Source organism: Micromonospora chokoriensis (assembly GCF_000718555.1).
Taxonomy (GTDB): Bacteria; Actinomycetota; Actinomycetes; order Mycobacteriales; family Micromonosporaceae; genus Micromonospora; species Micromonospora chokoriensis_B.
In genome coordinates, this window is sequence record NZ_JOAN01000033.1 from 1 (window position 1) to 56,071 (window position 56,071).

Genomic DNA, 56,071 nt, shown 5'->3' on the forward strand with positions numbered 1-56,071 from the left:
CGGCGAAGACGCCACCGGCGAACGCGAGACCAGCAACGGACAGAACGCTCTTACGAATGATCGTGTTCATGGGGTAGCTCCTTCGGGGGTAGAACACCCGACCGCGAAGAGGGGGACAGCGGCAGGGTGTCGAGCACCTCGTCGGGCGCTGCAACAACACAAGAAAAAGTCTTAGGGGTGGCGGCCTGCGAGCGGGGGGCTCGTGGCGCCAGGGTCGGCGACCGCCAAGCGGAGGGCTCGTGGCACCGGGTCCAGATGTAACGACCGGGCCGCGGTCGGCATTCCAACCCGCGGGGCCCGCATCCCCACCCCCGATGAGGGGCGGGTGGTCGGGCGGTGGTGCTGCGATCGTCAGGATGTGTAACGACCCCGCCCCAGCCACGATTCCGCCCCACGGGTGCGACCGGTCACAGCCCACAAACCCCACCACCGGACAAAACTCCCCACGCCGCCCACACGCGCGACCCCGGACCGCCCCCACCCCGACACGAACCACTCAGGTTCACGCAAACCGCGGCATCCCAGACTCCCGGACACCGCAACTCCCACAAACCCGGGTTGGCCACAATGGCCGGACCACAGGAGCGGGCGCAATCCGGACAAATGTTGCGCCCGGGATGAAGGGCGTAGCGGGTCGAGGCGTACTGCGGGTCGGGTTGCTGCGCGACGGCAGCCTGGTCGGCGTGGAGGCTCTGGTCCGCGAGTGTGCGCAGGTCCGGCAACCGGGCGAAGGGCGCTGGGGTCATCCTCAGCGACACCGGCTCCGGTGGGAGTTACCCTGACACCATGCAGGCCGTCTCCCCCACCGCGACCGGCGTGGCTTTCCTGGCCCGTCCGGGTCGCCCTGCTGTGGTGGCGCGGACGCTCGCCGAGCTGGCCGGCCCCACCCGAGGTGTGGTGGAGCTGCCGGTACGACTGATGTGGAACGCCGAGCGCACGTTCGACCTCGGCGACCCCGACCAGTTGCTTTGGATGTACGAGAACGTGCTGCGCGAGACCACCCGCTCTGAGGATCTGCGCGCTCTGATCAACGGGCGGACACTGCGTCGGGTGTGGCGACTGCTCAACCTGCCTCGGGGCGTACGCCAGGCGTGGGAGAGCCGGCACCGCGGCCTGCGCGCCGCGTGATCAAGCCGCATCTGCACGAGTTCTACCGGGAGGTGGCCCGGGTAGCGCTGGCCGCCGCCGGGCCGTACCGATTCGTTCTGGGTGGCGGGGTCGCATGGGCGGCGCACGGGCTGGTCGCCCGACCGACGGAGGACGTCGACCTCTTCGCGGACGTGGAGGGCGCCGCGGCGGCGGCGTCCGCCGGGGTGCGGGTGGCCCTGGAGCGGGCCGGATTCGTCGTCAGCGACGCCGACCCGGACAGTGAGCTGGCCGAGCTGTTCGACGGGTACGAGCAGGACATGAAGGACTTCGTGGTGAGCCGCGACGGGCGGCAGATCCGGCTCAGCCTGGCCCGGTTGGACCGCCAGCAGAGCCCGGTGGTGATGGACCTCGGCCCGGTGATGGACGTCCGCGACCTGGTGGCCAACAAGATCGCGGCATTGGTCAACCGGCGGGAGGTTCGCGACTTCATCGACGTGGCGGCGGCCCTCGACCACTACGACGTGACCGAGCTGTTGGTGCTGGCACGGCAGGTCGACCCCGCGCTGGATCCGGACGACGTGCGCGCTGCCGGCCGTTACCTGGACCGGCTCTCCGACCAGCGCTTCGGCCGTTACGGCCTGGGCGCCGCCGACGTCGCCGAGGTCCGGCGCCGCTTCGCCGCCTGGCCGCGCTGACCGGAAAGCCCGCACGACCCGGCCGCACGCACAAACCGCACGACCAGGCCGCACGATCCGGCCGCCCGGACGAACAGGCGGATCACTTGGTCGGTCGACCGCCCGTGACCCCCAGGATCTCGCCCGTGACGTAGCTGGACTCCTGCGAGGCGAAGAAGACGTACGCGGGAGCCAACTCCGCGGGCTGACCCGGGCGCCCCTGCGGGGTGTCGGTGCCGAACTGCTTCACCTTCTCCGCCGGCATGGTGGCCGGGATCAGCGGCGTCCACACCGGGCCCGGCGCGACGGCGTTGACCCGGATGCCCTGCTCGGCCAGGTCGGCGGCGAGGGCCTTGGTGAAGTTGGCGATCCCCGCCTTGGTGGTGGCGTAATCCAACAGCTGCGGCGACGGGTCGAACGCCTGGATCGACGACGTGTTGATGATCGTCGAGCCCTCTGCCAGATGGGGTACGGCAGCCTTGCAGAGCCAGAACATCGCGTACACGTTGGTCTTGAACACCCGGTCGAGCTGCTCGGTGCTGATCCCGAGGATGCCCTTGTCCTGCGACATCTGGTACGCCGCGTTGTTGACCAGGATGTCGATGCCGCCCAGGTCCCGTACGGTCCGATCGACAAGCTCCTGGCAGTGCGCCTCGTCGGTGATGTCGCCGCGCACCGCGACGCCCCGCCGTCCGGCGGCCTCGATGAGCTGGATGGTCTCCCGGGCGTCGGCGTCCTCCTCCTCGCTGAGGTACGAGATGACGACGTCCGCGCCCTCCCGGGCGAAGGCGATCGCGACCGCCCGGCCGATCCCCGAGTCGCCGCCGGTGATCAGCGCCCGCTTGCCGTCGAGCTTGCCGCTGCCCCGGTACGACTCCTCCCCGTGGTCCGGCCTCGGGCTCATCTCCCCGGTCGAGCCGGGCGCTGACTGCTGCTGTGCGGGCTGACCGGACTGCTGGCCGTACTGGCTGGTGGGGTCCTGCTGGGTGTGCTGGTCCTCGCTCACCGATCTCTCCTCGCGCCGCGCGGGAAGCGGGGGCTGTCCCGCGACAAATCGTCCCTGACCGCCCTACCCCGCGCCGGCCAGCGGAAACCGCTGCAACGATCGGGGCTGGCGTGGCGGCGGCGTCGATCGGTGGTTATGGTGCGCAAGGCGCTCACGAGGCGCGTCCACCCCCATGGAAAGGCACGTCATGACCTCTCCCTCCGGCCCGTCGCGCCGTCAGGTGCTCGCCGCCGCAGCGGCTGCGGCGACCGCCCCGCTGGTCGCCGCCGCGCCCGCGCAGGCGGCCGGCGCGGCCCCGCCGCGCACCTGGGACCTCACCCTCCTGGGCACGTCGGACACGCACGGCAACGTCTACAACTGGGATTACTACCGCGACGCCGAGTACGACGACAGCAAGCAGAACGACATCGGCGTCGCGAAGCTGGCGACCCTGATCAACCAGATCCGTCGGGAGCGGCGCGGCAAGGCCACGCTGGTGCTCGACGCCGGCGACACGATCCAGGGCACGCCGCTGGCCACGTACTACGCCAAGCAGGAGCCGATCACCGCCACCGGGGCGAAGCACCCGATGGCACGGGCGATGAACGTCATCGACTACGACGCCGTGACGCTGGGCAACCACGAGTTCAACTACGGTCTGCCGTTGCTGGACCTGTGGATCCGGCAGCTCGGGTTCCCGGCGCTCGCCGCGAACGCCGTCAACGCCAAGACCGGCAAGCCGGCCTTCCTGCCGTACGTCATCAAGAAGGTCTCCCTCGGTTTCGCCGCGCCGACCCTGCGGGTCGGCATCCTGGGCCTGACCAACCCCGGGGTGGCCATCTGGGACAAGGGCAACGTCGAGGGCAAGCTGCGCTTCGACGACATGATCGCGACGGCGGCGAAGTGGGTGCCGATCATGCGAGCCCGCGGCGCGGACCTCGTGTTGATCTCCGCGCACGGCGGTGACAGCGGCACCTCCAGCTACGGCCCGGAGCTGCCGAACGAGAATCCGGTGGCGCTGATCGCCCAGCAGGTGCCGGGGATCGACGCGATCCTCTTCGGGCACGCGCACAACGAGGTGGTCGAGCGGTTCGTCACCAACGAGCGCACCGGCGCGCAGGTGCTGCTCTCCGAGCCGTCGAAGTGGGGCCAGCGGCTCACCCGGATGGACTTCACCCTGACCCGTGAGCGTGGCCGGTGGACGATCACCAAGAAGGCCGCCACCATGCTGAACACCAACACGGTGGTCGAGGACCCGAAGGTGCTCGCCGCGGTACGGACCCAACACCAGAAGACCGTGGCGTACGTCAACCAGGTCGTCGCGAAGTCCACGGTGGAGTTGTCTGCGGCCCAGTCGCGGTACCGGGACACGCCGATCCTGGACTTCATCAACCACGTGCAGACCGAGGTCGTCGGCGCGGCCCTGGCCGGCGGCGCGTACGCGGACCTGCCGGTGCTGTCGATCGCGGCGCCGTTCAGCCGCACCGCCGTCTTCCCCGCCGGTGACGTGAAGATCCGCGATGTGGCCGGCCTGTACGTATACGACAACACCCTTGAGGCGGTCGTGCTCAGTGGCGCCGAGGTGCGCGCGTACCTGGAGTACTCGGCGAAGTACTTCCGGACCCTGGCGCCGGGGGCACCGGTCGACCCGGAGCAGATCAGTGACCCGGCCGTGCCGGACTACAACTACGACGTCTTCTCCGGCCTGGACTACGACATCGACATCTCCAAGCCGGTCGGGCAGCGGATCACCCGCCTGGTGCTGGCCGGCACCGACACCCCGGTGGCCGACAACGCCCAGTTCGTGGTGGCGGTGAACAACTACCGGCGCAGCGGCGGCGGCAACTTCCCCGGCATCGTGAAGACCCAGGTCTACAACGCGCAGCAGGAGATCCGTCAGCTGCTCATCGACTGGGCGCAGGCCCGGGGCACGATCGACCCGGCCGACTTCTTCCAGCCCAACTGGCGTCTCGTACGCGAGGGCGTGCCGGTCTTCTGATCGCACATCGCCGACGGGCCGTGGGTGGCGACACCTGCGGCCCGTCGTGCGTACTCAGCCCTGCACGTTCCAGCGAATCGGGTCCTCGGACTCTTCCGGCCGGTCGCGTCCGGGATCGGTCTCGGTCAGGGCCACCCGCTCGTCGGGGCGGACGGCGGGCGGCAACTCCCCGAACCGCGCGTGGCGCAGAAACGCGTACTCGTCGTCGGTGAACGGCTGCTCAGTCATCAGCGCCTCCTCCTGCTCCGCTGCGATTGTCCGGCGACTGGGCCTCTCGGCACCAGTAGCCGCGCGCACACCCTGTAAGGCGTCCTAGGATCCTGGGTGAGCGGCGTTGGGCTGGCGCGACCGATGCGGCAACCAGTCGAGCACCGCGAGGGCGGCTCGGATGGGGCGGCGGCGCAGCATCTCGTCGAAGCTCGACCGCCCCTGGCAGAACCGCACGAACATCCGCCAGCCGGGCCGGGTCGCCAACAGGGCGTGGAACACGTCCGGGCGCCGGGTGAACACATCGAGCAGCCGGAACCCCGCCCGCATCTCCGGCAGCAGCCGCTCGGCGACCGCCCGCTCGTACCCGGCCAGATCACCGCCCGCGACCGCCGCGCCGGCCAACTCGCCGGAGCGTAACGCGAAGCTGATGCCCTCCCGGCTCCACGGCTCCAGCAGCCCTGCCGCATCCCCCACGACCAGCACCCGGCCGTTGCGCAACGGCGAATCCTCCGCGCGGCAACGGGTCAGGTGACCGGAGTCGTGCTCCGCCGGCAACCCGGTCAGCCCCAACCGGTCGACGAACCGCCGCAGGTAGTCGCGGGTCCCCTCCCCCGCGCCCCGACCAGCGATCACGCCGACCGTCAGCCGGTCACCCTTCGGAAAGACCCAGGCGTACGACCCCGGCATGTCGCCCCAGTCCAGCAGCAGCCGACCCCGCCACCGCTCCTGCTCGGCGGGCGGCACCGCGATCTCCAGCTCCAGACCCAGATCCACCTGCCGGTACCGGACCCCGACGTGCCGGGCGGTCACCCCGGACGAGCCGTCCGCCCCGATCACGGCACGAGCCGCGATCGTCGTACCGTCGGCCAGCCGCAGGCGTACCCCCTCGGGGTCCTGCTCGATCGCGCGGACCGCGACCCGCTCCCGCATCTGCGCCCCGGCGGCGACCGCCGCCGCGCGCAGCCGGTCGTCGAACTCCTCGCGGCGCACCATCGTCACCACCGGGCTGTCGTTGCGGCGGGTGAACTCCCGGCGGCCGTCGCGGGTGAACGTCACGCGGTCCACCCGGTCGTGTGCGGGCACCTCGATCCGACCCTGAACGGCAGCCAGGGAGGTGCCGATCAGGCCACCGCCGCAGGTCTTGTACCGCGGATGCACGGCTCGTTCGACAACAAGGGTGGAGACGCCCGCACGGGCAGCGGCATGTGCCGCGGAGAGCCCGGCGGGGCCAGCGCCGACAACGACGAGATCCCAAATGATCACGGAAGCAGCCTAGGGCACGGCCCCGGCGCGACCACCGGACCCGCCGGCCGCCGCGACCGCCCGATCGGGTGTGCATCTTCGGTCAGCAAGGGGGTAACCAGCGCACGGCAACCGCCACCGCGATGGCGGACGAGCGAAGGAGGAACCATGCAGCAGGTGCAACTGTCGGAGGCCGAGCAACGGGTGTACCAGGCGGTCACCACCCTTGAGGCACGCGGGCAGGTGCCCTACCCGGACCTGATCGCCGAAGAGTCCGGCCTGACCGAGGAGCAGGTGGGCAGCCCCTTGCACCTGCTCACCGAGAAGGGCCTGCTGCACCGCGAGGACTCGCCGATGGCCGGCCTCGACTTCGGTCCCCGGTTCTGCGCCCGCCAGATGGCGTGACCCGCGGAACCACCCGGCACGGTTCGCCCCCCGGAGACTTGGGTAGCGGTCAGCGATGCGCGACCGACAGTCGACGGGGGGCACGATGAGCGCGGCGCAGACGCCGCAGCCGGTGAGCGCGGCCGAGAACCGACGACGCTGGCAGGCCGTCGGCGTGGGACTCGTCGCCGCCTTCATGACGCTGCTCGACGTGAGCATCGTCAACGTCGCGGTGCCGTCCATCGACCGGGCGTTGCACGCGTCGTCGAGCGACCTGCAGTGGATCCTCTCGGGGTACGCCCTCACCTTCGGCCTGGCACTGGTGCCCGCCGGCCGTTTCGGCGACGCCCGGGGTCGGCGCAACGCGTTCGTCTTCGGCATCGCGCTGTTCACCATCACCAGCGCGCTCGCCGGCCTGGCCACCTCCCCGACCTGGCTGGTCATCACCCGACTGCTGCAGGGCGCTGCCGCCGGCATCGTCAACCCGCAGGTCATCGGGCTGATCCAACAACTCTTCCGCGGGCCCGAACGGGCCCGCCCGTTCGGGCTGCTCGGTGCCACCATCGGAATCTCCACCGCCGTCGGACCGCTGCTCGGCGGGCTACTCATCGCCATCGGCGGCGAGGAACACGGCTGGCGGTGGGTCTTCTTCGTCAACGTGCCGGTCGGCATCCTCGCGGTGATTCTCGGCTGGCGGCTGCTGCCCGGCCGCCCCGCCGGCCAGCGCGGCTGGCATCGCCTCGACCCCGTCGGCGTCCTGCTGCTCGGTATCGGGGTGGTCCTAATCCTGCTGCCACTGGTGCAGGAGCAGCAGTGGCGAACCCCCTGGAAGTGGGCGCTCATCCCGGTCGGCCTGGCGGTGCTGGTCGTCTTCGGGCTCTGGGAGCGGCGGTACGCACGCCACCACCAACCCCTGTTCGACCTTCGACTGTTCAGCCGCCAGTCGTACACCCTGGGCTCGATCCTGGCGCTTGTCTACTTCGGCGGCTTCACCGCGATCTTCTTCATCTTCACCCTGTTTCTCCAGATGGGCCTCGGCTACAGCGCGCTCGTCGCCGGCCTGGCCATCACCCCCTTCGCCCTGGGCTCGGCCGCCGCCGCCGTGCTCGGTGGCCGCATCGTCAACCGCTTCGGCCGACCACTTGTCGCCATCGGTCTGCTCACCGTGGTCGTCGGGCTGGCCGCGACGGTCGTCGCGCTGCACCTCGCACCGGACGCCCCAGCGCCCTGGGTCACCGCCGGGCCCCTCCTCGTAGCCGGCATCGGCAGCGGGCTGGTGATCGCCCCCAACCAGACGATCACCCTCTCCCAGGTGCCGGTAGAGCAGGCTGGCAGCGGCGCGGGCATGCTCCAGACCGGTCAGCGCATCGGCGCCGCCGCCGGCATCGCCGCCGTCGGCTCGATGTTCTTCTCCACGCTGGCCGACAGCCGCGGTAACTGGACCTCCGCCTTCGAACGGTCCCTCATGCTGGCCACCAGCATCATCGTGCTCGCGCTTGTCGCCGCGCTGATCGACATCCGCCGCACCCACAACCACAACCACTGACCGGGGTACGCCGCTGGCCGGCACCCCGTGTTGCGGGTGCCGGCCAGCGGTTGGTGTCCTGCGGTGGTGCGGTGGTGCTGTGTGGTGATGCTGTCGTGGGGGTCAGCTGTTCCAGTACTGGCCGACGAGGTCGGCGGCCTGCTGCTCCCACTGGGCGTAGGCGTCCGGGTAGGCCGACACCTGGACGGTCTGGGCGGCCTGGGTCAGCGGCATGTCCTGCCAGCCGTCGACCTGCTTGAGGCCCTTGAGGAACGCGGTGGTGGAGTACTCGGGGTTGTCGCGTCGTTGATCTGCTCGTCGTTGAGGGTGATCCGCGACAACGCTCTTACGGATGATCGTGTTCATGGGGTAGCTCCTTCGGGGGTAGAACACCCGACCGCATCAAGGGGGGAACAGCGGCAGGGTGTCGAGCACCTCGTCGGGCGCTGCAACAACACAAGGAAAAAGTCTTAGGGGTGGTGGCGGCCTGCGAGCGGAGGGCTCGTGGCGCCAGGGTCGGCGACCGCCAAGCGGGGGGCTCGTGGCGCCGGGTCCAGATGTAACGACCGGGGGGCCGGGGTCATTCCGGGGATCGGCCCGATCCGTCGGCACCCACATCATGGCGGTGCCCGGCGGTCGTTCGTGGGGACTGTAACGACCGGCGGTGGGCTGGCATTCCAACCCGCGGGGCCCGCACCCCAACCCCAGCTCGGGCGGTGGTGCTGCGATCGTCAGGATGTGTAACGACCCCGCCCCAGCAACGATTCCAGCCCACGGGTGCAGCCCGTCACACCCCACAAACCCCCACCACCGGACACAACCCCCACACCACCCATGCATACCGCCCCGAACCGCGCCCAGCCCGACACGATCCACTCGGCTTCACGGAAACCGCGGCATCCCCGACTCCCGGACACCCCGGTATCAAGGAAACCGAGTCGACCAAGGATCCACCGACCGGAACGGCATAGCCGAATACCGGCATAGCTCATATACCGCCAACTCACCCGGCTGACTGGCGACCGAATCGGCTGGGCGGCCGGTGCCGCCGCGAGCGCGATTCAGGCTGATAGGCGGGAGCGCACCTTCGCGGCGCACGCGTCCAGGGTCGTTTGCGCGTCCAACCCGAGGCTTTCGATAGCCACCAACGCGGTGAAGGCAACGTCGGCCAACTCCGCCGCCACGTCTTCGCGGGTGTGGGTGACACCCTTGCGCGGATTCTGCCCGAGCAGACCGATCCAGGCGGCTGACGCCTCCCCCGCTTCCTCGGTCAGCTTGAGGATGCGGCAGGTCAGCTCGGTCTGCCCAGTGCCGTTCGCCGCGTCCAGCCAGCTACGCGACGCCCGGGCCGCCTTCCAGATCGACTCGTCCACGGCGACCAGTCAACCCGATCGACCCACCGGCTCACTCGACCGGGTACTACATACGGCCGGACCTGATCGGCTGGACAGTCTCACCTGACCGGCCGATCAGCGCGGCCATTGACAGTGGTCGAAGGCGGTTCTAGGTTCAGGGCGCTACCGGCCGGTAGGCAACCGTCCCGCTGGTCGCCCCCGGGCGACATCCGTCCGATGGGGAGCATCGATGCTGTCCACACCCGTTCGTGCCGCCCGCCGGTTGCTCGCCGCCACTGTCACACTGACCCTGGCGCTCGGGCTGGCTGGTGCCCCACCGGCCAGCGCCACCGGTCGCGACGCGAGGGGCGGCGAGCCGCTGCCCGGCTACACAATCGAAAATCCGCCATTGGCCCCGCTGGTCGTGGGCGGCAGACCGACGACGGTGCGCCAGGGCGTGCACCGCCACGCCGCGTACATCATCGAGGTCCCCGCCCGGTGGAACGGCGACCTCGTGTTGTGGGCGCACGGCTACCGCGGCCAGGGCACGGTGCTCTCGCCGGAACCGCCGGGTTTCGGGCTGCGCCAGCGTCTCCTGGAGCAGGGGTACGCCTGGGCGTCCTCGTCGTACGACCGCAACGGCTTCGACATCCGCTCCGGGGTGCTCGGTACGAAGGATCTCGCCGACCACTTCGGGCGGACGGTTCGTCGGCCGCACCACACCTACGTCGCCGGGGTGTCGATGGGCGGGTACGTCATCGGGCGCTCGTTGGAGCAGTTCCCTGGCTACTACGACGGGGCGCTGCCGATGTGCGGGGTGCTCGGTGATCAGGCGCTGCTCGACTTCTACCTGGACTACAACCTGGTCGCGCAGACGCTCGCCGGGGTGCCGGCCTATCCCACACCGGCTGACTACCTGACCAACGCGGTGCCTCGAATCCAGGTGGCGCTCGGCCTGGCCGGGCTGACCCCCACCGGGCCGGACACCACCACCGACCGGGGCAAGCAGTTGCGGGCGATCACGGTGAACCGATCCGGCGGGCCACGCCCGGGGGCGGACGCGGCGTTCGCGAGCTGGAAGGACTTCCTCTTCTCCATCACGGTGACCAGTGGTGGGGACTCTCCCGCGCAGCGGCCCGGCCAGCTCTCCACCAACCTGCTCACCCGCTACACCCCGAACAGCCCGGTCAACGTCAACGCCACCGTGCAGCGGGTCGCCCCGGAGAACGTCGTGCAGCGGCTCTTGCCGACGCTGACCGAGGTGCCGCGAATCGCCGGCCGTCCGAGCGCTCCGGTGCTCAGCCTGCACGGCCTCGGTGACCTGTTCGTGCCGTTCAGCATGGAGCAGGCGTACGCCACCGACGTGGCTCGGCACGGTCGCGGCAGGATGGTGGTCCAGCGGGCGATCCGGAGCACGCAGCACTGCGAGTTCACCCCGGTGGAGGCCGGCGCCGCGTGGGACGACCTGGTGTCCTGGGTACGCACCGGCAAGCGCCCGGCCGGCGACACCGTGACCGACCCGGCGGTGGTGGCCCAACCCGACTACGGCTGCCGGTTCAGCGACCGGGACGCGTACGCCGTCGGGGTCGGCACCCGCCGCCTCTACCCGGCCTGCTGAGCCGGCCGGCTCCCGTCGAGGGGAGCCGGCCGGCTTCGTGTGCGGGTGTCACCAGAGCTGCTGGACGATGTCCGCCGCCTGCTCCTCCCACTGTGCGTACGCGTACGGGTAGGCGGAGACCTGCACGGTCTGCGCGGCGGTGGTTAGCGGCAGGTCCTGCCAGCCGCCAATGTTCTTGAGTGCGGTGAAGAACGCCGTGGCGGCGTACTCCGGGTCGGTGACCTGGTCGGGTGTACCCCAACCAGACGACGGACGCTGCTGGAACAGGCCCTGCGAGTCGTGGTCGTTGTACGCGCCGAGGTGGCCGAGGTTGTACAGCTTCGACTCCTGCAGCGAGGTGGCCACGCCGATCACCGCGCCCCGGTCACCGACGCCGCTCTTCTTGGCGGCGTGGACGATGGCCCGGGCGTTGGCCAGTTGGGCGTCGTCGAGCGGAATGCGCGACTGCGCGCCCTCGATGCCGTGCGGGATCAGCTGGTCGCGGCTCGGCTTGCCCGCCGGCGGCTTGCCGGTGGCGGAGCCGGTGGTCAGACCCGACTCGACGGGTTGCTCATCCTGGTGTGCCGAGGTGGCGGCCTTGCCGGTGGCGAGGTCGATGGCGGCGACGGCGCCCTGGTGGGGTCCGGAGGTGACCGGGGCGGCGGCTGCGGTCGGCGCGAGCGCCAGACCACCGAGGGCTGCCACACCCGCCACGCTCAGCGCGGTCTTGCGGTACGAGTCCTTAGCGATGGCGGGGAGCCATCGAGTGAAGTCGGCCTTCACGATGGTTGCCCTTTCGATCGTGCGGAGCGCTCCGGAGTGAACACTCCTCGGGAGATGACCGCGGAAAGGGGTTTGGGCTCCGGCGGTACGGGGGACACAACCGGGTTCAGCTGTCGGGCATTCCGGAAATGCCCGAAGGTCGGCCCGTTGCGGCCCCGCTCACGGCACAGAATCGGACATGGCGCCTCTGCCCACCTCAAGCCGGACACCCGTGCCGGAGGGTGTCTTCGGACCCCGAGGCCAATGCCCGAACGCCAGCCTTTGCTCTGCTTACCTATATGCACCGGCCACGTTCCGTGACCATGGTGAGGGACCTCCGTGGCTGACGGAAAGTGCCCATTCGCAGCTCACGGGACGTGGTGCACATAGGTAAGCAGAGCAAAGGGCCCAGGCAAGGTGATGGGAGGCAGGCAGCTAGCGGTTTGTCGCTACCCTGCGTAGGCGTCCAGGCCAGCACGGTGGGTGAGTTCGCCGTGCGGCTCGCCGTACCGGACGAGAACGTGCCAGAGCTGTTTGAGGTGTTGAAGGGTCTCGCCGACCGGGCCCCGGTCCGCCCACCGCTCCGGCTCGGTCACCACCGACACCGCGCCCCGGCCGATCAGCGCCGCATCCACCGGTGCGCCCGGTCGGGCGAACTCCCGGTGCAGTCGTGCCGCCAGCACCGGGATCGCCGGCCCCGAAACTCGGCGTCGACCCGGTCAACGGCCAGTGCGAAGCCTGGGTGCCACTCCAGCGGGAAACCGTGCCGCTGGGCAATCGATTCCAACGTCGCCCCGGTCGGGGTGCCGGCGAACCCCGTCCTCGGACAGGGCGGCAGCCACAGCCAGTGACCGCACGTGGGCCAGAGCCGCCGTTTGCGCCGGGGTGAGAGTGGCGGCCCGAAAGCTGCCCGACTCAGTTGTCGCCGACACGTCCGAACTCCGCATCCCGCGTCTCGACAGCCTTGTCCGGCGTGCGGAGTTCCTGGAAGACGGTGATGTGCAGGTCGGCGGGGGCGTCGAGGCGGGAGTTGAGCGACTGCCACGGCGTACGCGTCGGCGGCGCGACCTCGCTCGCTCCGGCAGCCACCAGTCGGGCGGTCGTCGCCACCGTGTCGTCCACCTCGAAGGCCACCCGGATGCGCGGCGCGACCTGCCGACCCACCTCGACCTCGTCGATCAGGCGTTTCTGCGCGGGGTTGGCGATCTCCAGGGTGGCGCGGCCGGCGTCCAGGATCACCACCTGTGCGTCCCCCTCGCCACTGAACGCCTCCTGCTCCGGCAGGCCCAGCGCGTCGCGGAAGAACGCGACAGCGGCCTCGTAGTCGGCGGCCTCCACCACGAGGCGCAGCTGGCGGACGACGGGGGCGGGCGAGTCGGCGGCCATGCGCGGATCATAGCGTCGCGGCGGGGCGACGAAGGCGCGCCGACGGCGTGGCTTGGACGTCAAGCCGGTGCTGGGCGCGGCCGACGAACGCTGAGCTCGTCGACCGCGCACCGACACGTCAGCAGGCCGACGCGCCAGCCCGACCAAGACGCGGGGGTCAGTGGCCGCGCGCTAGCCACTCCTGCAGGTGCGGGGCCTCCGCGCCGATCGTCGTGTCGTCGCCGTGGCCGGTGTGCACGACCGTCTCCGCCGGAAGGGTGAGCAGGCGGGTGCGGATCGACCGGACGATGGTCTCGAAGTCGCTGTACGAGCGGCCCGTTGCGCCCGGACCGCCGGCGAAGAGCGTGTCGCCGGTGAACACCACGCCCAGCTCCGGGGCGTGCAGGCTGCACGCCCCGGGGCTGTGCCCGGGGGTGTGCAGCACCTGCAGCGTGGTGCCGCCCACCTCGATGCTCTGCCCGTCGTACAGCTCGCCGTGCGGCGGCAGGTGCGGATGGACCATGTCCCACAGGACCCGGTCGGCGGTGTGCAGCAGCACCGGAGCGCCGGTGGCCTCGGCCAGCTCGGGTGCCACCCGGATGTGATCGTCGTGGGCGTGGGTGGCCAGGATCGCCCGGACCTGCCGATCGCCCACCAGCGCGAGGATCGCGGCCACGTCGTGCGGCGCGTCCAGGATGACGCACTCGCGGTCGTCACCGACCACCCAGACGTTGTTGTCCACGTCGAACGTCTGCCCGTCCAGGGAGAACGTGCCCGAGGTGACCGCCCGGTCGATGCGGGCGGTCATCAGAACACCACCACCGAGCGGAGCACGTCGCCGTGGTGCATCCGGTCGAAGGCGTTCTCGACCTGGTCGAGCGCGATCTCCTCGGTGACGAAGGCGTCCAGGTCGAGCCGGCCCTGCAGGTACAGCTCGGTGAGCATCGGGAAGTCCCGGCTGGGCAGACAGTCGCCGTACCAACTGGACTTGAGGGCGCCACCGCGCCCGAAGACGTCCAGCAGCGGCAGCTCGACCTGCATCTGCGGGGTCGGTACGCCCACCAGAACCACAGTGCCGGCCAGGTCCCGGGCGTAGAACGCCTGCTTCCACGTCTCCGGTCGGCCCACCGCGTCGATCACCACGTCGGCGCCGAAGCCACCAGTGGCGGCGCGGATCGCCTCGACCGGGTCGACCTCGGAGGCGTTCACGGTGTGGGTGGCCCCGAACTTGCGGGCCCAGTCGAGCTTGCGGCTGTCGGTGTCCACCGCGACGATCGTCGTGGCACCGGCGAGGACCGCACCGGCGACCGCTGCGTCCCCGACACCGCCGCAGCCGATCACCGCGACCGAGTCGCCCCGGGTGACGTTGCCGGTGTTCATCGCCGCGCCCAGCCCGGCCATCACGCCGCAGCCGAGCAGGCCCACGGCGGCGGGTCGGGCCGCCGGATCCACCTTGGTGCACTGCCCGGCGTGCACGAGGGTCTTCTCGGCGAACGCGCCGATGCCCAACGCCGGGGCGAGTTCGGTGCCGTCGGTGAGGGTCATCCGCTGGGTGGCGTTGTGGGTGTTGAAGCAGTACCAGGGGCGTCCCCGGCGGCAGGCGCGGCAGACCCCGCAGACCGCCCGCCAGTTGAGCACCACGAAGTCGCCCGGGGCGACGTCGGTGACGCCCTCGCCGACCTGCTCGACGATGCCCGCCGCCTCGTGACCGAGCAGGAACGGGTACTCGTCGTTGATGCCACCCTCGCGGTAGTGCAGGTCGGTGTGGCAGACGCCGCAGGACTGGATCCGGACGATCGCCTCACCGGGGCCGGGGTCGGGCACCACGATGGTGGTCACCTCGACCGGCGCGCCCTTACTGCGGGAGATGACTCCCCGGACTTCCTGGCTCACTTCGCCTCCTGCTGGTGGTCTGCGGCAGGGCCGGGCGCCGGGTGGGCGGTTGTGCCACGGGCTCGGCGTTGGGCCCCCGGCGAACCTACCGCGACCAGCACAGCCTGCCCAGCCGGCCCGGCGGGTTATCGCGGGCGGTCCGGGGTACGCGGGCCGCATTCGACCACGGCCAACGGGAGTGACCATGAAATTCGCGCACCTGCCGCTCCGGCTCAGCATCGGCGCGTACATCCTGAATTCGGGTCTGGGCAAGCGCAACCTGGAGGGCGCCGCGGCGGAGGGCATGCACGGTATGGCGGTCGCCGCCATGCCCCAGCTCGCGCAGTTCGAGCCGGCGCGCTTCGCCAAGCTGCTGTCGTACTCGGAAATCGCCCTGGGGGCCGCCCTGATCGCGCCGTTCGTCCCGGCGCCCCTGGTCGGGCTCGGTCTGACCGCGTTCGGCGCGGGCCTGGTGCAGCTCTACCTGAAGACACCGGGGTTGCGCGAGCCCGGCAGCATCCGCCCTACGCAGGAGGGCACCGGGATCGCCAAGGACGTCTGGCTGGTCGGCGCGGGGCTGACCCTGGTGCTGGAGGGGCTGACCCACGGGCGTCGCCGGCGCTGACCCGGCGGGCGGTGGGTGAGGAGCTGCGGTGACCCAACCTCGGTCGGTACGGCCGTTCTACCGGCCGATGCGGCCACGTCGCCGCGACGAGCCGCACCGCTCGGCCACCCCGCTGGAGCTCTTCTTCGACCTCTGTTTCGTGGTCGCCGTGGCGCAGGCCGCCACCAGCCTGCACCACTACCTCGCCGAGGACCACCTCGCCCACGCGGTCACCGGCTACCTGATGGTGTTCTTCGCGATCTGGTGGTCGTGGATGAACTTCACCTGGTTCGCCTCGGCCTACGACACCGACGACGACGTCTACCGGATCACCACCCTGGTGCAGATCGCCGGGGCGTTGATCCTGGCGGCCGGGGTGCCGGACGCATTCGCCAACGGCGACTTCACCGTGATCACCTACGGGTACGTGGTGATGCGGCTGGCCGCCGTCGTGCACTGGAGCCGAGCGGCGGCCGGCGACCCGGCGCACCGGCCGGCGGCGCGCCGCTACGCGCTCGGCGTGACGGTCGTGCAGCTCGGCTGGCTGCTCCGGTTGCTACTGCCCGACGAGTGGGGCATCGCGTCGTTCGTGGTGCTCGCGGTGGCCGACCTGCTGGTGCCGGCGCTGGCCGAACGCCCCGGAATGACCCCGTGGCACCCCGCCCACATCACCGAACGGTACGGGCTGTTCACCCTGATCGTGCTCGGTGAGGCGGTGGGGGCCGTCTCGTTGGCGATCCAGGACGGGCTCGACGCCGGGGAACACGACCTCTGGTCACTCGCGGCGGCCGGCGCGGTCATCGTGTTCTCGCTCTGGTGGCTCTACTTCGACCGACCGAACGAGGCGCCCGACCGGCTGCCGTACTCCCTGATCTGGGGTTACGGCCACTACCTGGTCTTCGCGGCGATCGCCGCAGTCGGCGCGGGCCTGGGCGTGGCGGTGGATTACGAGCGGCACCTCGCGCACATCTCGGGAAGGACCGCCGGGTACGCGGTAGCCGTTCCGCTCGCCGTCTACCTGCTCACGATCTGGGGGCTGCACGTACGCCGGCAGCAGCACGGCGGGGTGGTCGTCGCCTACCCGGTCGTCGCGCTGCTGGCACTGCTCACGCCGCTCGGCCCGGCCCCGGTGTACGTGCTCGCGGCGCTGCTTGTCGCGCTCGTGGCGCTGACCGTGCTGCTACGCCGCCGCGACCCGGGCCTGAGCGCGACGGTGGCCGACCCCGCCTGACCGCGGTCACGCCACCTCGCGGGCCGGGTCGACGAGGGCGTCGGCGGGTCGTGGCGCGGGGACACCGGGGGCCAGCGGCGTCGGCCGGGCCACGCCGCGGTTCAGGCCGGTGACCAGGAGCCGGTTGTACGAGGCCGGCATGACCCGGGCCAGCAGGTCGGGCAGCTTCGCCGACCAGCCGATCAACACCCGGCCCCGCCGCCGCTCGACACCGCGCAGGATCACCTCGGCGGCCCGCTCCGGCGCGATGGTCAGCAGCTTCTCGAACTGCGCCCGGCCGGCCGCGTACTCCTCGGGGGCGACGCCGCTGCCGATCCGGGCGTTCTCGGTGATCCGGGTGCGGATCCCGCCGGGGTGCACCGAGGTCACCCCGATGCCGTCGTCGACCAGCTCGTGGCGCAGCGCCTCGGTGAAGCCGCGCACGGCGAACTTGCTCGCCGCGTACGCGGTCTGCCCGGCCGGCGCGATCAGCCCGAACAGGCTGGAGATGTTGACCAGGTGCGCGCCCGGTTCGGCCCGGAGGGTGGGCAGCAGCGCGTGGGTCAGCTGCACCACGGCCCGGAAGTTGACGTCGATCACCCAGCTGAACTCGTCGAATGTCACCTGGTCGAACCGGCCGCCGAGACCGACGCCGGCGTTGTTCACCAGCAGGCGTACGCGTGGGTGCCGCTGGCTGATCTCCGCGGCCACCTGGGCGGTGGCGGTGCCGTCGGCGAGGTCCACGAGGTACGTGCAGAGCTGACGATCCGGATGGTCGGCGCGGATCGCCGCGACGACCGCGTCCAGCCGCTCGGCGTCCCGGTCCAACAGGACCAGGTCGCTGCCGCGTCGGGCCAGCGCTTGGGCCAGCGCCGCGCCGATGCCGCTGGCCGCCCCGGTGACCACTGCCGTCGCGTCGGCGAAGTCGAACCTCTGCACGATCCTGCTCCTCTGCTGACGGTTACCGACGCTCAGACGCGACGGAACGCTCGATGTTGTCGGGCGTGCTCACCCCGGCGGCGCGCGAGAACCGCACACCCTCGTCGGTGAGCCGGCCGTGCCGCATCAGCAACACGTCGCGGACGTAGTTCTGGTGCAGTCGCCACGGCGCGGCCGCGCCCTGCTTGGGTAGCGTGTCGACGGCGCGCAGCACGTAGCCGGAGCGCAGGTCGATCAGCGGCACCCGCTCGGCGTCGGGCGGTGGGAGTGGGGTGACGACCTGCTGGCCGGTGCGGTCCAGGTGCCGCAGCAGGCGGCAGACGTAGCCGGCGACCAGGTCGGCCTTGAGCGTCCACGAGGCGTTGGTGTAGCCGAGGGTCAACGCGAAGTTCGGCACACCGGAGAGCATCATGCCCTTGTAGGCGACGGTGCTCGCGACGTCGACGTCGGTGCCGTCCACGCGCAGCGTCAGGCCACCGAGGGCGAGCAGGTTGAGCCCGGTCGCGGTGACCACGATGTCGGCGGGCAACTCCGCGCCGGAGCTCAGCCGGACACCGTGCGCGGTGAAGGTGTCGATGGTGTCGGTGACCACCGACGCGGTGCCGTCGCGCACGGCCGTGAACAGGTCGCCGTCGGGCGCCACGCAGAGCCGCTGGTCCCAGGGGTCGTAGCGGGGCGAGAAGTGCCTGTCGACGTCGTACCCCACCGGGAGCCGGCCCCGCGCGGCCCGGCGCAGCACCCGCTTCACCAGGCCGGGCGCACGCCGGCTGAGCTGGAAGTTGACGGTGGACACCAGCACGTTCTTCCAGCGCACCACCGGGTACGCGGCCTTCGCCGGCAACCAGCGTCGCAACGCGTCAGCCAGCCGGTCGCGGGCGGGCAGCGCCAGAATGTACGTCGGTGAGCGCTGGAGCATGGTCACGTGCGCGGCCCGCCGCGCCATCGCCGGGACCAGGGTGACCGCGGTGGCACCGCTGCCGATCACCACCACCCGCTTGCCGGAGTGGTCGAGGTCGTCGGGCCAGTGCTGCGGGTGCACCAACCGCCCGGCGTACGCGTCGACACCGGGCAGGGGTGGGGTGTAGCCCTCGTCGTAGCGGTAGTAGCCGGCGCAGGCGAAGAGGAACGAGCAGGTCAGCACCACGGTTTCGGCGGTGTCGGTGCGCTGGGCGTGCACCGTCCAGCGGGCGGTGGCGCTGTCCCACTCGGCGCGCAGCACCCGGTGCCGGAAGCGGATGTGCCGCGGCACGTCGTATTCCCGGGCGGTCTCCCGCACGTACTCCCGGATGGTCGTGCCGTCGGCGATGGCCTTCGGGGCGGTCCACGGCTTGAACGCGTAGCCGAGGGTGAACATGTCCGAGTCGGAGCGGATGCCCGGGTAGCGGAACAGGTCCCAGGTGCCGCCGATGGCGTCGCGTGCCTCCAGCACCGCGTACGTCTTGTCGGGGCAGTCCCGGCGCAGGTGGCAGGCGGCCCCGATGCCGGACAGGCCAGCGCCGATGATCAGCACGTCGACGTGGTCGGAGGCCATCGCGTTTCTCCATCCGGGGCGGTGGACGGACATTAACACCGCACCCGGATGGCCGGAAACTAGTCGGACGCCCGGGTGGAGGTCATGATCCAGTTGGTTTCCCAGGTCTGCTCGCCGTCGACGGAGAACGCCTGCTCCCAGCGGGCCGTGGTCGCGCTGATGTCCGACCAGATGAACCGGCACCGCACCGGCCGCCCCTCGTGCTGGTCGTCGGCGTAGAAGCGGCCGACGCCGTCGACGAATCGGCCCACCATCGGCGGCTGCCCCAGCACCCCGTCGACGCTGCTCATCCAGTAGATCGACCACTCCTCACGCGCCGGGTCGAAGATCCTGACCGTGGCACCCGCGGAACCCTTGGTCGGGAAGGTGATCTCGTCGAAGTTGCCGCCCCCACCGAAGAAGCTGTGCGCGACCGACACCCCCGGAAACTCCTCCCACTCGTCGGAGCCCACCAGCCGCTCACGCAACCGCCGGTTCACCACGTTCCAGGTGCCCACATAGAAGTCGAAGTCGCCCATCAGTGGCCCACCGACCCTTCCGCTCGCGTGTCGTCGAGATATCCAGCCAGGTCGGGTTTGTCCGGCGCAAGCATGTGGTGGACCCAGGCGGCCCGCTCGTGCTCCAGCACCGCCAACTCCCACACGCAGCCCACGGCGGGTCGACGTACCTCGACGAAGTGGGTCGGGTCGTCGTCCGGGCAGTTCAGCGCCGGTTGTCCGGCCGCAGCGACACGGACCTCCACCGCGTTGTCCCACACCCAGGTGTACGCCAGCAGGTAGGCGCCGGTGTCCGCGCCCCGGTGCAGCACCACCCACCCGGCGGCCGGGGTGCCGTCGTCGACGATGTCGACCAGCAGCATCGGCAGGTGGTCGTACGCGGCCTTCTCCACCTCCGGTTCGAGCGGCCGATCCGGCTGGTCTATGTGGTAGCGCTTGAGTTGCCGTCCGTCCACGGTGACCGGTCCGGGCGTTCGTAGTTCCTTGTCGTGAAATGCCATAACGGGACGGTAGGACGGGTCCCCTGACAACTAGTGTCAGTGAAGTGCGGGCCTCTCGACTTCTTTCCCTCCTCCTGTTGCTCCAGCAGCACGGCCGGCTGACAGCCACCCAGCTCGCCGAGCGGCTGACCGTCTCCCCTCGCACGATCTACCGGGACGTGGAGTCGCTGCACGCCGCCGGCATCCCGCTCTACGGCGAGGCCGGGCACGCCGGCGGCTACCAGCTCGTCGACGGCTGGCGAACCCGACTGACCGGGCTGACCGCCGAGGAGGCCGACCGGCTGTTCCTCGCCGGGCTGCCCGGCCCCGCCGACGAGCTGGGCTACGGCGATGTGGTGGCCGCGCTGCAACTCAAGCTGCACGCCGCGCTCCCCGCGCCGCTGCGCGACCGGGCGACCCAGCTCCAGCAGCGCTTCCACCTGGACACTCCCGGTTGGTACGCCGACGGCGACGCCTCCCCCGAGCTGGCCCGCACGGCCGAGGCGGTCTGGCGGCAGCACCGCGTCGAGGTGCGCTACCGGGGCTGGAACGGTGAGGTGACCCGGGTCCTGGAGCCGTACGGCCTGGTACTCAAGGGTGGCCGCTGGTATGTGGTGGCCGACCAGCCCGGCCGAGGCGCGCCGGCGACCTACCGGGTCAACCAGATCCTCGCGCTTACCCCGCTGGCCCAGGAGTTCGACCGACCCGCCGACTTCGACCTGCCGGCCTGGTGGCGGGCGCACGTGGTGGGGTTCCGGGCCCGGTTGCACCGAGACGAGGCCACCGTCCGGCTCTCCCCCGCCGGTCGGGAGCGGCTGCGCGAGATCGGCAGCGATCCGGTGGTGACCGCGATGGACGCCAGCGCCGGTCAACCGGACGCGCGGGGCTGGGTGACCGCGGTGCTGCCGATCGAGTCGCTCACCCACGCCCACGGCGAGCTACTGCGCCTCGGTGCCGACGTCGAGGTGCTGACCCCGGTGGCGCTGCGCGAACGGCTGGCCGCCACGGCGGTCGGGCTCGCCGCGCTCTACGCCCCCGCCTGAGCAGCGTCAACTTCTCCACAGTGGATGCGCTGGGGGCATCGATTGTCGGCACGGTGTGCCACCCTGGGACGGTCATCAGCGGTCACCGGAGGTGAGGGTCACGTTACGGCTACGCGCACTGGTCGCCGTTCCCGGCACCGGGCCGGTGACCCTCGACGTTCCTGCCGGCACGCTCGCCGCCCTGGTGGCGCCGCCCCGGTTCGGCACCGCGGTCGCCCGGGTGCTGGCCGGGCTCGCCGCTCCGGTGACCGGTCGCATCCTGGTCGGCGACCGCGACGTCACCGGCCTGCCGCCGCCGCGCCGACAGATCGGCTACGTGCCCGCCGGTGGGGCGCTGCTGCCGCAGCTCACCGTGCGGCGCAACATCGAGTACGGCCAACGCAAACGCGAACGGGTGCACGAGGTCGCCAACGACTGGACGGCCACGGTGGTCGACCGGCTCGAGTTGGCGCTGTCCCTCGCCCTGCTGCCGCACCAGATCTCCGCCGCCCAACGGTTCCGGGTGGCGCTCGCCCGTGCGGCGGCCTGCCTGCCCGAGGTGCTCGTGGTCGACCTGCCGGCCGGCTCGGCGGGCGACAGCCGCCTCGGTGACCTGATGCCTCGGCTCTCCCCACCGGACGCCCCCGGGGTGGCGGTGCTGGTCTGCACCGCCGACCCGGCCACCCTGGCCGAGATTCCGGTGCGGCACGAGCTGGTCACCGAGCCGAGCGAGGTGACCCGATGAGGCCGACCACCCGAGCGAGTCGTCGTACGCTGCTGCGGGCCGCCGCCGCGGGCGCCACCGCCCTGGCTGCCGGCTGTTCCGGTGGAACCCGGTCGGTGCAGGTGGCGGTGGTCTGGAGCAGCAGCGAGCTGGACCGGTTCCGGGAGGTCGTCGCCGGTTACCCCGCCCCGGTGCAGGTGGTCAGCGCCGGCAACGACATCGACGCGTTCCTGCGGGCCCGGCACCTCGCCGGCACCAGCCCGGACGTGGCGATCCTGCCGCGCCCCGGCCTGGTCACCGAGTACGCCCAGCGCGGGTGGCTGAGCCCGGTGCGCGGGTCCACCGAGTACGCGGTGCCCGCCGGGCTGGGCGAGCTGCTGACGGCCGAGGGCCAGCGCTACGGCGTCTGGGTCAAGGCGGCACACAAGTCGCTGGTCTGGCATTTGCCCTCCACGCTGCCCGTGCCGCCGGCCGACTGGGACGCGCTGGTCCGGCGGACACGGGAGCTCGGCGCGCTCGCCCGGCGCGAGGGCGGCCCGGCGCCCCTGGCGATCGGCGCCGCAGATGGGTGGGTGCTCACCGACTGGTTCGAGAACGTCCTGGCCGACGTGGCACCGGAGGGCTACAACACCCTCGCCTGGCCGGACGCCGACTGGCAGGGCGGGCCGGTGCGCGAGGCTCTCGACCGGCTCGCCGGGCTCTGGAGCATCGACGGGGCGTTCGTCGGCGGGGGCCGTCGTGCCCTGCTCACCCAGTACGAGGAGTCGGTGATCCAGGTGGTGCACACCCGGCGGGCGGTGATGCTCGTCGGGGCCGACTTCACCGCCGACGTCATCGGCCCGTTCCAGCGCGGCCCGGAGGCCCCGGTCACGTTCCGGTTCCCCGGGGCCCAGCCGGGCGGCGGCCCGCTGATCGTCGGCGGGGACGCGGCCGTGGCGTTCGCCGACGCCCGGGGCGGGGTCGAGCTGGTCGAGTGGCTCACCCGGGCCGACTCGTTCCAGCCGTGGCTGCGCGCCGGCGGTTACCTCTCGCCCAACACCAACGTCTCGATCGGCAGCTACCGGGACCGGGTCGGCCAGCGGCTCGCCGTGGAGATGCGCGCACCCGGCACCCTGCGTTTCGATCTCTCCGATCAGTTGCCCGGCGCGTTCACCGGCTCGGACGGGGTCGGCATCTGGCGGATCATGCAGGGCTTCTTCGCCGACGTCACCGACGGGGTCCGCGCCAGCGAGGCGATCCGTCGGGCCACTGGCCTGCTCGCCGCGGCGGCTCGCAGCGCGGAGGGCGGCCGATGAGCCAGGTGCGGGTCCTCGGCGAGCTGGCGGTCCTCGACGACGTCGGGCCAGCCCGCCGGGGTCGGGCGTATCCGGCAGCGGGGGCGACGTCGGCGCTGCTGTTGCCGGCCGCGGTGCTGCTCGGCGGATTGGTGCTGTGGCCGGTGCTGCGGACCATGCACGCCAGCGTCACCACCGACGGTCGCTGGGTCGGCGCGGCGCACTTTCGGACCGCGCTCGCCGCCCCGGGCACCGGCGCGGTGGTCGGCCGGACGGTCCTCTGGGCGCTGTTGGTGCCGGCGGTGGTGACGGCGCTGGGCTACCTGCTCGCTGCCGCGTCGCGCCGATCCCAGGAGGGCGGCCTGGTCCGGTTGATCCTCCTGGTGCCGGTCGCGTTGCCGCTTGTCGTCACCGGCGTCACCTTCCGGCTGATGTACGACCCGGACCCGAGCCGGGGGCTGGCCACCCTGGTCGCGACCCGGCTGATCGGCCGTTCGGTTGACGACGCACCGCAGTTGCTCGGGCCGGGGATGGTCACCGTCGCGTTGATGTCGGCGTTCGTCTGGGCCTGGGTGGGGTTGGCGGTGCTGGTGTTCCGGTCCGCGCTGGACGCGGTGCCGCCGAGTCTCGCCGACGCGGTCCGCGCCTACGGCGGTGGGCGTCGCCATGTGCTGTGGGACGCGCAGTGGCGGCCGCTTCTGCTGCGCACGACCGCGGTGGTCTTCGCGCTGGTGGCGGTCGGCACCAGCCGCACCTTCGACCTCATCCTGGTGATGACTCCCGGCTCGGTCCGCGACGAGGCCTCCGTGCTGGCGCTGCGGATCTGGCAGACGTCCGGGGGCACCACCACCGGCGACGGGGCCGCGCTCGGCGTGGTGTGGTTGGTGGCGGTCGTCGGCGGGATCATGGTGGCCGCGCTCTTCGTCCGCCAGGCCTGGCCCCCGCCGCGCATCGAGGCGGCACCGGAGCCCGGCCCGGTGACTCCTCCCCGGCGGGTGATTCGGCTGCTCGCGGCGGGTGCCGCGATCGCCTGGCTAGTGCCGCTGGCGGTGCTGGTCGCCACGTCGGCGCACGGCAGGGTGGACGCCGCCGCGCGGGGTTGGTGGTCGACGCCGCCGAACGGCGAGTCCTATCGCAACCTGGTCACCGGCACGGAGCTGTGGCGCACGCTGGGCTTCACGCTGCTGCTGGCCACCGCGGTGACCGCCACGGTGCTGGTGGTGGCGCTGCTGGCCGCGTACCCATTGGCCTGGTTGACCGGGCCGGCCGCGCAGGCCACCGGGCTGCTGCTGCTGGCGGCCAGCGTGGTGCCGATCCAGGTGATCGCCGGACCGGTCAACGAGGTGCTGGGCCTGGTGCTCTCCTCCGGCACGGCGCAGGGCCTGGCCCTGGTGCACATCGCGCTGGGTGTGCCGTTCGCGGTGCTGGTGCTGCGCAACGCGTTCGCCGACCTGCCGGTCGAGCAGGTCCGCGACGCCCGGCTGGGCGGCCGCCGGTGGTGGCACACCCTGCGCCGGTTGGCCCGGCACAACCGGTCGGCGGTGGTGGCGGTCTCCGTGCTGGAGTTCGTCCAGGTCTGGAACGACCTGGTGGTGGGTCGGTTGTTCAGCGCGTCGGGGGCGTCGCCGCTCGGGCCGTTCCTGGCCGAGCAGACCCGCAGCTTCGTGAGCAACAGTGGCGCGCTGGCCGCCAGCTCGGTGCTCGCCTCGGTGCTGCCGGTGGTGCTCGTGGTCCTCTCCCGGCGGCACCTGGTCGCCGGGCTCGTCTCCGGGGGTGTCCGGTGACCGGGCCGGGTGGTGCCCGCGGTGGCTCGCGCTGGCCGGCGCTGATCGCGATCGGCGGCGTGGTCGGCAGCGTCCTCGCCAACGTGGCCAGCAACCTGGCCGGCAACCTGCTCTCCGAGCTGGCGGCCAGCGTGCTCGGGCCGGTGACCATCGTCCTGGCCGGCGGCGGCGTCGTCGGTTACGTGGTGTACGAGGTGCGTCGCCGCCGGGCCGGCCGGGAGGTCGGCCCCGAGCCGACGGATGTGCTCACCACACCGGCCACCGGGGCGCCCACCCTGCCGTACACGGCCGAGTTCACCGGTCGCGGCGAGCACGTCGACGCGGTGGTCGGCCTGCTCGCGCGCGAGCACGCGGTGGCGGTCCTGGGTCGACGCGCGGTGGGCACCTCCGCGTGCGCGGTACAGGCCGCCAACCAGTGCCGGGAAGGCTTCCCGGACGGGCAGTACTACCTCGACCTGCGGCGGCGGGGCCGACCCCGCTCGGCCCGGCAGGTGCTCACCGCGCTGGCCCGGATCCTGGGCACCGCCGCGCCGACCTCCGGCCGGCCGGACGCGCTCGCCGCCGCCGCCGACGCGCTGCGCGGCCAGCTCGACGGTCGCAAGATCCTGCTGGTGCTGGACAACGTCGACCGCCCGGACCAGGTCCGGCCACTGTTGCCGCCCACCGCGCGCACCTGCCGCCTGCTGCTCGCCGGCGGTCCGGCGCTCGTCGGTCTGGAGGGTGTGGTCGCGCACTGGATCGCCGAACCGGGCACGTCCGAGGCGGTGGAGCTGTTCGCGACGGCGGGCGGGGCCGCGCCGGCCGCCCGGGTCCGTCGCGCCGACCCGCGCACCGACCCGGCGGTACGCGACATCGTCGACCTGTGCGGACGGCAGCCGCGCACCGTCCGCGCGCTCGGTTACCGCACGGCACAGCACGGCTGGCGGCACTCCGACGTGCTGGACGCGCTGCGTCGCGCGGTGCAGACGCCACCGCACCAGCGGCTCGCCGTGTCGCCGGCGGCCCGTCTGGTCACCGAGCGGGACATCGCGTACCGGGTGTTGCCCCGTGAGGCCCGCCGGTTGTACCGACTGATGTCGCTGGTCCCCGCCCCGGTGGACCGGCCGACCATCGCCGCGCTGGCCGGGCGGCACCCCGAGCTGGTGACCGTGCTGCTCGACCGGCTGGCCGCCGCGGCGTTCGTGGTCGGCGCGCCTGGCGACCGGTACGAGATCCGCCCCCTGCTGGCCGGCAGCGCCCGACTGCACCTGCGCGACGCCGACCCGGCCCGGGCCCGGGTCGCCGCGCAGGCCCGGCTGACCCGACACCTGGCCCGCCGGGCCGAACGGCACGCGGCCAACCTGGCGGTGCTCGGCTCCCCACCGGACCGGGAGTGGTCGCTGCCGCTCGACGACGACCCGTACGGCTGGTTCGACCTGCACCAGGAGTTGCTGCTGGCGGTGGTGCGGGTGCCGGCCGGCGCGAAGGAGACCCTGCCCCGCCGGGTACGCCGGTGGTGGTTCCGGCTGGCCGTGGCGCTCTGCGGGTGGCTGGCGTACGCCGAACGGCTCGACGAGTGGGAGCAGGTCTGCCGCACCGTGCTGGCCACCCCGACCGCCGACGACCGCCCGGAGATCGCCGGGTGGGCGCACAACGAGCTGGGCGTGCTGCGCCGCCGTCGGCACGACCCGCAGGGGGCGGCGGCGGCGCTCACCCTCGCGGTCAACGAACGGGGGCGGCGGGGCAACGCCCAGGCGCGGATGAACCTCGGCCTGGCCCTGCTCGACCTGGGGCAGCTCGACGACGCGGTGGAGCACCTGGAGATGTCGCGCCGACACCGTTCCGGGGCCGACCGCGCCGGGCATGCCCTCACCGACCTGGGCCTGGGCGCGGCGCAGCTGGCCCGGGGTGAACCGGACACCGCGCACCACCACCTGGTGCGGGCGGCCAACACGTTCCGGTCGGTGGGTGACGCACGAGGGTACGCGGCGGCGCTGACCAACCTGGTGCTGGTGCACGCGGCGCTCGGCGAGCATCTGGACGCCGCGCAGGCGTGGCGGGCCGCACTGCGCGAGTACGAGTCGGTAAACGACCCGACCAGCCGGGCGACGGCGCTGCTCAACGCCGGGGCGACGCTGCTGAGCAGCACCACGGGGCAGGCGCGGACGGCGTACGAGCTGCTGGCCGAGAGCCGGCGGCTGCGCGAGGAGACGCGGCCGACCGCCGGGTTGGCGCGCACCCTGCTCTACCTGGGTGACGCCTGCGCGGCGCTGGGCGACCGGGCCGACGCGCGGCGGCACTGGGTGGACGCGGCGGCGGTGGCCGAGGAGGTCGCCGACGCCCAGGGGTTGGCCGCCGCCGACACCCGACTGGAGGACGACGCCGAGCGCCGCGTGACGTAGGTCGCTCAGGTTGGCCGGTGGCACGGCTCTGGGAGACTCTGTGATCGTGGACGCGCTCTCGGTACGGGGACTCAGCCGCAACTTCGGCAACTTGGTCGTGCTCGACGATGTGAGCTTCACGCTCCCGGCGGGCCGGATCGCTGTGGTGCTGGGGCCCAACGGCAGCGGCAAGACCACCCTGCTGCGCTGTGTCGTGGGCGCCGACCGGCCGGACTCGGGTGAGGTGCTGGTGCAGGGCCGCCGGGCCGACGAGACCGACCCGCAGGTGCGGGCGCTGGTGGCGGCAGCCCTGGACGACATCGACTTCTTCCCCGACCTGTCCGTGGTCGAGCATCTGGAGCTGGTCGCGTACGCCCATGGGGGTGACGCCGAGCCGGTCGAGGAGGTCCTCGCCGAGCTGGGTCTGGAACCGGCCCGCGACCAGCTGCCGGTGACGCTCTCCAGCGGGCAGCGCCGCCGGCTGGCGCTGGCGTCCTGCTTCGTCCGGCCCCGCCGGGTGCTGATCCTGGACGAGCCCGAGCAGCGGCTGGACGTCCGCGGGCGGCAGTGGCTCGCCGACCGCCTGCTGCGGGAACGGGCAGCGGGCACGGCTGTGCTGTTGGCCTCGCACGACCCGGAGCTGATCGACGCGGTGGTCGACGAGCGCATCGAGATCGGCAAGTGACCGCCACGCCGGCCACGATCGCCGACACGCCGGCCGGGGTGCCCACCGCCCGGCAGGTGCGGACGCACCTGCGCAAGGCCCGCAGCCGACACCATGATCATTCCCTCGGCGAGGTGCTGGGCGACGCGTACGTCATGGTCCTGTTCGTGGGCATGTACGGCTGGTTCGCGATCAGCGCCAGCCGTGACCTGCTGGACTCTCCCACGGTGGGGCAGGCCGAGCCGGGGGTGCGGTGGTGGCTGGCGGTCGCCGCGCTGCTGGCCGGCGCGGGGCTCGCCTGGCGTGGCTTGCGCGCGCTCGGCCCGCTGCTGGTCACCCCGGCCACGCAGAGCTGGGCGACGAGCGCGCCGGTCGACCGGCGGGCCTGGCTGGCGCCGCGCTTCGTCCTGTTGCTGGTCGGCGCGGCGGCCGGCACCGCGGCGCTCGGGGTGGCCGTGGCGGCGCTCGGGGGCGTCAGCGACCCGGCCGCCCTGGGCTGGGCTTCGGCGGCCGGCGCGGGGTGGGGTGCGGCCGCGCTGGCGCTCAGCGTCGTCGCCCAGAGCAGCCGGTCGGGTCATCGCTGGCCGTCGCTGGCCGGGGCGGCGCCGATGGCGGCGGCGGCGGTGATCACCGCGCTGGTGGTGCTCGTCGGTCGCCTCGGCGACGGGCTGCCCCGGCCGGCGGCGACGCCGACCGTCGTGTTGTTCGCCGTCGCAGTGCCGCTCGCGGTCGTGGGCACGATCCTCGCGGTCCGCGCGCTGCCCCGGGTCGACCGGGCCACCCTGACCACCGGCGCGCAGTTCGCCAACGCCGCCGCCACGGCCACGATCCTGTTGGATCCGAGCCTGCTCGCCAGCCTGGTGGAGAGCCGCCGCTGGCGGCGGATCGGCCGGGTGTACAGCCGTCGCTTCCGGCCGGGCCCCGGCTGGTGGGCGCTGCTGCAGGCCGACGTACGCCGGCTGCGCCGGCACCCGAGCGCCGTGCTGATCTGGGCAACGCTGATCGGTGTGCAGTACGCTGCCGCGCTCGCCCTGCCCGGGTTGGCCGGGGCCGCGCAGGTGGTGTTCGCGTACCTCGCCGTCGACCGGCTGACCGGCGGTCTGCGCGCGGTCAGCCGCTCACCGGGTCTGCGCCGGGCGCTGGGCGGCAGCGACAACCTGCTGCGCGGGATCCACGTGGTGGTGCCGGCCGTGGGCGCGGGCCTGTGGTGGTTGCTGACCCTGCCGACCGTCGACCCGGGGCCGGCCTGGCTGGCGCCGACGCTGGCGCTCGGGGTGGTGGCCGCCGCGTTCCGGGCCGGCACCCGCCCGCCGATCAACTACGGCGGCGCGACGGTCAACACGCCCTTCGGAATGATCCCGGTCGACCTGCTGCGGCAGGGCTCACGCGGGCCGGCGCTACTCGCCGTGCTGGTCCTCGTCCAGCTGTTCCTGGGCTGAGCTGGCTCATTCGCCCGGTCGGCCCGGGGCCTGATCGCGGCACCACCCGCTGTCGTTTCCGTCCAAGACAGCGCCGCGACCGCGATCTAGCGTGGACCCAGCAGCCGGCTCCGAGCATGAGGAGACAACACAATGCGCGACCTGGTCTACACCGGTTTCATGTCGCTCGACGGCGTCGTGGACTCGCCCGGCGGCGGGCCGGGTGAGGAGCACCGCAGCGGCGGTTGGGTGTTCAAGGACCTCGAGTTCGTCCCAGCGGCCTGGTCGCTGAAAGGCGAGGAGCTGATCGACACGACGGCGCTGATGTTCGGCCGTCGCAGCTACCAGGCGTTCGCGCCGGTCTGGCCCGGTTCGGAGGACCACGCCGGCTACAAGGAGCTGCCCAAGTACGTGGTGTCGAGCACGCTGTCCGACGACGCGCTCACCGACGGGTGGGGGCCGACGACGATCCTGCGCTCGACCGGGGACGTCGCCGCGCTCAAGCAGGGCAAGGGCGGAGCGATCTTCATCCACGGAAGCGCGGAGCTGGCCCGGCGGCTGTCCGATGAGGGCCTGATCGACAGGTACAACCTGCTCGTCTTCCCCGTGCTGCTCGGTGCCGGCAAGAGCCTGTTCGGCCGGGCCGACCGAGACAAGCACATGCTGACGCTGCGGGAGTCGGAGAGCTACTCGAACGGGATCCTCAAGTTGGTCTACGACGTCAAGCGCTGATCCAGGTCGAGGGCGATGGCCCCGCCGGTGCCCTCGCGCAGCTGCCTGACCGTGCGTCCGACGTAGGAGCGCAGTGCCCGGGCCAGGTGCGGCTCGTCGAAGTAGTCAAGCTTGGCGACCACATCAGCGGCCGGGTCGCCGGTAGCCAGCAGCTCCGCCGCCGTGCGAGCCCGCTCGATCTGCCGCACCGCGCCGCGCGTCAGTCCAGTCGCGGCGCGGAACCGGCGTTCGACGGTCCGCCCCGAGACGGCCGGACGGTGGCCCCGCAGCAGGTCGGCGACGAGCAGGTCACGGACCACGGCCCCGGCCCGGACGAGGCCGTCGACCAGGGCCTCGGCGTCGTCGGGGCCGGGAGTCTCCCAGCGCACGCCGTCCAGCCGGAACGTCCGGCGCGTGGTGTCCGGCAGCTCGATGCCGCCGTTGACCAGCATCGGCGTGGGCACGATCCGCAGCGAGGTGCCGATGGCGAACTCGATGCCGGTAAAGGTCGCGCCCTCCGGCACCGGCGCCGCGCCGGTCCGGGTCTCGGGACCGGTGATGCTCGCGTACGTCCGGCCAGCCTGCTCCCAGAACACCAGGCCCCAGCGCGCCCCGGCCACGGACGTCATCGCGGTGACCTGCTCGCTCGTGCATGTCCAGACGGTGTCGACCCATCGCGAGTCGGACCCGCGCGTCTCGAACCGCAGTCCCACGGGCGAAGGATACGCCGGCGAGCACACCGGACGGTCCTAACCGGAGCCGAGCGCGGCGGCGATTACGGCGACACCGTCGTCGATCTCGGTGGGCGACCGGGCCGCGTAGCCGAGCACGAGCCCCGGCCGGTACGGCCGTTGGCAGTGCCAGGACAGGGGTTGCACCTTCACCCCGCGCGCCATTGTCGCCGCCGCCAACTCGGTGTCGACCACGGCGTCGTCCAGCGTGATCATCAGGTGCAGCCCGGCGGCGGCGCCGTGCACCGTCGCCGATGGCAGCGCACGGGTCAGCGCGGCGATCATCGCGTCCCGCCGACGGATGTGTCGACGGCGCAGCAGCCGCAGGTGCCGCTCGAAGGCGCCGGAGGTCATCAGCTCCGCCAGCACCAGTTGCGGGAGCACGGCGTTGCCCAAATCGGCGTTGCGCTTGGCGGCCACCACCGCCTCGCGCAGTCGCGGGGGCACCAGCAGCCAGCCGACCCGCAGGGCGGGGGCGAGCAGTTTGGAGACGCTGCCGGCGTAGCAGACCTGCTCGGGCAGCAGGCCCCGCAGCGCCGGCACCGGCGGACGGTCGTAGCGGTGCTCGGCGTCGTAGTCGTCCTCGATGATCAGACCGCCGGCCCGCGCCCAGGCGGCGAGGTGGCGGCGGCGGTCGCCGTCGAGCACCACGCCGGTCGGGAACTGGTGCGCGGGGGTGAGCATCACAGCCGGTGCGCCACTGGCGGCCAACTCGTCGACCCGCAGCCCGGCGTCGTCGACCGTGATCGGCGGGGTGTCCATCCGCCAGTTGTTCAGGTGCTGCCGCACGCCGAGCGAGCCCGGGTCCTCCACTGCGACCCGGTCGACACCGGCGGCGGTGAGTGCCTGGGCGAGCAGCCCGAGCGCCTGGGTGACGCCAGCCACGATGATCACCTCGACGGGGTCGACGCTGATCCCGCGATTGCGGGCCAACCAGGCGGCGACGGCCTGTCGCAGCGCGGGCGCACCACACGGGTCGCCGTAGCCGAGATCGGCCGCGGCGAGGCGGCGCAGCACGCCCCGTTCGGCGCGCAGCCAGTCCGCGCGGGGAAAGGCGGTCAGGTCGGGTACGCCGGGCGCCAGGTCGATTGTCGCGTGCGCCGCGCGTACCGCCTCGAAGATGTCGGTGCCCGGTGCCGGCGGGAAGGTCACGACCGGTGCCGGCGCGGCGACCGGGGTGGGTATGGGCGCGGTCGGCGCGGCGACGACCACCGTGCCGGCCCGGCCCCGGCCGGCGACGTGCCCCTCCTCGGTCAGACGCTGGTACGCCTCGGTGACCACGCCCCGGGAGACACCGAGGTCGGCGGCGAGCACCCGGGTGGGAGGCAGTCGGTCACCGACCGGCACCCGCCCCTCGGCGATGGCCTGCCGCAACTGGTCGGTCAGCCAGTCGGCGCGACCGCCCGGTGCGGCGTCGGCGATGGTCAGGTGCAGGAAGTCGGACCCGGCCGTTATGGACCTCTCGGACGGGGTCAGTTTGGCTCTGCCCATCGGTCCATTGTGGCAGCAGAGTGAGCAGCAGCCAGACCTGCCAACCGCACCGGAGGACGATCGTGACCATCCCATTCCTGATCACCACGCTGATCGTGGTGGTCACCCCCGGCACCGGGGTGATCTTCACTCTCTCCGCCGGCCTGTCCCGGGGCGCGCGAGCTGGGGTGCTGGCCGCGCTCGCCTGCACGCTGGGGACGCTGCCGCACCTGCTGGCCGCGATGACCGGGCTGGCCGCGCTGATGCAGACCAGCGCCGCGGCGTTCGAGACCGTCCGCTACCTCGGCGTCGGCTACCTGCTCTACCTGGCCTGGTCAATCGCACGGGATCGGGACGCCTTCGCGGTGACGACCGACGCCCCACCCCGCTCGGCGCTCCGGGTGATCGTCTCGGGGGTGCTGGTGAATCTGCTCAACCCGAAGCCGACGCTGTTCTTCGTCGCGTTCCTGCCGCAGTTCGTGGACACCACGGCACCGGGCTCGACCCGGGCGATGCTCGGCTGCGGTGCGGTGTTCATGCTGCTCACCTTCGTGGTGTTCAGCGGCTACGGCATCTTCGCGGCCCGGGTACGTGACCGGGTGCTGACCCGCCCCCGGGTTGCCGACTGGCTTCGCCGATCCGCCGCCGGCACGTTCGTCGCGCTCGGCGTGACGCTCGCCCTCAGCGCACGATAGAACGCCCGTTCGCGCGCCGGGTCAGGCGGTGTCGCCGGGGACGAGGTGGCGGTAGCCGGGGATCGTCTCGGTGAACCAGCCGGCGACACTGGCCAGGCCACGCTCGTTGAGCTGCGCGTCGTGGATCGGGTACGCCGCCGCCGCGCCCACCGCGCCGGCGAATCGGATCGCCTCGTCGAGGCGCAGCCAGGACCCCTGAGCCGGGACGAGCAGCGTGTGCACCGGCTCGTCCGGCACGTGCAGTGCGTCGCCCGGGTGATAGAGCCCATCGCCGATCAGGTAGCCGAGGTTCGGGCAGTCGGGCTGTCCCTGGTGGATCGCGGCGTGCCGGCCGCCGTGCGCGCTGACCGCGATGCCGGCCGCCGTGAAGCGCTGCCCCGGGCGGACCCGGGTCACCGGCAGCGGGGCGAGGTCCGGCAGTCGGGCGCCCTCCGGGGCGTACACGGGGACACCGAGACCGGCGAGCCGCAACACGTCCACGTGGTCGGTGTGCTCGTGGGTGACCAGGACGGCGTCCGCGCCGACCAGAGCACGCGGCTCGCTCCACGTTCCGGGGTCGACGACAAGCACCCCGCCGTCGTGCTCGACCCGCACGCACGAGTGGGTGAATCGGGTGATCCGCACCCCGCCGACGGTACGCCGCTCGGTCTCAGCCCCGCCGCCCCGCCGACACCCGCACGATGTAGACGAACTGCGCCCCGAACGCCACCACCGCGACCAGCACCCCGGCGAGGACCGTCAGCCCACGCCCAGCCCCCACCGTCGCGGCCACCAAGGCGATGCCGAGCCCGCTCAGTACGGCGTTTACCGCGCCCACCAGCGCGGCCGTGGTCAACAGGAACTCCCACCGCCCCGGCTTGGTGCCGACCAGGTTCCACGCCGTGCCCATGCTGTCGTCGGCCACCACCGCGTCGGCGAAGAAGTCGTGCTCGCCGGCGAACTGATGCTGGTAGTAGGCCCTGATGCGCTGGATCCGACGCAGGTCCAGCGAGTTCTCGACGGTGGTCTCGACAAGCCGCAGGAACGTCAGCACCCCGATGATCACCAGGGTTGGCAGCACCGCCGCGAGGTAGGGCCGGACCACCTTGTCGTTGCTGGCGACGAAGCCGAGGCCGATCAGCGCCGCCGACAGGACGGACAGGAAGATGGTGGCGCGGCCGGTGGCCTCGGCGATGGTGCCAGCCCGCGACGTCTGCAACGCGTAGTGCTCGGTGGTCAGGACGGTGAGCAGCGCCTGCTCGCGTTCACTGTCGTCCATCCCACCACCCTCCGCAGTCGCCCGACTCCGTTACCGTCACCCTAAGAGCGACCGACGGCGAAAGGGGACCGGATGCCCGAGTGGGCTGGTCGGGGCGGGCGGCAACGACGCGCCTTCGTCGTCGGTGGGGCACTGTTCGCGGTCGCCATCATCATGCTGCTGGCCGCCTGGCGCAGCACCGGCTTCCTCAGCGATTTGCTGCTCAACCTCGGGGCCAGCGTGGTGCTAGCGGCCATCTCGTACGTCATCTTCGACCCGCTGTTCGAGGAGGCCCGCAAGGCGCGGGTGCAGGAGCACCTCAGCTTCGACCAGCAGGCGTTCGTGACCCGGCTGCACCGCTCCGGTCGCCGGGTACGCATCCTCGACACCTGGACGATCCTGCTGGAGCAACGGCACCGCGAGGAGACCCTGAGCGCGGTACGCGCGGCGCTCGCCAACGGCGCCCAGGTGCAGTTGCTCCTGCTCGACCCGGACTGCACCGCCGCCCAACAGCGCTCCGAGGAGCTGGAGCGGCAACGGGTGGACGTCCCCCGGCAGATCCGCACCAACCTGCGCCATCTGGCCGCCTTCGCCGACGCGCTCGACTCACGACTGCGGCACCGCCTGCAGGTCCGGCTCTACGACGCGTCCCCGTCGATCCAGCTCTACCAGTGGGACGGGCGGGCGCTGATCTCGTTCTTCCCGATCGGCAAGCTGTCGTTCAACGTGCCGCAGCTCGAGGTGGACATGGACAGCCCGTGGGGCGGGTTCGTGCACGCCCGGTTCGAGGAGCTGTGGGAGCACGAGCAGGCCACCCTCGACCTGGAGCGGTACTGGTCGGTCACGGTCACGCTGCGCCACGACGAGTCGGACGTGGTCGAGGTACGCGTGCCGTACGTGACGGTGGGCGGGCAGCATTACATCGACTGTCGCGGGTTCCGGGTCACCGGGCCGCTGACCGTGCGAGCCGTGCTGCCGCCGCGCGCACCCGGGGCGTCCCCCGGGGTGTTCGCGCTGGCCGAGCCCGTCGACGGGGACCGCACCCCAGCCGCCGTCGTGCAACGGCACTTCGACCAGAAGTACGGCCACGGCGATGGGGAGCGGGACATCCGCCGGCTGGTGCCGCCGCCGGGCGATGCCCGTACGCCGGCACCCCGCCCCGCGACGGCGGACGACACGCACGCACGGTGACCCCCGACCGGCCCGATCGGCGCGGCACAGGAAACAATGGTGGCCCACCCTGATCGCCAGGAGGACCGTCAGCGTGTCACCCAGCACCGCACCGCCGCCCGGGTCGGCGCAGCTACGCGCCGACTGCGGGCGCTGCTTCGGGCTGTGCTGCGTGGTGCCCGCCTTCGCCGCGTCGGCGGATTTTGCCATCGACAAGCCGGCCGGCTCACCCTGCCCCAACCTGCGCGCCGACCACCGCTGCGGCATCCACACCGAGCTGCGACAACGCGGGTTCGCTGGCTGCACGGTGTTCGACTGCTTCGGCGCCGGGCAGCAGGTGGCCCAGGTGACCTTCGGCGGGCGGGACTGGCGGGACGCACCGGAGACGTTGCCGGCGATGGCGGAGGCGTTCGCGGTGCTGCGACCACTGCACGAACTGCTCTGGTACCTCGCCGAGGCGGTGGCGCTGCGCCCGCCCGCCGACCTGCGTGCCGAGCTGGAACGCGCCCGTGCCGAGACGGTGACGCTCACCGAGGGTGATCCGACGCAGCTTCGCGCGGTGGACGTCGCCGCCCACCGAGACCGGGTCAACCCTTTGCTGTCCCGAGCCAGCGACACGGCCCGCGCTCCGCAGGGCGTCGACCGCCGGGGCGCTCACCTGCTCGGGGCGGACCTGCGCCGCGTCGACCTGCGCCGAGCCAACCTGCGCGGGGCGCTGCTCATCGGCGCCGACCTGCGCGGAGCCGACCTGAGCCGCGCCGACGTCACCGGCGCGGACCTGCGCGGGGCCGACCTGCGGGGCACGGACCTGCGCGACGTTCTCTTCCTGCACCAGGCCCAGGTGGACGCCGCCCGAGGTGACACCCACACCGGGCTGCCGCCGACGCTCACCCGACCGGCGCACTGGACGGCGCTGCCGCTCACCCCGGTACGCCAGCCGAACCGGTCCACCTCCCCCACCCGTCGGGGTCGACGCCGCTGACCGCGAGGTTTCGGCCTAGACGACGCCGGGTAGCCAGCGCCGACGCGGATCGGCATCGACGGGGGGCACGGCGTGGGCTACCGAAAACGCGACGGTGAGCTGCCGGGCGACCCGCAGCACAGCGAGGACGAGGCCGGCCAGGTGCCATTGGTGCAGGTCGAGGCGGACACCGAGGTCCCCGCCCCGACGGACACCGACATCCGGCCGGACATCGTGACCGAGGGTGACAACTCGGGCGTCGCCGGTGGTTCGTCGGGCAGCAGCGGCGGCGGGTCCAGCATGCCGGGACACCCTGACGCGACCCGCTGACCCGGGCTCAGCGACTGGTCAGCGCGGCCCGCGCCTCGGTCATGCCCTTGTTGGCGAGCCCGTCGGCGCGCTCGTTCTCCGGGTGGCCGTTGTGCCCCTTGACCCACAGCCAGGTGACCTCGTGCCGTTCGCAGGCCGCCTCCAGCCGCTGCCACAGGTCGGCGTTCTTCACCGGCTGCTTCGCGGCGGTCCGCCAACCGTTGCGCTTCCACGACGCCAGCCAGCTGGTGATGCCGTTGCGCACGTACGTGCTGTCGGTGTGCAGCTCCACGGTGACCGGCCGGTTCAGGCTCTCCAACGCCTGGATGGCCGCCATCAGCTCCATCCGGTTGTTGGTGGTGGGCGTGGCCTCGCCGCCGCACAGCTCCCGCTCGTGATCGCCGTAGCGCAGCAGCGCACCCCAACCGCCCGGCCCGGGGTTGCCACTGCACGCCCCGTCGGTCCAGATCTGCACGCCCCTGCCGGCCGCCGCGTCCACCATGCCCGGCAACCTACCGGGCGCTGACGTGGTCCTCCCCGCTCGGGGGGCCGGCACGCCGCTTCACTCCGCGCCGACGGCGTCGCCCACCACGGCGGGCGGGATGGCCAGCGCGGGCCGGGCGGGGCGCAGCCGGTCGCGGACGCGATGCGCGGCGTCACCGGCGGTCGCGGCGATCATCGGCAGCAGCCGGGTGGAGTTCATGATCGCGACCTCCTCGGCCGGGGTGGTGACCCCGTCGAGGAAGCGCAGCACCCGCTCGGCCGGGTTGCGGTCGAAGAGCCGATCGAAGAAGTCGGGGCCACCCACCCCGCCCCGGTCCAGCGCCCGCAGCGCCACCGCGTCCATCCAGCGATGCCGGCGCGGGTACGCCGCCGCGGGCACCGGCGGTCGGCCGTCCGCGAGGGCCCGGGCCACCTGGTCGGCCTGGCGGTACATGGCGGAGAAGGTGAAACCGGTGGAGGGGCGGGTCGCGCCACCGGCCGTGCCGAGCCGGACCACCCGGGCCGAGGGACGGGCCGGGAACGGCGCGTCGGTCATCGGGATCACCCCGTTCTCCACCTCGCGCACCCGCAGCCCGGCCGGATCCAGCCCGAGCAGATCCCGGTAGCCGGCCAGTGCCGCGTCGTACCCGGCGTCGGTGAGCAGATCCGGCGAGAACTCGGTGTACTCGACAAGGGCGAAGCGGTCACTGACCGGCAGCACGTACCCGAAGGAGACGCCCCGAGGTGGCTGCGGGGTGCGGAAGTCCATCAGCACCGCGCGCGCCGGGTCGAACATCGGCCGGTCGGCCTCCAGCCACCAGCCACGGAAGTGCTGCAACCAGGTGGTCCGCCCCGCTCGTGACGGCGGGCGGGGGCGGGAGTCGAGCACCCAGTCGGCCCGTACGCTGCGCCCGTCGCCGGTGCGCACCAGCACCCGGGTGCCGTCGTCACGCACCACGTCGGCGGGCGCGACGACCCGGGTGGCGTCGAGGCGGCGCTCGGCCTCGGCAGCCCGGTCGTAGACCGGGCCGGAGCGGAGCATGGCGTACCGCAGCGGGGTGAGGTCCAGGACGCGACGCCGCGCCGCCGTCGCCACCTCGACCTGTTGCCAGCTCGCGCTGAGCAGCGGGTCCAGGTCGGTGTCGGGGTGGCCCCAGAACGCCCAGGTGCGGTCCTGGCCGCGTCGGCGCACCGGGTCGACGATGGCGATCCGCCTGTCGCGTACGCCGTGCCGGTCCAGTGCGGCGAGCAGCAACGACGCCGCGCCGCCGCCGCCAAGCAGCGCGAGGTCGACGTCGAGCGGCGCGGATTCGGTCACCCGCACCACGCTGCCACACACTCGTCGCGCCCTTTGTCCCACCCGGTGGCTGGCGGCCGGTTGATAGGCAACCGATCGGTTGCCTATAGTAACCGGCAACCGATAAGTTGCCTGTTTGTGGGAGGGCCGATGGACGACGCGTTTCGGGCGCTGGCCGATCCCAGCCGGCGGCAGCTGCTCGACCGACTCAACGAGCGCAACGGCCAGACCCTGCGGGAGCTCTGTGCTGGGCTGGGGACGACCCGACAGGCGGTCAGCAAACACCTGTCCGTGCTGGAAGCGGCCCACCTCGTCACGACCAGGTGGCGTGGCCGGGAGAAGTTGCACTTCCTCGACGCCGCGCCGATCAACGCCATCGCCGACCGGTGGCTCAGCCGCTACGACCGTCAGCGCGCTGCCGCCCTCGCCGACCTGACCACCGCATTGGAGCGAGAACCCATGGAGAGCCCAACCTTCGTCTACACGACATACGTCACCACCACCGCGCAGCAACTGTGGGCGGCGCTCACCGAACCGGCGTTCACCCGTCGCTACTGGGGTGGGGTCGCGCTGGTGTCGGACTGGCAGGTCGGGTCACCTGTGCTGTGGCAGGACGCGCCGGGCGACGAGCCCCGCGATCTCGGCCAGCGGGTGCTGGTCGCCGAGCCGTACCGCCGTCTCTCCTACAGCTGGCACGGCTTCCAGCCCGAGCACGCCGCGCACTTCGGTTGGTCCGCCGAGGAGCTGGCGGCCCGGCTCGGCGAGCGCCAGTCGAAGGTGACCTTCGAGATCGAGCCACACGGCACGGCAGCCGTCCGGTTGACCGTCATTCACGAAGACTTCTCCCCGGACAGCGAGATGCACCGGGCGATCAGCGGCCAACTCGACGGCAGTGGCGGCTGGCCGGTGCTGCTGGCCAGCCTCAAGACGCTGGTGGAGACCGGCGAACCCATGCCGGAGCCGACCCAGGCCGGCTGATCCACGCGGGCCAGATTGCACAACTTCAGGGATGTAGTGGCCTCGGGAGCGCTTGAGGCAACTACATCCCTGTTCTTGTGCAGTCTTGGGCGCTCACCCCGCCTTCGGGTGGACACGTGACGGCAACGAAGGTTTCTCATTTTCACCTGATCGAGGACCCAACCCACCTAGTGTTGGGCACACCGGTGCTAGTCACGGAGTTGGCCACCCGAACGACGTCCCACGCAGTCAGCGGACGAAAAGTGAGGGAAGACGCGTATGAAGGTCTCAACAGTACTCTGCTCGGCGGCGCTCGGCGTGGGCCTCGGCACGCTCCTGCTGCCGGGCGCCGCACTGGCCGACACCACGGTGTCACCGGCCACCACCCCGGTCGGTGGAACCGTCGTGCTCACCGCGACGACCTGCAACCCGAAGTCGGGTGACGCCCTCTTCCGGGTCACCGGCCCCAACCGCGACCAGAACGTCCGATCCACCACGGCCGCCGCCGGCGGCGGGCTGAGCGCCGAACTCTTCACCGCCGGCTTCACCCTGGGTACGTACACGGTGGCGACGACCTGCGGCGACGGCAGCTCGGCCGGCACCGCCACGTTCACCGTCACCCCGATCGGCGGCGCGCCGGCCGGCTCCGGGGGCGACAGCCGCGACAACGGCGCTCTCGCCGCCGGCGGCACGCTGCTCGGCACCGCCCTCGCCGGCGCGGTGATCCTGATCCGCCGGCGTCGTCCGGTGTCCACTGTCGCCTGATCGGCGACCGTTCCATCCCTGAGACGGGTGCCCGCGCCGGTGACACCGGTGCGGGCACCCCGACAATTCGGTACGGAGGTGCCCAGGTGTGGTGGCGGCGGACCCTACCGGCCGTGGTCGCCCTGGTCGGCGTGACCGGGCTCGGGCTGATCACCGTCGGCCTCACCGCCGACCCGGCGCGGCCACCACGACCGTCGGCCGACGCTCCGGCACGCACCCACCCCGCACCGGACCTGGCACCGCTGCCACACGCCGCGCCGGTCCGGGTGTGGATCCCCGCCATCGACGTCCGCGCCGACATCGTCCCGGTCGGCGCGGACGCGGCCGGGGTGCTGGAGGTGCCACCACTGGATCGGCCCACCCTCGCCGGCTGGTACCGGCACGGGGTCAGCCCCGGCGAGACCGGCAACGCCGTCCTGGTGGGACACGTCGACTCGCCGTCCGGCCCGGCGGCCTTCTTCGACCTCGGCCGACTCCGCGCCGGGCAGCAGGTGCAGATCACCCGCGCCGACGCACGGGTCGCCACGTTCACCGTGGACGACGTCCGCGCGTACCCCAAGGAGCACTTTCCCAGCACGCTGGTCTACGGCCCAGCGGACGCCGCCGGGCTGCGCCTGATCACCTGCGGCGGTCGGTTCGACACCGGGACCGGCAACTACGTCGACAACGTCGTCGTCTTCGCCACCCGCACCGCCTGAGCCACCCGCACCGCCCGAGTCTCCGCCCCACTGTCGGGGCCCGGACCCTGCTCGGCAGAATGCGGTGACACCATCCCCTGCGGACACCGCGCTCGGGGCGGTGCGCCGGGCGACGGGGAGGCATGCGGTGGATCAACGACCGGTACGGGACCGGGCCGGTCGAGGCGTACGCGCCCTGGCCCGTCGACTGCTCGGCCGGGTCGAGGGTGACTCCCCCAACCCCCGCCGGTCCAACCCGGACGCCGTGGTCGACTGCGCCGTCTACGTCAACGGTCGCCGGGAGCCCGGTCAACGGCACTACGCCGACGCGTACGCCCAGGCGCGGCACCGCCGCGACGCCTTCGTGTGGCTGGGACTGCACGACCCGGGCCCGGCCGTGCTCGCCGCAGTGGGCCAGACCTTCGGCCTCGACGAGCTGACCGTCGAACAGGCGCTCGCCGACGGGCACCGGCCCACCGTGCAGCGCCACGGTTCGGTCATGCTGCTGGTGCTGCGCACCGCCGGGTACGTGGAGCACGACGAGCTGACCGACACCTCCGAGGTGATCGACACCGGGGACGTCATGGTGCTGCTCGGTGACCGGTTCGCCATCACCGTGCGGCACGGCGCCGCCGGGGCGCTGCGCAGTGTCCGCGCCGACATCGAGCGCCGTCCCGCGCTGCTGGCCGCCGGCCCGTGGGCCGTGGCCTACGCGGTCTGTGCCCGCATGGTCGACTCCTACCTGGAGGTGGCCGGGCACGTGGAACGGGATCTGGAGCGGGTCGAGGAGGCGGTGTTCGCCCGCGACCGCTCCGCCGACATCCAGCACATCTACCAGCTCAAACGGGAGGTGGTGGAGTTCAAGCGGGCGGTCCTGCCGTTGCAGGCGCCGATGCGTACGCTGCTCGAACCCGACGGTCCGCCACGCACCCTGCACCGCTGGTTCGTCGACGTGGACGGCCGGCTGGGCCGGGCGGTGGATCGGGTGGCCGCGTACGACGATCTGCTCACCTCGATCGTCCAGTCGCGACTGGCGCAGCTCGCCGTCGAGCAGAACAACGACATGCGCAAGATCGCTGCCTGGGCGGCCATCGCGGCCACCCAGACCGGCATCGCCGGCATCTACGGCATGAACTTCGACCACATGCCCGAGCTGGCCTGGCGCTACGGCTACGCCGGTGCGGTAGCCCTGATGGCGGCAGCCGCACTGTTCCTGTACCGCCTCTTCCGCCGCTCCGGCTGGCTCTAACCCCCGCACCCTACCCCGCCCGGGCCCCGCCTCCTCGACTCGTCGATCTTGCGCTTTGTGTCGCCGATACGCCCCTTTTGTTACTTATGTCGCGACAGGAAGTGCAAGATCGCGCGGGGCGGGGCAGGGGCCGGCCGGCGGTGGGGCAGGATGGCTACGTGGGTAAGGGTGCGGGACGTCGGCGGGGGAACACCACGACGGGACGGGTCTGCCCGTGCGGCTCCGGCCAGGCGTACGCGGACTGCTGCGCACCGGCGCACGGCGGCGACAAGCCGGCGGCGACGGCCGAGGCGTTGATGCGCTCCCGGTTCAGTGCCTTCGCCCTCGGCGACACCGGCTACCTGCTGCGCAGCTGGCACTCCTCGACCCGGCCCGCCTCGCTGGAGCTGGAAGCGGGACAGCGGTGGACCCGACTGGAGATCGTCGAGACCGAGCGGGGTGGTCTGCTCGACACCGCCGGCACGGTGACGTTCCACGCCCACTACCGGGACGCGGGTCGGCCCGGCACGATGACGGAGCACAGCCGGTTCGTCCGCGAGGACGGCCGATGGGTCTACCTCGACGGCGACCAGCCCTGACGGCTCGCCACGTTGACATACTGGTCAGGTCGAACGGAGACCACCGATGACCATGACCTTCATCAATCTGCCGGTGCGCGACCTGAACACCGCCGCCGAGTTCTACCGGGCGATCGGCTTCAGCAGCGACCAGGCCGGGCCGGACGGGGGCAGCATGATGCTCACGATCTCCGACAGCGCCCGGCTGATGCTGCACCTCCGATCGACCTTCGAGGCGTACACCGGGGTTGCCGCCACGGATACGGCGACCAGCCGGGAGGTCATCGTCGGGCTGTCGGCGCCGAGCCGCGAGCAGGTCGACGAGTTGGTCGACCGGGCGGCGGTCGCCGGTGGGGAGTCACTCGGGCCGGGGATGACCAACGGGCCGATGTACATGCGCGGCTTCCGGGACCTCGACGGCCATCAGTGGTCGTTCCTGCACCTGGCCGGTTGAGTGCCGGGCCCGACGGCGGCCACCGTCGGCCGCCGCCGGGCCCTGGTCACTGCGGGCAACGCGTGGAAGCCGCGGCGACGGCGGTAGGCACGGCCGTCCGGCGACGGCGGCGGGTCAGCAGCACCAGCGCCACGACGAGGTACGCCCCGGCGGTCACCGCGAACGCCACCGCGTTGCCGGCCGCCGTGGCGAGCAGGCCATAACCGGCGTACGTCACGATGATCAGCACGTCGGTGGCCATCCCCGCCAGGGACGTGACGGTGGCGCGGCTGCCACCGGTGATCTGGGCCTGGAGCCGCGCGTCGGCCAGCACGGTGGCCAGCTGCGCGGCACCGAACGCCACCGCGAGCAGCACGAACCCCGCCGGGTGCCGGAGTAGGGCACCCCCGGCCAGCGCGACGCCGACCAGACCCAGCAACGCGGCGTAGCCTCGGCCGCCCAGCCGCTCCCCCGCCGGGGCGAGCAGCCCGCCGACGGTCACCCCGGCCCAGAGCAGCAGGAGCAGCAGGGGTACGGCCTGCGGCCCGACGCCGGTGTCCAGGGCGAGCAGCGGGGTGTACTCGTCCAGGGCGCCCCAGTCGGCGGCGACCACGGCGACCAGCAGCACGGCGGCCCGTACCGGCGGACGGGTGCGGACCTGCGACACCCCGGCCCGCAGCGTGTCCCACCACCCCAGGTCGCGCTCGTCGGTCGAGGCCGGGTCACCCTCGTCGGCCGGGGTCGGCTCGCCCGCGCCGGCCGGCGCGCGGTGCTCCGGGAACCGGGTGGCGACGATCGTGGCGAGCAGGCAGGCGAGCACGCTGGCCGCACCGACCGCCGGGTACCCGCCGACGGCGAGCACCGGCCCGGCGAGCACTCCGGAGACCACCACGCCCAACACGCCCGCCGTCCGAGCCCGCCCGAGCACCCGGGCGTACCGGCCGACCGCGCCGAGCCGGTCCAACTCGGTCCAGACCAGCGCCTCCAGGGCACCGGAGACCAGCGCGCCACCGGCGCCCCAGAGCAGGAAACCGACTGCGAACGCCGGGTACGACGGCGCCAGCACCCAGAGCGCGAAGCCGGCGGCGGCCACCAGCGGGGCGAGGCACAGCAGCAGCCGGCGGGACAGCACGTCGGCCCAGGCGCCGGAGGGCACCTCGAACAGGATGCCGGCGGCCGACCAGAGCACGAAGAGCGACGCGATCTGCCCCACCGACAGCCCGGTGTCGGCGAAGAACACCACGTACAGCGGGTAGAGCAGGACGAGGTCACTGAGGAACGCGTACCCGTAGAGGGTCACCGTGAGCCGACGGACCGCCGGGTCGGGCACGCGCGAAGCGATGCAGATCATGGGGCCTTCCCGTGGGAGTGCAGACGGACACCGGACGTTCGGTGCCCCTGGTGGCCCACGGGATCGGCCTACGCCGCCGGATCAATGTCGCCAGGTCATGCCCGCGATGCTAGACAACCCGCACAGCTGCGGCCAGCGTTTTCGGCGTGCCGAGCAGTGCCGGGCGGGTGACGCGAAGCGGGGCGGGATCTGATCGACCCCGCCCCGCCGTACCGCTAGGTGGGTCAGCGCCGGTCGACCGGCGGAATGACCGTGGTGGCCTCGTCGTCGCTGGCGCGCTGCCCGGGCACCGCACGGTCCGTGCCGCCCCCGACCACCTGGGTCGCGTCGGAGTCGACCGGGAAGCGTACGACCTGGGTAGCGTCCGTGTCGGACGGGCGGGTCACCACCTGGGTCGCCTCCGCGTCGGACGGCCGGGTTACCACCTGGGTCGCCTCCGCGTCGCTGGTCGGGGTCGACGCGCGGGCCAGCTCGGCCTCGGTCGACGCGCGGGCCAGCTCGGCCTCGGCATCGCGGCGACCGGCCCGGTACGCCTGGGCGTGCTCGGCGATCAGCTGCGACTCCTGCTCGGCGCGGGTCAGCCACGACTCCCAACGGCTCTGCATCGGGCGGATCAGGCCACCGCCGACACCGACGACGAGGATGCCGCCGATCGTGGCAAGCACGGCGATCAGCACGGGAGTGGTGACCGCGGTGGCCACGCCGATCTGGTTCAGCGCGGCGATGACACCGAGGCCGAGGATGAACACCGAGGCGATGGTGGCCAGCACCCGGCCGTACGACAGGCCGCCGAGCGCGCCGTTGATGATGTCCTTGACCGCGTTGGCGATGGCGGCGGCCACCACGACGATGACGATCGCGACGAAGGCACGGGGCAGCCACGAGATCACCGCGCCGAGCAGGTCGGAGATCGGGTTCGGCCCCCAGATGCCGAAGGCGAGCTGGAGGGTGAACAACAGCAGCCCGTAGTAGACGAGCTTCGCCACGATGTCGCTGGCGTCGTACCGGGAGCGACTCAACGCACGGCGGATGCCGCCGCGTTCGACGGCGCGGTCGAAGCCCACCCGTTCGAGGACCTTCTCCACGACCTTCAGTGCAGCCTTGGCGATCAGCCATCCGACCACCAGGATCGCCAGGAAGGCGACGGCCTTGGGCAGGAAGAGCATCACCGAGCGGAGAGCGTCGCCCACCGCGTCGCTGACATTGTCACTCATCTGGTCATTCCTTAAGGGCAGCCGGGACGGTCAGCCCCGACCTACCCCCACCCGCTCGCCGGGAAACACGCAGCGGGGTCTAGCGCGCGGGCGAGTCTTGGCAATATTCTCCGGAACACGTGCGGCCACTGGCGCTACTTTTCACCCCCCCATCCTCGGCCGCAGGAGGAGATGTTCATGCACGTCGATCATTCCGAAGTGGATCGCCGGACGCTGCTGCGGGCCGGCCTCGGCGCCGCCACGGTCGCCGTCGTCGGGAGCGAACTCGCCTTCCCGCGCGCGGCGCAGGCCGCCCCGGGCACCGACCTGGACTGGATCATCAGCTGTGACGAGTGGGCCGCCCGCCCACCGAAGGACCCGCTGTCGGTCAGCGCCATCGCCACCAACAAGATCATCGTGCACCACATGGCGTTCCCGAACGTCACCGACTACTCCCGCGAGCAGGCGGTCAAGCTGGCCCACGACTGCCAGGACCTGCACATCGACGGCAACGGCTGGTCGGACACCGGCCAGCACTTCACGGTGAGCCGTGGCGGCTACGTGCTGGAGGGCCGCCGGGGCAGCCTGGAACGACTCGAAGCCGGCGACCGACAGATGACCGCGGCGCACTGCCCGGGCGAGAACGGTCGGGCCATCGGCATCGAGAACGAGGGCACCTACGTCACCGAGACGCCGCCGAAGGCGCTGACCGACTCGCTGGTCAAGCTCTGCGTCGCGATCTGCCGACAGTACGGGCTGCACGCGTACGACATCTTCGGTCACTGGGACTTCCGCGAAACCGACTGCCCGGGCGCCGCCTTCTACCGGCAGTTCCCCGAGCTGCGGCGACGGGTGCACGCCGCCCTCGGCACCAAGCTCGGTGACGTGCCGGCACGCCGCTGGCCGGACCTGTGGCGCTTCGTCAACTCCCCCTCCGTCCGGGTGGTGCAGCACCTGCTCGTCCACCGTGGCTATGCGGTGACCGTCAGCGGCACGTTCGACGCCGCGACCGTGGCGGCCGTGCAGGACTGGCAGGCCCGCAACGGCATTCCGGTGGACGTGGACGCCACGCTCACCACGCCAACCTGGGAGACGCTGGCGCCGGAGCTGGACCAGCACGCCGCCGGAGCGCCGGTCACGGCGGTGCAGGAAATCCTCGCCAGGAAGGGGTACGCGGTCACCGTCACCGGGGCGTACGACCACGCCACCCGCACGGCGGTGCAGGACCTTCAGGCGCTGCACGGCCTGCCCCGCAACGGCAAGCTCAGCACCAGCACGTGGTGCACGATCGTCGGCGGGTCGGTCCGCGAGTCGTTCCGGCACCGCTGAGCCACCGGGTGCGGTGCGGGTCCAACCCGCACCGCACCGGGCCTGCCACCAGCGCGAACGCGGGCGCGCCTCGTTGTCCGCCCTCCGCCGGTCTGCGACGATGGCCGCTGACCAGGACCAAGGAGGGCGCTGTGCAGTCGCGACTCAACCCGTACCTGAATTTCCCCGGCACTGCCCGTCAGGCGTTGGAGTTCTACCACCAGGTGTTCGGTGGCGAGCTGATGGTGAACACTTTCGGCGAATTCGGTAACCCGGACCCGGAGCTGTCCGACCAGATCATGCACGGTCAACTTGAGTCGCCGAACGGCTTCACGCTGATGGCCTCGGATCTCCCACCCGGCATGGCGTACCAACCCGGGACCAACATCACGATCAGCCTCAGCGGCGACAACCACGACGAGTTGACCGGTTACTGGAAGCAGCTCTGCGCGGGCGGCTCGGTGACGGTCCCGTTGGAGATGCAGATGTGGGGCGCGGAGTTCGGCCAGTGCGTCGACCAGTACGGCATCGGCTGGCTGGTCAACATCTCCCAGCCCGGGTCCTGACCAGCGGGTCGGCGCGACCGGCCGGTTTGGCCAACGGTGCGGGCGGAAAGAGTTCTGGGCATGACTTGGGCCCGTCGAGCCGTACCCGCGGTCGCCGCCGCCGTAGCGGCGCTCGCCGCGCGGGATCTGATCCAGCGCGACCACGCGCTGCTGCGCAACTTCCCGGTGCTCGGCCGGGCCCGGTACCTGTTGGAGGCGATCGGGCCGGAGCTTCGGCAGTACATCGTGGCCGGCAACGACGAGGAACGGCCGTTCACCCGCGACCAGCGCCGCTGGGTGTACGCGTCGGCCAAACAGGAGAACAACTACTTCGGTTTCGGCACCGACAACGACATCGAGTTCACCCCCGGGTACCCGATCATCAAGCACCGCACGTTCGGCCGTGCCGTGCCGCCGTCGACACCGACCGCCGGGCACGACGTGCGGTTGCCCTGCGCGAAGGTGCTCGGGGCGGCACGCGGACGGGCCCGAGCGTTCCGACCGGAGTCGGTCGTGAACATCTCCGGGATGAGCTTCGGCTCGCTCTCCGGCAACGCCATCACCGCGCTCAACAAGGGGGCGGCGCTCGCCGGCTGCCTACAGAACACCGGCGAGGGCGGCCTGTCGCCATACCACCGCAACGGCGGTGACCTGGTCTTTCAGCTCGGTACGGCGTACTTCGGCTGCCGCGACGAGCACGGCCGGTTCAGCCTCGGCCGGCTGAAGGACCTGGTCGCCAGCGCGCCGGTGCGGGCGTTGGAGATCAAGCTGAGCCAGGGCGCCAAACCGAGCCTCGGCGGTCTGCTGCCCGGGGCGAAGGTCTCCGCAGAGATCGCCGCCGTGCGGGGCATCCCGGCCGGTCAGGACTGCGTCAGCCCGTCCCGGCACGCCGAATTCTCCGACTGCGACAGCCTGCTCGACTGGGTGGAGTTGCTGGCCGCCGAGACGGGCCTGCCGGTCGGCATCAAGTCGGCGGTCGGTGACCTGGGCTTCTGGCAGGAGCTGGTAACCCTGATGCGGGACACCGGCCGGGGCGTGGACTTCGTGACGATCGACGGCGGCGAGGGCGGCACCGGCGCCGCGCCACTGATCTTCACCGACTCCGTGTCGCTCCCGTTCCAGCAGGGCTTCTCGCGGGTCTACAAGATCTTCGCCGAGCACGACCTGCACGAGCAGGTGGTCTTCGTCGGTGCTGGCAAGCTCGGCCTGCCGGACAATGCCATCGTGGCGTTCGCGCTCGGCTGCGACCTGGTCAACGTCGGCCGGGAGGCGATGCTGTCGATCGGCTGCATCCAGGCGCAGAAGTGCCACACCGACACCTGCCCCACCGGCGTCGCCACCCAGAACGCGTGGCTCGCCCGGGGCCTGGACCCGACGTTGAAGTCGGTCCGGGCGGCCAACTACCTGCGGACGCTGCGCCGCGACCTGACCAAGGTCGCCGAAGCCTGCGGCGTCGAACACCCCGGCCTGATCGGCACGGACGCCGTGGAGATCCTGGACGGCCGCACCGGCTCCACCCCACTGCACGAGGTGTACGGCTATCAGCCCAACTGGGGGCTACCCTCGCCCGCCGACCAGGCGGAGATCATCCGGCTGATGGCCCCGGAGGCGCCCCAGGGCGGCAGCGCCCCGCCGTCAGCGACCGCCGTCGGCTGAGGTCACGGCCGCCCCGGTCGCGGATCGCGGATCGCGGATCGCGGATCGCGGATCGCGGATCGCGGATCGCGGATCGCGGATCGCGGATCGCGGATCGCGGATCGCCACGGTCTCCCCACCATGTCCGCGAAGCGCCGCACGCAGGCCACGACGACCGCGCGCCACGACGCCCATCAGGCACAACGGCCACCAGCCACAGCAGCCGCCAGCCACAGCAGCCGCCAGGCCCGTCGCACGTCGGCCGGCCGGCGCGACCGCCGGCTCATCGGGGCGCCAGCGATAAACACGTGGAGCCGGCGACAGACCACATCTATGGTGGCGCGGTGCTGATCAGACGCGAGACACCCGCCGACATCGACGCCATCCGGGCGGTGCACTCCGCCGCCTTCGCCAAGGCCGACAGCGGTGACGGCGTGCCGGTCGAGGCGACCCTTGTCGACGCGCTGCGCGCCGACGAGGGCTGGCTGCCCGCGTACTCCCTGGTGGCGACCGATTCGGACGGCCAGGTGGTGGGGCACGTGGTGGCCACCCGCGGCCGCATCGGCGGTGCGCCCGTGGCCTTGGGCCTGGGTCCGCTCGGCGTGCTGCCCGGGTGGCAGCGGCGCGGCGTCGGCAGCGCGCTGATGCACGCGGTGCTCGGCGCGGCCGATGCGCTCGACGAGCCGCTGGTGGTGCTGCTCGGGCATCCCGACTACTACCCGCGCTTCGGGTTCCGACCCGCCGTCGAGCTGGGCGTCACCCCGCCGCAGCCGTGGGGACCGCAGTACTTCATGGCCCGGCCGCTTGACGCGTGGCGCGAGTCGATCCGGGGCGAGTTCCGCTACGCCCGCCCCTTCGACGACCTGTGATCCCGCCGCGCATCCGCCGGCGGCGCGCTACCGATCTCGACGGATGTGTCGCGGCGCTCGCGGAGGTTCACCTGGTCGACAGGTACCCGCTGAACTGGCCCGACGACCCGCACCGCTGGCTGCGCGAGCCGCACCCCGCGCGGGCCTGGGTGGCGCTCGACGCAACCGCCGCCATCGTCGGGCACGTCGCGGTGCATCGGATCCCCGATCGGGTGGGCGCCCCACTCGGCCGGCCGGCGGCCGAGGTGGCTCGTCTCTTCGTGACGCCGGCCGCCCGAGGGTTGGCGCTCGGCAGCGCGCTGCTGACCCGGGCCCGGCAGTGGGCGAACAAGCGCGGCACCGACCTGGTGTTGGAGGTGGCCGCCGGTGGTGTCGCGGCGGCTGCCCTCTACGAGCGCACCGGCTGGCGGTGCGTCGGCACCAGCACGGCTGGATGGACCGCCCCGGACGGCAGCGCCGTGTCGCTGCGCCACTACCGGCTGCGCCCTGAAGCCGCACCCGCCATCGCCGCAAGGCGACCGGCAAGTCGGGCGGCGGCCTCGCACAGCTCCGGAGGCTCCAGTATCTCGACCTCGTAGTCGAGGCGGGCGAGGTGCGCGGCGAGCCAGTCCAGACTGTCGCCGCCGACGGCCAGCACACACCACCCGTCGCGGTCCTCCTCGACCCGCCCCACCTGGGGCGGGACCACGTCGCGCACCCGGTCGGCTGGGGCGTGCACCCGTGCCCGGGCGAGATACCGGTATGGCGCCCCGGTCACGGCCCGTTGCACGAAGGCGACCGGGTCCGGGTGCTCGCGCGTCCGGAAGCGCCAGGTCGTGGCCACCGCCGCCCGCATCCGGTCCAGGCGGAACGTACGCCAGTCGTCGCGGTCGACGTCCCAGGCCATCAGGTACCAGCGGCGACCCGTCGTGACCATCCGGATCGGCTCGACCGTCCGTGCATCGTCCCCACCGTCACGCGCGGAATAGCGGAACCGGACCCGCACGGCGTCCCGGCAGGCCCGTGCGAGCGTCATCAGCAGCTCGGCGTCGATCTCGGCGACCGGGCCGAGAAGGGTGTCCGTCGCGCCGTGCACCGCCCGCACCTCGGCGCGGAGCCGCGACGGCATCACCTGGTCGAGCTTCGCGAGTGCCCGTAGCGCCGCCTCGCTGGCCCCGGCGACCGTTCCCCCGGCGGCGAGCCGTAGGGAGACCGCCGTGGCGATCGCCTCCTCGTCGTCGAGGAGCAGCGGCGGTAGCCGGGTGCCCGCGCCGAGTTGGTAGCCGCCCCCGACACCCGGCACCGCGTGCACGGGGTAGCCGAGCGTACGCAGACGTTGCACGTCGCGGCGCACGCAACGGCCGGTGACCCCTAGCTCGGTGGCGAGCTCGGCGGCCGTCCAGGACGGTCGCCGTTGCAGCAGCGCCAGCAGGCGCAGCACCCGCTCGGTCGTCGCCTCGACGGTCACCCGTCGATCGTTGCACGAATAGCGGAACAGCCCTGTCCGCTATTAGCGAGAGGCTGGGATCATGACCGATCAGATCAGCAAGCAGGAATCCACCGGGATCCGCGATGTGCAGATCACCTTCGACTGTGCCGACCCGGCAGGGTTGGCGGCGTTCTGGGCCGAGGTGCTCGGCTACCAGGTGCAGGCCCCGCCCGGGGACTTCGAGACGTGGGACCAGGCGCTGGAGGCGATGGGCGTGCCGCCGGAGAACCGTAACGACGCGTCGGCGGTGGTCGACCCCGAGGGTTCGCGACCACGGTTGTTCTTCCAGCGGGTGCCGGAGCACAAGCAGGTGAAGAATCGCGTCCACCTCGACGTACGTGCGGCCCCGGGTCTGGAGGGTGACGAACGGATGGCGGCCCTGGAGGCGGAGGCCGAACGCCTCGTCCCGCATGGCGCCAAGCGACTCAGTCGGCACGAGCCCGCTCCCCCGCTGGGTGCCGGTCATCTCATCATGGCCGACCCGGAGGGCAACGAGTTCTGCCTCGACTGATCGGGCGTTCGCCCAGCTCACTGCCGTGCCGGCCGGGTGCCATGCGAACATGTGTACGTGTCGCCCGGTGCCAGCATCCTGCACGCCGACCTGGACGCGTTCTACGCGTCGGTCGAGCAGCGCGACGACCCGCGCCTGCGGGGGCGGCCGGTGATCGTCGGTGGCGGCGTGGTGCTCGCGGCCAGTTACGAGGCGAAGGCTCGCGGCGTCCGCAGCGCGATGGGCGGCCAATAGGCGCGGCGGCTGTGCCCGGACGCGATAGTCGTGCCTCCCCGGATGTCGGCGTACACGGCGGCGAGCCGCGCGGTCTTCGAGATCTTCCGGCAGACCACGCCGCTGGTCGAGGGGCTCTCCATCGACGAGGCGTTCCTCGACGTGGGTGGTCTGCGGCGGCTGGTCGGGCCACCGGCCGAGATCGCCGAGCGGCTGCGCCGGGAGGTCCGCGACCGGGTCCACCTGCCGATCACGGTGGGCGTGGCCCGCACGAAGTTCCTGGCCAAGGTGGCCAGCGGGGTGGCCAAACCGGATGGCCTGCTGGTGGTCGCACCCGACGGCGAGTTGGCGTTTCTGCATCCACTGCCGGTGGAACGGCTCTGGGGCGTCGGCCCCGTCACGGCCGCCAAGCTGCGGGAACGCCGAATCCGCACGGTCGGGGAGGTGGCCCGGCTCGGCGAGGCGGCGCTGGTGTCGCTGCTCGGGGCGGGCACCGGCCGGCACCTGCACGCCCTGGCGCACAACCGCGACCCCCGGGCGGTGCAGGTGGGGCGTCGGCGCGCTTCGATGGGGGCGCAGCACGCGCTGAGTCGTACCCCGCATGCTCCGACGGAGCTGGACGCCATCCTCGCCGGCCTGGTCGACCGGGTCAGCCGGCGGATGCGGACGGCTGGGCGGTCCGGCCGCACGGTGGTGTTGCGGCTGCGCTTCGGCGACTACACCCGGGCGACCCGCTCGCACACGGTGGGCAAGGCGACGGCGGACACGACGTCGCTGCTCGCTGCCGCGCGTACGCTGCTGCGCGCCGCGCTGCCCGAGATCGATCGCCGTGGTGTCACCCTGATCGGCGTCTCGGTGGGCAACCTCGATGACAACCCGGTCCAGCCGGAGCTGCCTTTCCAGCCGGACCCCGGGTCCGATCTAGACGCCGCGGTGGACGCGGTCCGCGACCGATTCGGATCGGCGGCACTGACCCGTGCGGTGCTTCTCGGCCGGGAGCCGGGCGTGGAGATGCCGCTGCTGCCGGATTGACCGATCTGCGTGCGGCGTCCGGCGGTCGAGTTGCGACCAGGGCCACATCACAGCAGGTCGGCGGTTTAGCCGGCTGCTGACGGGTGACCCTTGAGGGGTACAGCCTGACGAGGGGGGCCCACCATGTCCGACGACAGCAGCAATCGACCGAGCCGCACCGCCGAGCGCCCGCACGACGTGACCGACCCTCTGCTCTGGCAGCTGGCGATCGACGTGCTGAGCGCGCACGAGCCGGACGACGAGGGTCAGTGCCGCAACCTGCAGTGCGCTGGGCGGTCCTGGCCGTGCGCGGCGCGCACCCGCGCCGAGCAGTCACTGCGCCTGGCCCGCAGCACACCGGCCCCGGTCGAGCTGACCATCGACGACAACGACGAGGTCGGCACGGGTTGGTCCGGGGAGGGTGCCGCACCGGCCCCCCGCTGGGGCTGGAACGCCGGCCCGGTGGCGTCGCACCGAGGGTCGAAGGCCGCCTCCGCGGCGTAACCGGGGCCTGCGTACCGCTCGTCATTCGCGCGAACGCTCGGCCGGGTGACCGGCCGAGCGTTCGCGCGTCGAGGCTCAGAGCGGAGCCGCCAGTTACAAGGTGCGCGCCAGCCGGTCGGCGAGCGTGCGGGTGAAGCGGGCCGGGTCGGTCAGCTCGCCGCCCTCGGCGAGCACCGCCAGCCCGTAGAGCAGCTCGGCGGTCTCGGTCAGGGCGGCGGAGTCGCTGCCCTGCTCGTGGGCCTTGCGCAGCCCGGACACCAGCGGGTGACCGGGGTTGATCTCCAGGATCCGCTTGGTCGGGGGGACCTCGTGCCCCATGGCCCGGTACATCTTCTCCAGGGTCGGGGTGAGGTCCTGGGCGTCGCCGACGACGCAGGCCGGTGAGGTGGTCAGCCGGGACGACAGCCGGACCTCCCGGACACTGTCGGTGAGGGTGGTCCCCAGCCAGTCGAGCAGCCCCGCGAACTCCTGTCGTTGCTGCTCTCGCTCGGCCTCGGCTTGCTGCTTCTCCTCGTCGGTGTCCAGGTCGATCTCACCCTTGGCGATCGAGCGCAGCGGCCGACCGTCGTACGTGCCGACCCGCTCGACCCACACCTCGTCGACCTGGTCGGTGAGCAGCAGCACCTCGTGGCCCTTGGCCCGGAACGCCTCCAGGTGCGGAGAGTTCTCGATGGCGGCCCGGGAGTCGCCGGTGGCGTACCAGATGTCGCTCTGGCCGTCCTTCATCCGCGACACGTAGCCGGCCAGGTCGGTGGGCTCGTCCGGGTCGTTCGTGGAGGCCGCCGACAGGATGTCCAGCAGGGTGTCGCGGTTGTCGGTGTCGTCGATCAGCCCTTCCTTGACCACGGCGCCGAACTCGTTCCAGAAGGTGCGGTAGCGCTCGGCGTGGTTGGCCTTGAGGTCCTTGACCGTGGCGAGGATCTTCTTGACCAGGCGGCGGCGGACGATCTGGATCTGCCGGTCCTGCTGGAGGATCTCCCGGGAGATGTTCAGCGACAGGTCGTGCGCGTCGACGACGCCCTTGACGAAGCGCAGGTAGGTCGGGACCAGCGCCTCGCAGTCGTCCATGATGAAGACGCGCTTGACGTAAAGCTGGACGCCTCGGCGGCCCTGCGGGGAGAACAGGTCCAGTGGGGCGTGGCTGGGCAGGAAGAGCAACGCCTCGTACTCGAAGGTGCCCTCGCCCTTCATGTGCACGACCTCGAGCGGGTCGGCCCAGTCGTGGCTGACGTGCTTGTAGAACTCGTTGTACTCGGCGGCGTCGACCTCGTCGCGGGGCCGCGCCCAGAGCGCCTTCATCGAGTTGAGGGTCTGCACCTCGCGGGTGGCGTCCGCGCCGTCGGCGCCGGGGCGCTCGACGCTCATCCGGATCGGCCAGGCGATGAAGTCGGAGTAACGCTTGACGATCTCGCGGATGGTCCACTCGGCGGTGTAGTCGTGCAGGTTGTCCTCGGTGTCGGCCGGCTTGAGGTGCAGGGTGACAGTGGTGCCCTGCGGCGCCTCGTCCACCGCCTCGATCGAGTAGGTGCCCTCGCCGGCGGACTCCCAGCGGGTGCCGCCGGTCTCGCCGGCCTTGCGGGTCAGCAGGGTGACCCGGTCGGCGACCATGAACGCGGCGTAGAAGCCGACGCCGAACTGGCCGATGAGGTCCTGCTTGGCGTGGGCGTCGGCGGATTCGCGCAGCTGGCGCAGCAGCTCGGCGGTGCCCGACTTGGCGATCGTTCCGATCAGCGCGACGACCTCGTCGCGGGTCATCCCGATGCCGTTGTCCCGCACGGTGAGGGTGCGGGCGTCGCGGTCGACCTCCAGGGAAACGTGCAGGTCGTCGGTGTCGGCGACGAGGTCCTTGTCGACGAGCGTGGCGAGCCGCAGCTTGTCCAGTGCGTCGGACGCGTTCGAGATGAGCTCCCGCAGGAAGACGTCCTTGTTCGAATAGATCGAGTGGACCACCAACTGGAGGAGCTGACGCGCCTCGGCCTGGAACTCCAACGTTTCGGCCTGGTTGCTCACACCGTCTCCCATCTCGGCTCGTGCGAACGTTCGCGGAAAGGATACGAGTCGTCACCGGTCGGGTTGTGGCCGCGTCCGGGTCGTATTCCCGATCCGGCCGGCCCGCCTTCGTGAGATAGCTGACTTTGCTGAACAGAAGTCAGGCCGGATAGCGTGACGGCCATGAAGATCGCTGGAAGCACCGCCCTCGTCACCGGCGCCAACCGT

At 72.1% G+C, this 56,071-nt stretch carries 57 protein-coding genes and 2 pseudogenes (1 of these 59 cut by a window edge); 35 read left to right on the forward strand and 24 right to left on the reverse strand.

The window, feature by feature from the left end; all coding sequences use genetic code 11:
- The first annotated feature begins 786 nt into the window (after positions 1-786).
- Both IF46_RS0130675 and IF46_RS0130680 read left to right on the forward strand, forming a co-directional pair.
- Positions 787-1,128, forward strand: coding sequence for a hypothetical protein (locus IF46_RS0130675; protein WP_030491897.1), 342 nt, complete (start codon positions 787-789; stop codon positions 1,126-1,128).
- The gene (locus IF46_RS0130680; protein WP_030491898.1) at positions 1,125-1,784 is read left to right on the forward strand and encodes a nucleotidyl transferase AbiEii/AbiGii toxin family protein; all 660 of its coding nucleotides are present in this window, start codon (positions 1,125-1,127) and stop codon (positions 1,782-1,784) included. The genes IF46_RS0130675 and IF46_RS0130680 overlap by 4 nt, the downstream gene beginning before the upstream one ends.
- An 82-nt stretch (positions 1,785-1,866) precedes the next feature.
- Here the strand turns inward: IF46_RS0130680 and IF46_RS0130685 are convergent, their stop codons facing one another.
- Positions 1,867-2,769 (reverse strand): SDR family oxidoreductase, encoded by a 903-nt coding sequence (locus IF46_RS0130685; protein WP_030491899.1) that lies wholly within the window; start codon positions 2,767-2,769, stop codon positions 1,867-1,869.
- A gap of 187 nt (positions 2,770-2,956) precedes the next feature.
- Here IF46_RS0130685 and IF46_RS0130690 point away from each other — a divergent pair, with 187 nt between their 5' ends.
- A complete protein-coding gene (locus IF46_RS0130690) occupies positions 2,957-4,747 on the forward strand; it encodes a bifunctional metallophosphatase/5'-nucleotidase (RefSeq protein WP_030491900.1) in 1,791 nt (596 codons plus the stop codon).
- A gap of 54 nt (positions 4,748-4,801) precedes the next feature.
- Here IF46_RS0130690 and IF46_RS34950 read toward each other — a convergent pair whose 3' ends face one another.
- Positions 4,802-4,975 (reverse strand): hypothetical protein, encoded by a 174-nt coding sequence (locus tag IF46_RS34950; RefSeq protein WP_167362358.1) that lies wholly within the window; start codon positions 4,973-4,975, stop codon positions 4,802-4,804.
- A gap of 84 nt (positions 4,976-5,059) precedes the next feature.
- Positions 5,060-6,220 (reverse strand): geranylgeranyl reductase family protein, encoded by a 1,161-nt coding sequence (locus IF46_RS0130700; protein ID WP_030491901.1) that lies wholly within the window; start codon positions 6,218-6,220, stop codon positions 5,060-5,062.
- Positions 6,221-6,367: 147 nt separating this feature from the next.
- On the opposite strand from IF46_RS0130700, the gene IF46_RS0130705 reads away from it, so the two are divergent.
- Positions 6,368-6,604 (forward strand): hypothetical protein, encoded by a 237-nt coding sequence (locus IF46_RS0130705; RefSeq protein WP_030491902.1) that lies wholly within the window; start codon positions 6,368-6,370, stop codon positions 6,602-6,604.
- A gap of 85 nt (positions 6,605-6,689) precedes the next feature.
- Positions 6,690-8,129, forward strand: coding sequence for an MFS transporter (locus IF46_RS0130710; protein WP_030491903.1), 1,440 nt, complete (start codon positions 6,690-6,692; stop codon positions 8,127-8,129).
- Positions 8,130-8,231: 102 nt separating this feature from the next.
- Here the strand turns inward: IF46_RS0130710 and IF46_RS0130715 are convergent, their stop codons facing one another.
- Both IF46_RS0130715 and IF46_RS0130720 read right to left on the reverse strand, forming a co-directional pair.
- Entirely contained in the window at positions 8,232-8,474 is a 243-nt protein-coding gene (locus IF46_RS0130715; RefSeq protein ID WP_030491904.1) for a hypothetical protein, read from the reverse strand.
- Positions 8,475-9,169: 695 nt separating this feature from the next.
- Positions 9,170-9,481, reverse strand: coding sequence for a MazG-like family protein (locus tag IF46_RS0130720; RefSeq protein WP_030491905.1), 312 nt, complete (start codon positions 9,479-9,481; stop codon positions 9,170-9,172).
- Positions 9,482-9,692: 211 nt separating this feature from the next.
- Between IF46_RS0130720 and IF46_RS0130725 the strand changes: the two genes are divergently transcribed.
- Positions 9,693-11,060 carry a hypothetical protein gene (locus tag IF46_RS0130725; protein WP_030491906.1) on the forward strand — a complete coding sequence of 456 codons (1,368 nt, stop codon included), beginning with the start codon at positions 9,693-9,695 and terminating at the stop codon, positions 11,058-11,060.
- A gap of 48 nt (positions 11,061-11,108) precedes the next feature.
- Here the strand turns inward: IF46_RS0130725 and IF46_RS0130730 are convergent, their stop codons facing one another.
- The 5 genes and pseudogenes from IF46_RS0130730 to IF46_RS0130750 all read right to left on the reverse strand — a co-directional run bounded on the left by IF46_RS0130730 (position 11,109) and on the right by IF46_RS0130750 (position 15,059).
- A complete protein-coding gene (locus IF46_RS0130730; protein ID WP_030491907.1) occupies positions 11,109-11,822 on the reverse strand; it encodes a hypothetical protein in 714 nt (237 codons plus the stop codon).
- Positions 11,823-12,250: 428 nt separating this feature from the next.
- Positions 12,251-12,588 (reverse strand): annotated as a pseudogene (locus IF46_RS34125) (DUF3626 domain-containing protein).
- A 128-nt stretch (positions 12,589-12,716) separates the two neighbouring features.
- Positions 12,717-13,187, reverse strand: a complete 471-nt coding sequence (locus tag IF46_RS0130740) for a VOC family protein (RefSeq protein ID WP_030491909.1) — start codon at positions 13,185-13,187, stop codon at positions 12,717-12,719.
- A 157-nt stretch (positions 13,188-13,344) separates the two neighbouring features.
- Positions 13,345-13,974: an MBL fold metallo-hydrolase gene (locus tag IF46_RS0130745; RefSeq protein ID WP_030491910.1), complete on the reverse strand. Its 630-nt coding sequence runs from the start codon at positions 13,972-13,974 to the stop codon at positions 13,345-13,347.
- A complete protein-coding gene (locus tag IF46_RS0130750; protein WP_030491911.1) occupies positions 13,974-15,059 on the reverse strand; it encodes an S-(hydroxymethyl)mycothiol dehydrogenase in 1,086 nt (361 codons plus the stop codon). Before IF46_RS0130750 ends, IF46_RS0130745 begins: the two co-directional genes overlap by 1 nt.
- Before the next feature lie 184 nt (positions 15,060-15,243).
- On the opposite strand from IF46_RS0130750, the gene IF46_RS0130755 reads away from it, so the two are divergent.
- Together IF46_RS0130755 and IF46_RS0130760 are read left to right on the forward strand one after the other, a co-directional pair.
- Positions 15,244-15,663: a hypothetical protein gene (locus IF46_RS0130755; protein WP_030491912.1), complete on the forward strand. Its 420-nt coding sequence runs from the start codon at positions 15,244-15,246 to the stop codon at positions 15,661-15,663.
- A 28-nt stretch (positions 15,664-15,691) separates the two neighbouring features.
- Positions 15,692-16,873, forward strand: coding sequence for a low temperature requirement protein A (locus IF46_RS0130760; RefSeq protein ID WP_030491913.1), 1,182 nt, complete (start codon positions 15,692-15,694; stop codon positions 16,871-16,873).
- Between the two features lie 6 nt (positions 16,874-16,879).
- Here the strand turns inward: IF46_RS0130760 and IF46_RS0130765 are convergent, their stop codons facing one another.
- From IF46_RS0130765 to IF46_RS0130780, 4 genes are read right to left on the reverse strand one after another with little or no spacing between them, the layout of a single operon-like run.
- Positions 16,880-17,791, reverse strand: a complete 912-nt coding sequence (locus IF46_RS0130765) for an SDR family NAD(P)-dependent oxidoreductase (protein WP_030491914.1) — start codon at positions 17,789-17,791, stop codon at positions 16,880-16,882.
- 22 nt (positions 17,792-17,813) lie between these two features.
- The gene (locus tag IF46_RS0130770) at positions 17,814-19,322 is read right to left on the reverse strand and encodes a flavin-containing monooxygenase (RefSeq protein ID WP_030491915.1); all 1,509 of its coding nucleotides are present in this window, start codon (positions 19,320-19,322) and stop codon (positions 17,814-17,816) included.
- A 59-nt stretch (positions 19,323-19,381) separates the two neighbouring features.
- The gene (locus IF46_RS0130775; RefSeq protein WP_030491916.1) at positions 19,382-19,840 is read right to left on the reverse strand and encodes a hypothetical protein; all 459 of its coding nucleotides are present in this window, start codon (positions 19,838-19,840) and stop codon (positions 19,382-19,384) included.
- Positions 19,840-20,319 (reverse strand): hypothetical protein, encoded by a 480-nt coding sequence (locus tag IF46_RS0130780; RefSeq protein ID WP_030491917.1) that lies wholly within the window; start codon positions 20,317-20,319, stop codon positions 19,840-19,842. The genes IF46_RS0130775 and IF46_RS0130780 overlap by 1 nt, the downstream gene beginning before the upstream one ends.
- Positions 20,320-20,363: 44 nt before the next feature.
- On the opposite strand from IF46_RS0130780, the gene IF46_RS0130785 reads away from it, so the two are divergent.
- From IF46_RS0130785 to IF46_RS0130820, 8 genes are all read left to right on the forward strand, one after another.
- Positions 20,364-21,341: a helix-turn-helix transcriptional regulator gene (locus IF46_RS0130785; protein WP_030491918.1), complete on the forward strand. Its 978-nt coding sequence runs from the start codon at positions 20,364-20,366 to the stop codon at positions 21,339-21,341.
- 91 nt (positions 21,342-21,432) lie between these two features.
- Positions 21,433-22,065, forward strand: coding sequence for an ATP-binding cassette domain-containing protein (locus IF46_RS33500; RefSeq protein WP_198041573.1), 633 nt, complete (start codon positions 21,433-21,435; stop codon positions 22,063-22,065).
- A complete protein-coding gene (locus IF46_RS0130795; RefSeq protein WP_030491920.1) occupies positions 22,062-23,339 on the forward strand; it encodes a hypothetical protein in 1,278 nt (425 codons plus the stop codon). Before IF46_RS33500 ends, IF46_RS0130795 begins: the two co-directional genes overlap by 4 nt.
- Entirely contained in the window at positions 23,336-25,102 is a 1,767-nt protein-coding gene (locus tag IF46_RS0130800) for an ABC transporter permease subunit (protein WP_084598108.1), read from the forward strand. Before IF46_RS0130795 ends, IF46_RS0130800 begins: the two co-directional genes overlap by 4 nt.
- Positions 25,099-27,483: a tetratricopeptide repeat protein gene (locus IF46_RS32975; protein WP_036393797.1), complete on the forward strand. Its 2,385-nt coding sequence runs from the start codon at positions 25,099-25,101 to the stop codon at positions 27,481-27,483. The genes IF46_RS0130800 and IF46_RS32975 overlap by 4 nt, the downstream gene beginning before the upstream one ends.
- Positions 27,484-27,523: 40 nt before the next feature.
- On the forward strand, positions 27,524-28,147 hold the full coding sequence (locus tag IF46_RS0130810) for an ABC transporter ATP-binding protein (RefSeq protein WP_030491922.1): 624 nt from the start codon (positions 27,524-27,526) through the stop codon (positions 28,145-28,147).
- Positions 28,144-29,565 (forward strand): DUF6297 family protein, encoded by a 1,422-nt coding sequence (locus tag IF46_RS0130815; RefSeq protein WP_030491923.1) that lies wholly within the window; start codon positions 28,144-28,146, stop codon positions 29,563-29,565. The genes IF46_RS0130810 and IF46_RS0130815 overlap by 4 nt, the downstream gene beginning before the upstream one ends.
- 132 nt (positions 29,566-29,697) lie before the next feature.
- Positions 29,698-30,276: a dihydrofolate reductase family protein gene (locus IF46_RS0130820; protein WP_030491924.1), complete on the forward strand. Its 579-nt coding sequence runs from the start codon at positions 29,698-29,700 to the stop codon at positions 30,274-30,276.
- Here the strand turns inward: IF46_RS0130820 and IF46_RS0130825 are convergent.
- Positions 30,258-30,968: a helix-turn-helix domain-containing protein gene (locus tag IF46_RS0130825; RefSeq protein WP_030491925.1), complete on the reverse strand. Its 711-nt coding sequence runs from the start codon at positions 30,966-30,968 to the stop codon at positions 30,258-30,260. The genes IF46_RS0130820 and IF46_RS0130825 overlap by 19 nt on opposite strands.
- Positions 30,969-31,004: 36 nt before the next feature.
- Positions 31,005-32,477, reverse strand: coding sequence for a PLP-dependent aminotransferase family protein (locus IF46_RS0130830; RefSeq protein WP_030491926.1), 1,473 nt, complete (start codon positions 32,475-32,477; stop codon positions 31,005-31,007).
- 62 nt (positions 32,478-32,539) lie between these two features.
- On the opposite strand from IF46_RS0130830, the gene IF46_RS0130835 reads away from it, so the two are divergent.
- Entirely contained in the window at positions 32,540-33,151 is a 612-nt protein-coding gene (locus tag IF46_RS0130835; RefSeq protein WP_030491927.1) for a LysE family translocator, read from the forward strand.
- A gap of 21 nt (positions 33,152-33,172) precedes the next feature.
- Here IF46_RS0130835 and IF46_RS0130840 read toward each other — a convergent pair whose 3' ends face one another.
- Entirely contained in the window at positions 33,173-33,775 is a 603-nt protein-coding gene (locus IF46_RS0130840; protein ID WP_030491928.1) for an MBL fold metallo-hydrolase, read from the reverse strand.
- A gap of 25 nt (positions 33,776-33,800) precedes the next feature.
- Positions 33,801-34,409 carry a hypothetical protein gene (locus IF46_RS0130845; RefSeq protein WP_030491929.1) on the reverse strand — a complete coding sequence of 203 codons (609 nt, stop codon included), beginning with the start codon at positions 34,407-34,409 and terminating at the stop codon, positions 33,801-33,803.
- Positions 34,410-34,481: 72 nt separating this feature from the next.
- Here IF46_RS0130845 and IF46_RS0130850 point away from each other — a divergent pair, with 72 nt between their 5' ends.
- The 3 genes from IF46_RS0130850 to IF46_RS0130860 all read left to right on the forward strand — a co-directional run bounded on the left by IF46_RS0130850 (position 34,482) and on the right by IF46_RS0130860 (position 36,849).
- Positions 34,482-35,579, forward strand: coding sequence for a DUF5919 domain-containing protein (locus IF46_RS0130850; protein WP_030491930.1), 1,098 nt, complete (start codon positions 34,482-34,484; stop codon positions 35,577-35,579).
- 73 nt (positions 35,580-35,652) lie between these two features.
- Complete coding sequence (locus IF46_RS0130855; RefSeq protein WP_030491931.1) at positions 35,653-36,540, forward strand: pentapeptide repeat-containing protein; 888 nt, start codon at positions 35,653-35,655, stop codon at positions 36,538-36,540.
- A 72-nt stretch (positions 36,541-36,612) separates the two neighbouring features.
- Positions 36,613-36,849 (forward strand): hypothetical protein, encoded by a 237-nt coding sequence (locus tag IF46_RS0130860; RefSeq protein WP_030491932.1) that lies wholly within the window; start codon positions 36,613-36,615, stop codon positions 36,847-36,849.
- A 7-nt stretch (positions 36,850-36,856) separates the two neighbouring features.
- Here the strand turns inward: IF46_RS0130860 and rnhA are convergent, their stop codons facing one another.
- Together rnhA and IF46_RS0130870 are read right to left on the reverse strand one after the other, a co-directional pair.
- Positions 36,857-37,330, reverse strand: coding sequence for a ribonuclease HI (rnhA, locus tag IF46_RS0130865; protein WP_030491933.1), 474 nt, complete (start codon positions 37,328-37,330; stop codon positions 36,857-36,859).
- Positions 37,331-37,390: 60 nt separating this feature from the next.
- Positions 37,391-38,629, reverse strand: coding sequence for a lycopene cyclase family protein (locus IF46_RS0130870; RefSeq protein WP_030491934.1), 1,239 nt, complete (start codon positions 38,627-38,629; stop codon positions 37,391-37,393).
- Between the two features lie 129 nt (positions 38,630-38,758).
- Between IF46_RS0130870 and IF46_RS0130875 the strand changes: the two genes are divergently transcribed.
- The 6 genes from IF46_RS0130875 to IF46_RS0130900 all read left to right on the forward strand — a co-directional run bounded on the left by IF46_RS0130875 (position 38,759) and on the right by IF46_RS0130900 (position 43,267).
- Positions 38,759-39,586, forward strand: coding sequence for an ArsR/SmtB family transcription factor (locus tag IF46_RS0130875; protein ID WP_030491935.1), 828 nt, complete (start codon positions 38,759-38,761; stop codon positions 39,584-39,586).
- Positions 39,587-39,844: 258 nt separating this feature from the next.
- On the forward strand, positions 39,845-40,330 hold the full coding sequence (locus IF46_RS0130880) for a hypothetical protein (RefSeq protein WP_030491936.1): 486 nt from the start codon (positions 39,845-39,847) through the stop codon (positions 40,328-40,330).
- An 86-nt stretch (positions 40,331-40,416) separates the two neighbouring features.
- Positions 40,417-41,028: a class F sortase gene (locus tag IF46_RS0130885; protein WP_030491937.1), complete on the forward strand. Its 612-nt coding sequence runs from the start codon at positions 40,417-40,419 to the stop codon at positions 41,026-41,028.
- A 127-nt stretch (positions 41,029-41,155) separates the two neighbouring features.
- Complete coding sequence (locus IF46_RS0130890) at positions 41,156-42,256, forward strand: magnesium and cobalt transport protein CorA (protein WP_030491938.1); 1,101 nt, start codon at positions 41,156-41,158, stop codon at positions 42,254-42,256.
- Positions 42,257-42,414: 158 nt separating this feature from the next.
- Positions 42,415-42,834, forward strand: a complete 420-nt coding sequence (locus IF46_RS0130895) for a YchJ family protein (RefSeq protein ID WP_030491939.1) — start codon at positions 42,415-42,417, stop codon at positions 42,832-42,834.
- Positions 42,835-42,880: 46 nt separating this feature from the next.
- A complete protein-coding gene (locus tag IF46_RS0130900) occupies positions 42,881-43,267 on the forward strand; it encodes a VOC family protein (RefSeq protein ID WP_030491940.1) in 387 nt (128 codons plus the stop codon).
- A gap of 46 nt (positions 43,268-43,313) precedes the next feature.
- Here the strand turns inward: IF46_RS0130900 and IF46_RS0130905 are convergent, their stop codons facing one another.
- The gene (locus IF46_RS0130905) at positions 43,314-44,597 is read right to left on the reverse strand and encodes an MFS transporter (protein ID WP_051724282.1); all 1,284 of its coding nucleotides are present in this window, start codon (positions 44,595-44,597) and stop codon (positions 43,314-43,316) included.
- Positions 44,598-44,821: 224 nt separating this feature from the next.
- Complete coding sequence (locus tag IF46_RS0130910) at positions 44,822-45,811, reverse strand: mechanosensitive ion channel family protein (protein WP_030491942.1); 990 nt, start codon at positions 45,809-45,811, stop codon at positions 44,822-44,824.
- 177 nt (positions 45,812-45,988) lie between these two features.
- On the opposite strand from IF46_RS0130910, the gene IF46_RS0130915 reads away from it, so the two are divergent.
- The 5 genes from IF46_RS0130915 to IF46_RS35410 all read left to right on the forward strand — a co-directional run bounded on the left by IF46_RS0130915 (position 45,989) and on the right by IF46_RS35410 (position 50,725).
- A complete protein-coding gene (locus tag IF46_RS0130915; RefSeq protein WP_030491943.1) occupies positions 45,989-47,119 on the forward strand; it encodes an N-acetylmuramoyl-L-alanine amidase in 1,131 nt (376 codons plus the stop codon).
- 131 nt (positions 47,120-47,250) lie between these two features.
- On the forward strand, positions 47,251-47,664 hold the full coding sequence (locus IF46_RS0130920; protein WP_030491944.1) for a VOC family protein: 414 nt from the start codon (positions 47,251-47,253) through the stop codon (positions 47,662-47,664).
- Positions 47,665-47,724: 60 nt separating this feature from the next.
- The gene (locus IF46_RS0130925) at positions 47,725-49,299 is read left to right on the forward strand and encodes an FMN-binding glutamate synthase family protein (RefSeq protein WP_030491945.1); all 1,575 of its coding nucleotides are present in this window, start codon (positions 47,725-47,727) and stop codon (positions 49,297-49,299) included.
- A 323-nt stretch (positions 49,300-49,622) separates the two neighbouring features.
- Positions 49,623-50,147: a GNAT family N-acetyltransferase gene (locus tag IF46_RS0130930; protein ID WP_030491946.1), complete on the forward strand. Its 525-nt coding sequence runs from the start codon at positions 49,623-49,625 to the stop codon at positions 50,145-50,147.
- Positions 50,144-50,725, forward strand: coding sequence for a GNAT family N-acetyltransferase (locus IF46_RS35410; RefSeq protein ID WP_030491947.1), 582 nt, complete (start codon positions 50,144-50,146; stop codon positions 50,723-50,725). The genes IF46_RS0130930 and IF46_RS35410 overlap by 4 nt, the downstream gene beginning before the upstream one ends.
- Here IF46_RS35410 and IF46_RS35415 read toward each other — a convergent pair.
- Positions 50,620-51,594, reverse strand: coding sequence for a helix-turn-helix transcriptional regulator (locus tag IF46_RS35415; RefSeq protein WP_030491948.1), 975 nt, complete (start codon positions 51,592-51,594; stop codon positions 50,620-50,622). The two genes, IF46_RS35410 and IF46_RS35415, sit on opposite strands and share 106 nt — an antisense overlap.
- A 61-nt stretch (positions 51,595-51,655) precedes the next feature.
- Here IF46_RS35415 and IF46_RS0130945 point away from each other — a divergent pair, with 61 nt between their 5' ends.
- The 3 genes and pseudogenes from IF46_RS0130945 (at position 51,656) to IF46_RS0130955 (ending at position 53,854) form a co-directional block, all read left to right on the forward strand.
- Entirely contained in the window at positions 51,656-52,126 is a 471-nt protein-coding gene (locus IF46_RS0130945) for a VOC family protein (protein ID WP_051724283.1), read from the forward strand.
- 57 nt (positions 52,127-52,183) lie between these two features.
- Positions 52,184-53,371 (forward strand): annotated as a pseudogene (gene dinB / locus IF46_RS32980) (DNA polymerase IV).
- Positions 53,372-53,494: 123 nt separating this feature from the next.
- A complete protein-coding gene (locus IF46_RS0130955; protein ID WP_030491950.1) occupies positions 53,495-53,854 on the forward strand; it encodes a hypothetical protein in 360 nt (119 codons plus the stop codon).
- Positions 53,855-53,947: 93 nt separating this feature from the next.
- On the opposite strand, the gene htpG is transcribed toward IF46_RS0130955, so the two are convergent.
- Complete coding sequence (gene htpG, locus IF46_RS0130960; RefSeq protein ID WP_030491951.1) at positions 53,948-55,876, reverse strand: molecular chaperone HtpG; 1,929 nt, start codon at positions 55,874-55,876, stop codon at positions 53,948-53,950.
- Between the two features lie 150 nt (positions 55,877-56,026).
- Here htpG and IF46_RS0130965 point away from each other — a divergent pair, with 150 nt between their 5' ends.
- Positions 56,027-56,071: the beginning of an SDR family oxidoreductase gene (locus IF46_RS0130965; protein ID WP_030491952.1), read on the forward strand. 654 nt of this gene lie beyond the right edge of the window; the window shows 45 of its 699 coding nt (coding positions 1-45); the start codon lies at positions 56,027-56,029; its stop codon lies off the right edge, out of view.

Bases quoted from the DNA above. Each gene is read 5' to 3' on its own strand.
- IF46_RS0130880 (WP_030491936.1), top strand. From the start codon at position 39,845: ATGAAGGTCTCAACAGTACTCTGCTCGGCGGCGCTCGGCGTGGGCCTC.
- IF46_RS0130780 (WP_030491917.1), bottom strand. From the start codon at position 20,319: ATGGCATTTCACGACAAGGAACTACGAACGCCCGGACCGGTCACCGTG.
- htpG (WP_030491951.1), bottom strand. From the start codon at position 55,876: ATGGGAGACGGTGTGAGCAACCAGGCCGAAACGTTGGAGTTCCAGGCC.
- IF46_RS0130800 (WP_084598108.1), top strand. From the start codon at position 23,336: ATGAGCCAGGTGCGGGTCCTCGGCGAGCTGGCGGTCCTCGACGACGTC.
- IF46_RS0130875 (WP_030491935.1), top strand. From the start codon at position 38,759: ATGGACGACGCGTTTCGGGCGCTGGCCGATCCCAGCCGGCGGCAGCTG.
- IF46_RS0130745 (WP_030491910.1), bottom strand. From the start codon at position 13,974: ATGACCGCCCGCATCGACCGGGCGGTCACCTCGGGCACGTTCTCCCTG.
- IF46_RS0130690 (WP_030491900.1), top strand. From the start codon at position 2,957: ATGACCTCTCCCTCCGGCCCGTCGCGCCGTCAGGTGCTCGCCGCCGCA.
- IF46_RS0130945 (WP_051724283.1), top strand. From the start codon at position 51,656: ATGACCGATCAGATCAGCAAGCAGGAATCCACCGGGATCCGCGATGTG.
- IF46_RS0130850 (WP_030491930.1), top strand. From the start codon at position 34,482: ATGCCCGAGTGGGCTGGTCGGGGCGGGCGGCAACGACGCGCCTTCGTC.
- IF46_RS0130795 (WP_030491920.1), top strand. From the start codon at position 22,062: ATGAGGCCGACCACCCGAGCGAGTCGTCGTACGCTGCTGCGGGCCGCC.
- IF46_RS0130755 (WP_030491912.1), top strand. From the start codon at position 15,244: ATGAAATTCGCGCACCTGCCGCTCCGGCTCAGCATCGGCGCGTACATC.
- IF46_RS0130845 (WP_030491929.1), bottom strand. From the start codon at position 34,409: ATGGACGACAGTGAACGCGAGCAGGCGCTGCTCACCGTCCTGACCACC.
- IF46_RS0130675 (WP_030491897.1), top strand. From the start codon at position 787: ATGCAGGCCGTCTCCCCCACCGCGACCGGCGTGGCTTTCCTGGCCCGT.
- IF46_RS0130770 (WP_030491915.1), bottom strand. From the start codon at position 19,322: ATGGCCTCCGACCACGTCGACGTGCTGATCATCGGCGCTGGCCTGTCC.
- IF46_RS0130705 (WP_030491902.1), top strand. From the start codon at position 6,368: ATGCAGCAGGTGCAACTGTCGGAGGCCGAGCAACGGGTGTACCAGGCG.
- IF46_RS0130710 (WP_030491903.1), top strand. From the start codon at position 6,690: ATGAGCGCGGCGCAGACGCCGCAGCCGGTGAGCGCGGCCGAGAACCGA.
- IF46_RS0130900 (WP_030491940.1), top strand. From the start codon at position 42,881: ATGACCATGACCTTCATCAATCTGCCGGTGCGCGACCTGAACACCGCC.
- IF46_RS0130955 (WP_030491950.1), top strand. From the start codon at position 53,495: ATGTCCGACGACAGCAGCAATCGACCGAGCCGCACCGCCGAGCGCCCG.
- IF46_RS0130715 (WP_030491904.1), bottom strand. From the start codon at position 8,474: ATGAACACGATCATCCGTAAGAGCGTTGTCGCGGATCACCCTCAACGA.
- IF46_RS0130905 (WP_051724282.1), bottom strand. From the start codon at position 44,597: ATGATCTGCATCGCTTCGCGCGTGCCCGACCCGGCGGTCCGTCGGCTC.
- IF46_RS0130910 (WP_030491942.1), bottom strand. From the start codon at position 45,811: ATGAGTGACAATGTCAGCGACGCGGTGGGCGACGCTCTCCGCTCGGTG.
- IF46_RS0130740 (WP_030491909.1), bottom strand. From the start codon at position 13,187: ATGGCCGCCGACTCGCCCGCCCCCGTCGTCCGCCAGCTGCGCCTCGTG.
- IF46_RS0130820 (WP_030491924.1), top strand. From the start codon at position 29,698: ATGCGCGACCTGGTCTACACCGGTTTCATGTCGCTCGACGGCGTCGTG.
- IF46_RS0130925 (WP_030491945.1), top strand. From the start codon at position 47,725: ATGACTTGGGCCCGTCGAGCCGTACCCGCGGTCGCCGCCGCCGTAGCG.
- IF46_RS0130725 (WP_030491906.1), top strand. From the start codon at position 9,693: ATGCTGTCCACACCCGTTCGTGCCGCCCGCCGGTTGCTCGCCGCCACT.
- IF46_RS0130915 (WP_030491943.1), top strand. From the start codon at position 45,989: ATGCACGTCGATCATTCCGAAGTGGATCGCCGGACGCTGCTGCGGGCC.
- rnhA (WP_030491933.1), bottom strand. From the start codon at position 37,330: ATGGTGGACGCGGCGGCCGGCAGGGGCGTGCAGATCTGGACCGACGGG.
- IF46_RS34950 (WP_167362358.1), bottom strand. From the start codon at position 4,975: ATGACTGAGCAGCCGTTCACCGACGACGAGTACGCGTTTCTGCGCCAC.
- IF46_RS0130830 (WP_030491926.1), bottom strand. From the start codon at position 32,477: ATGGGCAGAGCCAAACTGACCCCGTCCGAGAGGTCCATAACGGCCGGG.
- IF46_RS0130775 (WP_030491916.1), bottom strand. From the start codon at position 19,840: ATGGGCGACTTCGACTTCTATGTGGGCACCTGGAACGTGGTGAACCGG.